The organism is Caballeronia sp. LZ065 (assembly GCF_031450975.1).
Classification (GTDB): domain Bacteria; phylum Pseudomonadota; class Gammaproteobacteria; order Burkholderiales; family Burkholderiaceae; genus Caballeronia.
The window spans coordinates 2,705,485-2,761,195 of sequence record NZ_JARUXV010000001.1 but is presented as its reverse complement, the minus strand read 5'-3'; the positions used below and the strand labels follow the sequence as shown (position 1 = coordinate 2,761,195).

Sequence of the window (55,711 nt, the reverse complement as noted above, 5' to 3'; positions counted from 1 at the left end):
CGTTGCGGCGGGCCGATCGCGAACGCGTCTTCCTGCCGCTCGCCGAGGCCGCCTGGCACGCGTCCGAGGCGGACATGCCGGGCGCGCTGCTGTCGGGCGTCGAACGCAATGAACGCGTGCTGCGGGCGCTGCGCCAGGCGATGCTCAGCTCGCAGCGCCGCCTCGAATTCGGCCAGGTGCTGCTGGCGTCCGTGGGCAGCACGGCCCCGTTCGTCGGCCTGCTCGGTACCGTCTGGGGCATCTACCACGCGCTGTCCAGCATTGCATCGAGCGGGCAGGCGATGATCGAGAACGTCGCGGGCCCGGTCGGCGAGGCGCTCATCATGACGGCCTTCGGACTGGTCGTCGCGATTCCCGCCGTGCTCGCCTACAACGTGCTGGGCCGCTACGTGCGGCAGATTTCCGAGGAACTCGACGGCTTCGCCCACGACCTGCACGCGTTCGTGTGCGGCACGGCCGACACGGAGCGCACATGGCCTTCGGCGGACTAGACAAGCACGCGAACGGCCAGCCGATGGCCGAGATCAACATGACGCCGCTCATCGACGTCATGCTCGTGCTGCTCGTCATCTTCATCATCACGGCGCCGCTGTTCACGCACGCCATCCGCCTCGATCTGCCGAAGGTGTCGTCGCAGCCGGCGCGCGAGACGCCGCAGACCATCACGTTGTCCATCGACGACACCGGCAAGCTCTACTGGAACGACACGCTCATCGGCGTGGAGCAGATGCGTGCGCGCTTCGTCGAGGCGGGCCGCGCGGCGCAGAAGCCGGAACTGCATCTGCGGGCGTCGAGCGCGACGCGCTACGACGTCATCGCGCAGGTGATGGGCGCCGCGCAGCAGGCGGGGATCGAGCGGATCGGCTTCGTCACGCAGCCGGCGCAGCCGGAGGCGCCTTCGCCCGCGCGTTGAGTCCGCGCCGTGCGCGCATGCGTCTGAAGCCTGACGCGCCCGAGAAGCTTGACGCGCCTGACGCGCCGCATCGAACGGTATAATCGCGATTTGCCCGTTTTTGCGCGGATCGCCTCCGCCGGCGGGCCGACATTCGACGCCGCGCCGGTCCGGCACACGAGACCACACGGCGCCAGAATCAGTCGTTCTCCATCACGGGAACGGCGGGTTCCGGGGTCCGTTCCCAGCCTTAGCGTAAAGCCATCACACCATGCACGATAAATACGTACCCGCCGACGTCGAATCCGCCGCGCAGACCACCTGGCGCGCGAACGACGTCTACCGGACGACCGAGACGTCGGCCAAGCCCAAGTTCTATTGCGTCTCGATGCTGCCCTATCCGTCCGGAAAGCTGCACATGGGTCACGTGCGCAATTACACGATCAACGACGTGATGTACCGTTATCTGCGCATGAACGGTTACAACACGCTGATGCCGATGGGCTGGGACGCGTTCGGCATGCCCGCCGAGAACGCCGCGATGGCGAACAACGTGCCGCCGGCGAAGTGGACCTACGAAAACATCGCGTACATGAAGAAGCAGATGCAGTCGATGGGCCTCGCCATCGACTGGTCGCGCGAAGTCGCCACGTGCTCGCCCGAGTATTACAAGTGGAACCAGTGGCTGTTCCTCAAGATGCTGGACAAGGGCATCGCGTACAAGAAGACCGGTACCGTGAACTGGGACCCGGTCGACCAGACGGTGCTCGCCAACGAACAGGTTATCGACGGACGCGGCTGGCGTTCGGGCGCGCTGGTGGAAAAGCGCGAAATCCCGATGTACTACCTGCGCATCACCGATTACGCGGATCAACTGCTCGACGACCTCGAAGGCCTCGGCTGGCCCGAACGCGTCAAGGTCATGCAGCAGAACTGGATCGGCAAGAGCTTCGGCGTGAACTTCGGCTTTCCGTATGAGATCGATGGCGAAGCGAAGCTGCTGCGTGTCTTCACCACGCGCGCCGACACCATCATGGGCGTCACCTTCGCGGCGGTCGCGGCGGAGCATCCGCTCGCGACGCGTCTCGCGCGCGACAACGCGGAGCTGCAGGCGTTCATCGACGAATGCAAGCGCGGCGGCGTGGCGGAAGCCGACGTTGCGACCATGGAAAAGAAGGGCGTGCCCACGGGCTTCTTCGTCACGCATCCGCTGACGGGTGCGCAAGTCGAGGTGTGGATCGGCAACTACGTGCTGATGTCCTACGGCGAAGGCGCCGTGATGGGCGTGCCGTCGCACGACGAACGCGACTTCGCCTTCGCGAAGAAATACAGCCTGCCGATCAACCAGGTGATCGACATCGAAGGCAAGACCTATTCGACCGACGCCTGGGAAGAATGGTACGGCGACAAGACCGCGGGCAAGCTCATCAACAGCGGCAAGTACGACGGCCTCACCACGGCGGAGGCCATCGACGCGATCGCCGCCGACCTGAAGGCGAAGGACCTCGGCGACAAGCAGATCACCTGGCGCTTGCGCGACTGGGGCATCTCGCGTCAGCGCTACTGGGGCACGCCGATTCCGATCATCCATTGCCCCAAGTGCGGCGACGTGCCGGTGCCCGAGAAGGATCTGCCGGTCGTGCTGCCGGAAGACCTCGTGCCGGACGGCTCGGGCAATCCGCTGGCGAAGTCGGAAGCGTTCCTGAACTGCACCTGCCCGACCTGCGGCGCCGATGCGAAGCGCGAAACCGACACGATGGACACTTTCGTCGACTCGTCGTGGTACTTCTCGCGCTACGCGGCGCCGGACGCCACGACCATGGTCGACGAGCGCACCGATTACTGGATGCCGATGGACCAGTACATCGGCGGCATCGAACACGCGATCCTGCACCTGCTGTATTCGCGCTTCTGGGCCAAGGTGATGCGCGACATGGGGCTGGTGAAGTTCGGCGAGCCCGCGAAGAACCTGCTCACGCAGGGCATGGTGCTGAACGAGACGTTCTATCGCGAGGACGCGGCCGGCAAGAAGACCTGGTACAACCCGCTGGACGTCACGGTCGCGCACGACGACAAGGGCCGTCCCACCGGCGCGACGCTCAACGCCGACGGCCAGCCGGTCGTGCTGGGCGGCGTCGAGAAGATGTCGAAGTCGAAGAACAATGGCGTCGATCCGCAGACGCTGATCGACCGGTATGGCGCGGACACCGCCCGCCTGTTCGTGATGTTCGCGGCGCCGCCGGAGCAGTCGCTCGAATGGTCGGGCGCGGGCGTGGAAGGCGCGAGCCGCTTTCTGCGCCGCGTGTGGCACTTCGGGCACGACAACGCCGCCGCGCTGCGCCAGCACGGCAAGCTCGACGCGGCGAAGCTCGGCGACGCCGACCGCGCGTTGCGCCGCGAGATCTACACCGTGCTCAAGCAGGCCGATTTCGACTATGGCCGCCTGCAGTACAACACGGTCGTGTCCGCCGCGATGAAGATGCTCAACGCGCTCGAAGGCGCGAAGCAGGCGGGCGAGGGCGTGCTGAACGAAACCTTCGGCGTGCTGCTGCGCGTGCTGTATCCGGTGGTGCCGCACGCGACCTTCCAGTTGTGGTCGGAACTCGGTTACGCCGACACCTTCGGCCCGCTGCTCGACGCGCCCTGGCCGAAGGTCGATGAAGCCGCGCTCGAACAGTCGGAAATCGAACTCGTGCTGCAGATCAACGGCAAGGTGCGCGGCGCGCTGACCGTGGCGAAAGACGCGTCGCGCGAAGCCATTGAGCAGGCGGCGGTCGCGCATGACATGTTCGGGAAGTTCTCAGAAGGCCGCACGCCGAAGAAGGTGATCGTGGTGCCGGGGCGTCTCGTCAACGTCGTCGTGTAATGCGTCCGACGCGCAAAACCAAGGAGTCGATGTGACCGGTAAAGCCTTCGAAAAAGGCATCAGCAGGCGTTCGTTCGTCGCGCTTCTTGGCGGCGCGGCTGTGCTGTCCGCGTGCGGCTTCCAGCTGCGCGGACAGCAGGACTATGCGTTCAAGCGGCTCGCCATCAGCGGCGGACCGCCGCAGATGGTCGCGCGCCTCGAACGCATGATCCAGGGCGGCAGCGATACGGTGGTCGTCAAGGCGGTCGAGAAGCCGGACGCCACGCTGCGCCTCGCGGAAGGCCAGGGCATGCGCACGCTCAGCCTGAATGCGCAGGGCGTGGTGCAGGAATACGAGCTGGTCTACAACGTGAGTTACTCGCTGATCGGCGCGGACGGGACCTTGCTGATTCCGCCGAGCGTGATCGCGCTGAACCGTTCGATGACCTACAGCGACCAGTACACGCTCGCCAAGTCGCAGGAAGCGACCCTGCTCTACAACGACATGCGCAACGACGCCGTGGATCAACTGACACGCCGGCTCGCCACGGTGCGCTCGCTGCATCCGGCGCCAGGCGAGCAGACGCCGGGCGTCGCGCCGCGCGCGCCGCTGCCGGTGCCGCCGCTTTGATCACCGCGTTGAACGCCGGCGGCCCGCGCGCATGCAACTGAAGCTCGACGCGCTCGACGCGCATCTCGCGAAAGGCCTGAAGGGGCTGTACGTCGTCCATGGCGACGAGCATCTGCTCGCGCAGGAAGCGTGCGACCGCATCCGCGCCGCCGCGCGCGCGAACGGGTTCACTGACCGCTCGGTGTTCACGGTCGAGCGCGGTTTCGACTGGAGCGCGCTGCTCGGCGCTACCCAGTCGATGTCGCTGTTCGGCGACCGCCAGCTGATCGAACTGCGCATTCCCACGGGCAAGCCGGGCAAGGAAGGCGCGGAGTCGCTGAAGGCGCTCGCCGCCGCCGACAATCCCGACGTCGTCACGCTCGTCACGCTGCCGCGGCTCGACAGCGCGACGCAGAAATCGGCGTGGTTCAGCGCGCTGCTCGGCGCAGGCGTCACGTTGAAAATCGATGCGATCGAGCGCGCGCACTTGCCGATGTGGGTCGGCCAGCGGCTCGCGCAGCAGGGTCAGCGCGTTCCGCCCGGCGAAGACGGACGGCGCGCGCTGGCGTTCATCGCGGAACGGGTGGAAGGCAATCTGCTGGCCGCGCATCAGGAGATCCAGAAGCTCGGCCTGCTGTATCCGGAAGGCGTGCTCAGTTTCGAGCAGATTCACGATGCCGTGCTGAACGTCGCGCGCTACGACGTGTTCAAGCTCAATGAAGCGATGCTGACGGGCGACGTCGGCCGGCTCGCGCGCATGCTCGACGGCCTGAAGGGCGAAGGCGAAGCGGCGGTGCTCGTGCTGTGGGCGCTGGTCGAGGAAGTGCGCACGCTGTTGCGCATCAAGCGTGGCGTCGCCGCCGGCAAGCCGCTCGCCACGTTGATGCGCGAGAACCGCGTGTGGGGACCGCGCGAGCGGTTGATCCCGCCGGCGCTGGCGCGCGTGACGGACGAAGCGCTTGAAAAGGCGCTCTCGCTGGCGGCGCGGCTGGACCGTCAGGTGAAGGGCCTGTCCGGCGGAACGGGCAGGCGCGGCAGCGAGACGCCGCCCGATCCGTGGGCCGGCATGTTCGAACTCGCGATGGCCGTGGCGCACGGCGGCACGCCGGGGCGGGCGGCGGCGGCCTCGGCGGCGCCGCGACCGCGTCGATAGGTTGCGTCGATAGAGCGCGGCCGTCGCGGCCTGTTTCAGGCGGCGACCCGGCTTAAAATGAATTATTGCGGCGCCCGGCTCGCGGACGCCCGTCCGGCACCGGCAAGCGCGCAGACAACACTGCGGATCAGCGGCATCAGAAAGAGACTCACGATGAACATCGACCAGTACATGACCGACCTCGGCCGCCGCGCCCGCGCGGCGTCGCGCGCGATGGCGCGGGCCTCGACGGCGGCAAAGAACGCCGCGCTGCTCGCGGTGGCGGATGCCATCGCACGCGAGCGCGAGGCGCTCAAGCAAGCGAACGCACGCGACCTGGCACGCGCGCGCGAAAAAGGCCACGACGCCGCATTCATCGACCGGCTGACACTGTCCGACAAGGCCCTCGACACGATGATCGAAGGGCTGCGCCAGGTGGCCGCGCTGGCCGATCCGATCGGCGAGATCAGCGGCCTCAAGTTCCGTCCGAGCGGCATCCAGGTCGGACAGATGCGTGTGCCGCTCGGCGTGATCGGCATCATCTACGAATCGCGCCCGAACGTGACCATCGACGCCGCCGCGCTCTGCCTCAAGTCCGGCAACGCGACCATCCTGCGCGGCGGTTCCGAGGCGCTCGAATGCAATACGGCGCTCGCAAAACTGATCGGCGTCGGGCTGGAAACGGCGGGCCTGCCGCAGGACGCGGTGCAAGTGGTGGAGACAGCGGATCGCGCGGCGGTCGGCAAGCTGATCACGATGACCGAATTCGTCGACGTGATCGTGCCGCGCGGCGGCAAGAGCCTGATCGCGCGGCTGATGGAAGAAGCGCGCGTGCCGATGATCAAGCATCTCGACGGCATCTGCCACGTCTACGTGGACGACCGCGCGGATCTGGCGAAGGCCGCCGCCGTCTGCGACAACGCGAAGACGCATCGCTACGGCACCTGCAACACGATGGAAACGCTGCTGGTCGCGCGCGGCATCGCGCATGAAGCGCTGCCGCTGCTCGCGCGCGCGTATCAGGCGAAGGAAGTCGAGTTGCGCGTGGATGCGGCCGCGCGCGCGGTGCTGGAGGCGGCGCAGATCGGCGGGCTCGTCGACGCGACCGAAGCCGACTGGAGCACCGAATATCTCGCGCCGGTGCTGGCGGTGAAGATCGTCGAAGGGCTGGACGAGGCCATCGACCATATCAATACCTACGGCTCGCATCACACCGACGCCATCCTCACCGAAGACCACGACCGCGCCATGCGTTTCCTGCGCGAAGTGGATTCGGCGAGCGTGATGGTCAACGCTTCGACGCGTTTCGCCGACGGTTTCGAATTCGGGCTGGGCGCGGAGATCGGCATCTCTAACGACAAGCTGCACGCACGCGGCCCAGTGGGTCTGGACGGCCTGACATCGTTGAAATACGTCGTGCTGGGGCGCGGCGAAGTGCGTCAATAACCTCGCGAAAACCCACAAGACCGATGCTCTGGATCAAATCGCTGCACATCGTGCTGGTCGCCTCGTGGTTCGCGGGGCTGTTCTATCTGCCGCGCATCTTCGTCAACCTGGCGATGGAAACCGACCCCAAGGCCACCGCCCGGCTCCTGCTGATGGCGCGCAAGCTGTTCCGCTTCATGACCTTCATCGCGGTGCCGGCGCTGGCGTGCGGGCTGTGGCTGTGGCTCGTCGTCGGCATCGGCGCGGGGCAGGGCTGGCTGCACGCGAAACTCAGCATCGTCGCGCTGATCATCGTGTATCACGCGTATTGCGGACGCCTGCTGCATACCTTCCAGCGCGGCGAAAACAAACGGTCGGACAAGTGGTATCGCATGTTCAACGAACTGCCGGTGCTCGGCCTGCTCGGCGCGACGCTGCTCGTAGTCGTCAAGCCTTTCTGATGTCTTCCGCGTGAGCCGCGTCCCGGCTCACGTGCCCACCCTGCGGCTCTCCAGCACGTCCTTCGCTTCCGCGAGCTTTTCCGCCAGCTTCGGACCGCGTGCGAGCGCCAGTCCCACCGCCAGAATGTCGCCGATCGCGAGATGCGACACGCGCGAGGTCATCGGCGAAAAAATATCCGTGTCCTCGTCGACGTTGGCAAAGAGTCCCACCGTCGCCAGTCGCGCCAGCGGCGAGTTGCCGTGCGTGATCGCGATCACCTTCGCGCCGCCGTGCAGCGCGGACTTGCATGCATCCAGGATGTCGCGCGTGCGGCCCGTGTTCGAGATCGCGACGATGGCATCGCCCGGGCCGAGCAGCGCGGCCGAGGTCGTGTACGTGTGCGGATCGGAATACGCGACGGACGGCACGCCGAGCCGGAAGAACTTGTGCTGCATGTCGAGCGCGGCAATGCCGGAACCGCCCGCGCCGTAGAACTCGATGCGCCGCGCGTCCGCGAGAATCGCGATGGCCGCCGCGACGCTGTCCGAAGACAGACTGTTACGTACCTCGATCAACGCGCCGATGGTCCGGTCCAGCACCTTCGCCGCGACGCCCGCAGGCGGTTCGTCGCTCTTCACATCGCGATAGACGGTGGGAACGCCCGCTGCTACGCCTTGTGCAAGCCGGATCTTGAATTCCCGAAAGCCGGAAAAGCCGAGCGCCTGACAGAAGCGCGCGATGGTCGGCTGGCTCACGCCCGCGCGCGCGGCGAAATCGGTCATCGAGAGATCGAGCACTTCGCGCGGCGCTTCGAGTACGTAGTCGGCCAGCTTGCGCTCCGAGGGCCGCAACTGTTCGCGCATTGCTTCGACTTGGGACAGCAACATCGGAAATCTCGCCTATGCTGAAAATTGTTTGCGACTATAGCCGATCATTCAGCTTGTACAAATACTACATAATTTCGGCGGCATATCTCAGGGATTTCCCTGAGAAGCTCACCCGAAAAGCGCAAGCGCACGACGCGTTGGCATGCAGTCTCGGTATTCACCCCATTGAATCCATGTAGTTTTTCTACTAATATTCGGTCCATCGGCGAACGACACGACAACAACACCTGCGCCGTTCCTCGCAATTCCAAACCCCATCTCGACGGCAGGCGCGCCGGGAGTGAGACGAAGGAGCATCGATGGTTTCCCCGCATTCGCAACTGAAGCACGTTACCGACCGCATCATCGAGCGCAGCAAGCCGACGCGCGCCGCCTATCTGGCGCGCATCGACGCCGCGCAGGGCATGTTCCCGGCGCGCGGCGCGCTGTCCTGCGCGAATCTCGCGCACGGCTTCTCGGGCCTCGAAGGCCAGGAAAAATTTGCGATCAAGGCGGTGCGCGAGCCGAACATCGGCATCGTGTCCTCGTATAACGAAATGCTGTCCGCGCACGCGCCCTACAAGAGTTTTCCGGACCTCATCAAGCAGGCGGCGCGCGAACACGGCGGGATCGCGCAGTTTGCGGGCGGCGTGCCCGCCATGTGCGACGGCATCACGCAGGGCAATGCGGGCATGGAACTGTCGCTGTTTTCGCGGGAAGTCATCGCGATGAGCACCGCCGTCGCGCTGACGCACAACATGTTCGACGCCGCGCTGTGCCTCGGCGTGTGCGACAAGATCGTCCCGGGCCTGGCCATCGGCGCGCTGCAGTTCGGTCATCTGCCGACCATCTTCGTGCCGGCCGGCCCGATGACCAGCGGCCTCACCAACGACGACAAAGCGAAGGTGCGCCAGGAGTTCGCCACCGGCAAGTGCGACCGCAGCGCGCTGCTCGAAGCCGAGGCGGCCGCGTATCATGGTCACGGCACCTGCACGTTCTACGGCACCGCCAACAGCAACCAGATGCTGATGGAAGTGATGGGCCTGCATCTGCCGAGTTCGGCGTTCGTGCATCCGCACACCGAACTGCGCGATGCGCTCACCGCCGAAGCCGCGCGCCGCGTGCTGGACCTGACGCACGAGCGCGGCAACTACACCCCGATCGGCCATGTGGTCGACGAGAAGGCCATCGTGAATGGCATCGTCGCGCTGCTCGCGACGGGCGGCTCGACCAATCACACGCTGCACCTCGTGGCGATTGCGCGGGCGGCGGGCGTCATCATCGACTGGAACGATTTCGACGAGCTCTCGCAAGTCGTGCCGCTGCTCGCGAAGATCTACCCGAACGGCAAGGCCGACGTGAATCACTTTCATGCTGCGGGCGGCGTCGCGTTCCTCGTGCGCAACCTGCTCGAAGGCGGTTTGCTGCATGAGGATGTGCAGACGGTTGCGGGCCGTGGGCTGTCGCATTACACGAAGGAGCCGAAACTCATCGACGGCAAGCTGCAATGGATCGACGGCGCCGCCGAAAGCCACGACAGCAAGGTGCTGCGCGGTATCGGCGAGCCGTTCCAGCCGGACGGCGGCCTGCGTCTGATGCAGGGCAAGCTCGGCCGCGGCGTCATCAAGATTTCGGCGGTCGCGCCGGAGCATCGCGTGGTGAAGGCGCCGGCCATCGTCTTCAATTCGCAGGAAGAAGTGCAGGAAGCCTTCGACAAGGGCGAACTCAAGCGCGACTTCGTCGCCGTGGTGCGCTTCCAGGGCGCGCGTGCGAACGGCATGCCGGAACTACATCGATTGACGCCGCTGCTGGGCGTGTTGCAGGATCAGGGCTTCCATGTCGCGCTGGTCACCGACGGACGCATGTCCGGGGCATCGGGCAAGGTGCCGGCGGTGATCCACGTCTCGCCGGAAGCGCTGCTGCAAGGCCCGCTCGGCAAGGTGCGCACCGGCGACATGCTGGTCATCGACGCACCGTCCGGCGTGCTCGACATCGAGATCGACGCAAAGGAATGGGCGGCGCGCGAAGTCCAGGCGCCGCTGTATCAGGCCGAGAACGAAGTCGGCTTCGGGCGCGAACTGTTCGGCGTGTTCCGCAGTGCGGCGCTGCCGGCCGAAGAAGGCGCATCGGTGTTCGGCGCGCTGATCGGCGCGGACGCCGCGGAGGCGGACGGCGCGGCCAAGCAAGAGCGCAATCCGTTGCGCGACAACGCGCGTGCCGCGGCATCGGCGCTCAACAAGGCGCACGCCACGCATCACTGACGCTGAACGGCCCGGGCCCGGCCTGAGAGAACCCCGCGGTTCGCCTGCAAGGCGCCGCATCAAACCAGGAGTCGCATCACATGAAAACGGTAAGCGAAATCGTGCGTCTGGGACCGGTGATTCCGGTGCTGGCCTTCGACTCGGTCGAGCAGGGCGAACACGTGTCGCGCGCGCTGCACGCAGGCGGCGTGAAGGTGCTGGAGATCACGCTGCGCACGTCGGCCGGCATTGCCGCGATCGAACGCGCGGGCCAGCTCGCGGACGACATCGTGGTCGGCGTCGGCACGATCACGAAGCCCGAGCATTGCGCGCAGGCGAAGAGGGCGGGCGCGCAGTTCGGCGTATCGCCGGGTCTGACGAAGGACATGCACAAGGCCGCGCAGGATGCCGGCCTGCCGCTGCTGCCGGGCGTCATGACGCCGTCCGACATCATCGCCGCGATGGAACTGGGCTACGAGATCGTCAAGTTCTTCCCGGCGCAACAGGCGGGCGGCATTCCGATGCTGCAGGCGTTCTACGGACCGTTCCCGAACCTGCGCTTCTGCCCGACCGGCGGCATCACGGCCGAGACCGCGACCAGTTTCCTCGCGCAGCCCAACGTGGTGTGCGTCGGCGGTTCGTGGCTGACGCCCAAGGCAGCGCTGGCCGCGCATAACTGGGACGAAGTCACCCGCCTCGCGCGCGCCGCAAGCGAACTGGCGCCGCACTGATGTTCCATACGATGGACGCGCATGCCCAGCGCGTCCATCGTCAATTAAAAAAACAGGGAGACGACCGGTGATCCGGATGCGCCGTCGAGCCATCCGTGGCATCGCCGATGAAAAGACGCTGCGAAGCCCGCACGTCTTCGGCTGAAACGCCTTTCAGCAAGTAAAATTCTGTTGCCCAACGCCCGATGTGTGCGTGCCCGTGGTTGCTGCGCTGAGTTCGCCACCGAGCCTGCCAGTAAGGATTGCGATAGAGGCCGCACGCAGGGCGAAAAAATAACCTGAACAAAGAGATAAAGGAGGCGTCATGCCAGCCGTCCACGGGAGCATGCTGTTGCTCTACGCGGTGATCGCGATTGCGGTTCTGATCCTGATGATCGCGCGCTACAAGGTCTATCCATTCCTCGTCCTGATGATCGTCTCCGTGCTGCTCGCGCTCGCGGTGGGCATGCCAATGGACAAGATCGTCAAGTCGTTCGAAACCGGCAACGGCAATACGCTCGGCCACATTGCCATCGTGGTCGGCCTCGGCACGATGCTCGGCAAGATGATGGCCGAATCGGGCGGCGCCGAGCGCATCGCCAACACGCTGATCGATCTCTTCGGCGAAAAGAACATTCACTGGGCGATGATGGTCGTCGCGATCATCGTCGGCTTGCCGGTGTTCTTCGAAGTCGGCTTCGTGCTGCTGATTCCGATTGCGTTCAACGTCGCCAAGCGCACCGGCAAGTCGCTGTTGCTCATCGGATTGCCGATGGTCGCCGGTTTGTCCGTCGTGCACGGGCTGATTCCGCCTCACCCGGCCGCGCTGCTCGCGGTGCAGGCGTATCACGCGGATATCGGCAAGACCATCGCGTATGGTCTGATCGTCGGCATTCCGACGGCCATCGTCGCCGGTCCCCTGTTCGCCTTGCTGATCAGCCGTCACATCAAGCTGCCCGACGCCAACGCGCTCGCCGATCAATTCGTGCAGAAGCACGGCGAAGCCGACACGAAGCGCGTCTTGCCGAGCTTCGGCATCACGCTGTTCACCATTCTTCTGCCGGTGATCCTGATGCTGGTCGGCAGCTGGGCGGATCTGGTCTTCACGCCGAAGACGCTGCCCAATGATTTGCTGCGCTTCATCGGCCAATCGGACATGGCGCTGTTGATCGCGGTGCTGGTCAGCTTCTGGACCTTCGGCGCGAAGCAGGGCTTCAACCGCGAGCAGATCCAGAAGTTCTGCGGCGAATGTCTTGCGCCCATCGCGGGCATCACGCTGATCGTCGGCGCGGGCGGCGGTTTCGGGCAAGTGTTGCGCGACAGCGGCATTTCCCAGCAGATCGTCGCGACGGCTTCGTCCGCGAATCTGTCGCCGTTGTTGCTCGGCTGGTTCGTCGCGGCGCTGATCCGTCTGGCTACCGGCTCGGCGACGGTCGCGATGACCACGGCCTGCGGCATCGTCGCGCCGATCGCGGCGGCGGCGGGCGGTCACACGAGCCCGGAACTGCTGGTGCTGGCCACCGGCTCCGGCTCGCTGATTTTCTCGCACGTGAACGACGGCGGTTTCTGGCTGATCAAGGAGTATTTCGGCATGACGGTGGGTCAGACGTTCAAGACCTGGTCGCTGCTCGAAACCATCATTTCACTGTTAGGACTGGGTTTGACCTTCGCGCTTGCGGCGGTCGTGTAAGGAGATTTCGATGATTCTGATCGCGATGGGTGTGTCGGGCGCCGGCAAGACCCGCATCGGCGAGTTGCTGGCCGAACGTCTGCAGTGCGCCTTCACCGACGGCGACGCGTTTCACAGCGAAGCCAACAAGGAAAAGATGCACCAGGGCATTCCGCTCACCGACGACGACCGCTGGCCGTGGCTCAAGACCATTCGCGCCGCGATCGAGGAGAAGCAGCGCGCGGGCGAGACGGCGGTGTTCACGTGCTCGTCGCTGAAACGCTCGTACCGCGACGTGCTGCGCGACGGCGACAAGGACGTCTGCTTCGTCTATCTGGAAGGCTCGTTCGACGTGTTGAAGGAGCGCATCGGCACGCGCACGGGGCACTTCTTCGACCCGACGCTGCTGCAAAGCCAGCTCGACACGCTCGAGCCGCCGGGCGAGGATGAGGCGATCGTCGTGAATATCGAGCACACGCCGGAGGAGATCGTCGATATCGTCATGGAGCAGTTGAAGACGCGGTGAGCTGAACGCGGCTCCGGAAAGCAAAACGCCCCACGCTGCGCAGGCAGCGTGGGGCGTTGTCTTTCGTGCGGACGATTTAGCCGATGCGCTTGGCCAGCTCCACCGCGCGGCCGATATACGAGCCCGGCGTCATCTCCAGCAACAGCTTCTTCGCGTCGTCAGGAATGGCGAGGCCCGTGATGAAGGTCTGCAATGCCTCGCGCGTGATGCCCTTGCCGCGCGTCAGTTCCTTCAACTGCTCGTACGGGTTCTCGATGCCATAACGGCGCATCACCGTCTGCACCGGCTCGGCGAGGACTTCCCAGGTGTTGTCGAGATCTTCGTTGAGACGTGCCGCGTTGACTTCGAGCTTGTCGAGACCGCGGATCAGCGAGTCGTATGCGAGCAGCGAGTAGCCGAACGCCACGCCGATATTGCGCAGCACGGTGGAGTCCGTCAGGTCGCGCTGCCAGCGCGAGACAGGCAGCTTGTCGGCGAGATGGCGCAGCGTGGCGTTGGCCAGGCCGAGGTTGCCTTCGGAATTCTCGAAGTCGATTGGATTGACCTTGTGCGGCATCGTCGACGAACCGATTTCGCCGGCTTTCGTCTTCTGCTTGAAGTAGCCGAGCGAGATGTAGCCCCACACGTCGCGGTCGAGGTCGAGCAGGATGGTGTTCGCGCGCGCGACGGCGTCGTACAGTTCGGCCATGTAGTCGTGCGGCTCGATCTGCGTGGTGTACGGATTGAAGGTGAGCTTCAGGCGGTTCTCGACGACATCCTTCGAGAACGCCTCCCAGTCGAACTCCGGATACGCCGACAGATGCGCGTTGAAGTTGCCGACCGCGCCGTTCATCTTGCCGAGCAGTTCCACCTTCCCGATGCGCTGGATCGCGCGCGCCAGACGCGCCGCGACGTTGGCGATCTCCTTGCCGAGCGTCGTCGGGCTGGCGGGCTGGCCGTGCGTGCGCGAGAGCATAGGCTGTTCGGCCTGCGCGTGCGCCAGCTTGACGAGGCGTTCATGCACCGAGCGCAGCGCGGGCAGGATCACATGCTCGCGGGCGCCGGCGAGCATCAGGCCGTGCGAGGTGTTGTTGATGTCTTCGGAGGTGCAGGCGAAGTGGATGAACTCGCTCGCGCGTTCCAGTTCGGCCTGGCCCTTCACCGCTTCCTTGAGCCAGTATTCGACCGCTTTCACGTCGTGATTCGTGACGCGTTCGATGTCCTTGATGCGCGCCGCGTCATGAGCGGTGAAACGCTCGGCGAGGCCCAGCAGGAATTGCTCGGACGCCTCGGAGAAGCGCGGCACTTCGGCGAAGCCCGCACGCGACAGCGCGATCAGCCAGTGAATCTCCACCGTCACGCGATGGCGCATGAACGCGGCTTCGGACAGCCATTCACGCAGGGCCTCGGTCTTGCCGGCATAACGGCCGTCGAGCGGCGAGAGCGCGGTGAGCGCAAAGAGAGTATCGGGACGGGTATCGAACATGATTGCTTGTCGCAACGGAAGGAAAAGACGGAAGAACCGCGCATTTTACCATCGGATGCGACGCAATCCGGGTGCTCACCGGGAAAGCAGTGCCTCGTCCAGCGCCTGCAGCTGCGCGGGCGTGCCGACATTCTCCCAGCGGCCCGCGTACAACTCGCCGCTGGCGCGCCCGGCGGCGATGGCTTCGCGATAGTACGGCGTCAGCGCGCGACGCGAGCCGGGCGCGAGATCCCGGAACATGCGCGGGTCGTATAAGCCGATGTTGCCGAAGGTGAAGCGCGGCTCGCCGTCGAGCGCAAGCTGGCCGTCGTGCAGCGCGAAATCGCCGGCGGGATGGAAGGGCGGGTTCGGCACCATCACCAGATGCATGCCGGGCTCGCTGCGCGCGTGCAAGGTTTCGGCGCGGGCGCGCAAGGCGGCGTAATCGAACTCGCAGAACACGTCGCCGCTCACCGCGACGAACACCTGCTCGCCGAGCAGAGGCAGCGCCTGCGCGATGCCGCCCGCCGTTTCCAGCGCCTCGGTTTCCGGCGAGTAGCGCAGCTCGACGTCCCAGCGCGCGCCGTCGCCGAGCGCGGCTTCGATCCGCGCGCCCAGCCAGGCGTGATTGATGACGATAGTGCGGATGCCCGCCGCCGCCAGCCGCTCGATCTGCCAGACGATCAGCGGCTTGCCACCCGCTTCGAGCAGCGGTTTCGGGCAGGTGTCGGTGAGCGGGCGCATGCGTTCGCCGCGGCCGGCGGCGAAGATCATCGCCGTTGTCAGAGCGTGCGTCATCGTGGATTTGGAGTTCAGAAGGTGTAGCCGACTTCCTGCGCGCGGCCTTCGAGCGAATCGAGCAGGCGCGCGAACGGCCACAGCGGCGCATAGCGTTCGGCCACCTTGCGCGCATAGCCGATGAAACGCGGCAGGTCCGAGAGATAGCGCGGCTTGCCGTCGCGATAGTGGATGCGCGCGAACAGCCCGAGCACCTTGATGTGCCGTTGCAGGCCCATCCATTCGAGCTGCCGGTAGAACTCGCCGAAATCGGCGTCCACGGGCAGGCCGGCCTTCTTCGCGCGTTCCGAGTAATACGCGATGCAGTCGAGCTCGAACGCCTCTTCCCAGCTGATGAAGGCGTCGCGCAGCAACGAGGCCATGTCGTAGGTGATCGGACCGAACACCGCATCCTGGAAGTCCAGCACGCCGGGGTTCGGCTCGCAGACCATCAGGTTGCGCGGCATGAAATCGCGCAGCATGAAGGTCTGCGGCTGCGCGAGCGCGCTCTGTTCGAGCAGCGTGAAGGTGGCGTCGAGCACCTTGCGCTCGTCCGCCGTGACCTCGCGGCCCAGGTGACGCCCGATGAACCACTCGGGCAGCAGCTCCATCTCGCGGCGCAGGAACGCCTGGTCGAAGGGCGGCAGCACGCCTTCGCGCGCCGTCTGCTGGAAGCGGATCAGCGTGTCGATGGCCGAGCGCATCAGGGGCCGCGCGTTGGTCTCGTCGAGTACGGAGATATACGTGGTGGTGCCGAGGTCGGTCACGAGCATGAAGCCGGCGTCGAAATCGGCTTCGAGAATCTTCGGCACATGTACCTGCGCCGCGTCCAGCAGACCTGCGACCTGCACGAATTCACGGCACTTTTCGGGCGGCGGGGCGTCCACCGCGATCAGCGTCGCGCCGAACTCCGCGTCGCTTTCCAGGCGGAAATAGCGGCGAAAGCTGGCGTCGGCGGAAGCGGGAGCAAGACTTGTGAGGTTCAGCCGGTAGCGTCCGGCAAGACGTTGAAGCCATGCGCCGAGTTGTTCAAGGCGCGCGTCGGAAGGAATGTTCGTCATAAATTCGAGGGGCCAAACATCTTGCCATATAATACCCCACGACTTTTCAAGCGATCCGTTTCACGCCTGGCGCCAGGCCCCCGACGACTGTGAGCGTCATCGTTCAATCGAGTGTCGTCCCTGCTAGCAACGGACCGTCAAGTTCGTGACTGCGGTGAGGGCGCGGCCGCCTGTCCGGCGGCATCGGGCGCATGGGACGCGAACGGGATCGAACCGCCACCCATCCATGCCGCCACGACAGTTTCCCGTATCGAAAATCAAAGCTGACGCTCAGCCACGCAGGCGGCGGCTCGTCGTCGCGCTGCTGTCCGTGCCGGGGCTGATGCCCGCGTTCGCGCATGCGCAGCTCAGCGGGGCCGCAACGTATGCCGCGCCGCTCGACGGCGCCGACAGCCTGCGCCTCGCGCCGCAGCTCGAAGAGCGCCCGTTGCAGAGCGGCCAGCAGCCGACCACCTTCCTGCTGGGCGACAAGACCACCGGCACATCCGACGAGGACATGGCCGCGAAGGGCTCGGCGGAGGTGCGGCGCACGGTGACGGTCATCAAGGCCGACGCGCTGCACTACGACCAGGACACCGACATGGCCGATGCTTTCGGCAATGTCAGGTTGATCAACAACGGCGTGTCGTTCATCGGTCCGGAAGCGCATCTGAAGGTGGAGGCCAACGAAGGGTTCATGACGAACCCGAAGTACCACTTCAACCTGACGGGCGGCTCCGGCAGCGCCGAGCGCGTCGACATGGTCGACAACGAACGTGCGCGCGTCGATCACGGCACCTATACCGCCTGCGCGTGCTCGACCGATCCGGCGTGGTACATCAAGGGCACGTCGTTCGATTTCGACACCGGCGCGGAAGAGGGCATCGCGCACAACGGCGTGCTGTTCTTCCAGGGCGTGCCGGTGTTCGCGAGCCCGTGGATGTCGTTCCCGCTGACGGGCGACCGGCGCAGCGGCCTGCTGCCGCCCACGTTCTCGCTCAGTTCGACGACCGGTTTCGAAGTCACGGTCCCGTACTACTTCAACATCGCGCCGAACCGCGACCTCACCATCACGCCGCGCATCATGACGCGCCGCGGCGTGCTCGGCGAGGCGAACTACCGTTATCTGTCGCCCACTTATTCGGGTTCGCTGGATGTCAACTATCTGCCGAACGACCGCGAGACGCATACCAACCGTTATGCGATCTTCTGGCAGCACCAGCAGAATTTCGGCAACGGCTTCGGCGGCTATGTCAATTACAACAAGGTTTCGGATTCGCAGTATCCCGAAGACCTGGGCAACGCGTCGAACCAGTTCCTGAACGGCACGCAGCTGCTGTATCAGCAGGAAGCGGGTCTCACGTACAACAACGGCCCGTGGACGGTGCTCGCCCGCGAGCAGCGCTGGCAGACGCTTCAGCCGTCCATTCCGCCGTATGCGCGCGAGCCGCAGGTCAACGTCCAGTACAACAAGTACAACGTCGGCGGCTTCGACTACGGCGCGGAACTGGACGCCACGCGCTTCACGATCTCGCAGGAAGGTGCGACCGACGGCAACCGGCTGTACTTCAATCCGTACCTCAGCTACGGCATCAACGCGCCGGGCTACTTCATCACGCCGAAGGTGCAGTGGCACTTCGCGTCGTATGACCTGAGCCACATTGCCACGACACAGGTAGCGGGTTCGTCGCCGCCGGTCGCGGGCCAGCCCAAGAACTTCACCGAGTCGATCCCGACACTGAGCTTCGACACCGGGCTCGTGTTCGAGCGCTCGGTGCGGCTGTTTGGCCAGGACTATATCCAGACGCTGGAGCCGCGCCTCTACTACGTCTACACGCCGTATCACAACCAGGATTTCGCGCCGATCTTCGACACCTCCGAAGCCGACTTCGGACTGGCCGAGATCTACACGCCGAACACCTTCGTCGGCAACGACCGCATCGCCGACGCCAACCGCATCACCGCCGGCCTGACCACGCGCTTCATCAATCCGGCGACCGGCGACGAACGCGCGCGCTTCGTGATCGCGCAGCAGTATTACTTCGAGAGCCAGCGCGTCACGATCACGCCGGGCCAGTTGCCCGACCAGGCCAAGCACTCGGACCTGATCGCGGGCGCGGCCATCAAGCTCGGGGCTGGTTTCGCTTCGGAAACCGCGTTCCAATATAATGTCGACAACAACCAGCTCGTGCGTTCGAGCATTGGTTTCGCGTTCAGTCCCGGCGCGCGCAAGGTGATCAACGTCGGCTACCGCTATACGCGTTCGAACCAGACCACCTTGTCGAACGAGCCGATCAACCAGATCCTGGTGTCCGGCGAATGGCCGCTCACGAACCGTCTCTATGCGGTCGGCCGCGTCAACTACGACATGGCGAGCCATCGTCTCGTCGACGGGCTGGTGGGCTTCCAGTACGATGCCGACTGCTGGGCGTTCGGCTTCGGCGTGCAGCGCTACGCCAACGGCGTCAACAGCACGGGCCAGCTTTCGGCGGGCACGCGGGTGCTGGCGCAGCTGACGTTCAAGGGCTTGTCGAACGTCGACAACGGTCTCGTCAGCGCATTCCGCTCGAGTGTCCAGGGGTATCAGTCGCCGCCGCCGGCCGCGCCGCCGCTCGCCCGCTACAGCGACTACGAGTGACGCCTGAACGGTGAGCAACAGACAGGCAACACACAAGCGGCGCCAGGCAACGGCGCCGCGCACCACACACGCAGCACACGAACGGGTGAAGCTGGAATTTGATGGAGTCTCTGTGTCAAACGTGAAATTGTTTAGATCGACGGCCATCGTGGCGGGCGCGCTCGCCGCTGCGTTGATCCTGAGTACGCCGGCCGGCGCGCAGGCGTTGTCGAACCGCAGTGCGCAGGTGGCGGATTCCGTGGTCGCGGTCGTGAACGACGGCGTCATCACGCAGCGCGAACTGGAAGAGCGCACCGCGCTGATCGCCAAGCGTCTCCAGCAGCAGAACGCGCCGGTGCCCCCCGCCGACCAGATGCAGCGCCAGGTGCTCGACCAGATGGTGCTCGAGCGCATCCAGCTCCAGAAGGCGAAGGACGACGGCATCAACGTCGACGACGCCACCGTGAACCGCACGCTCGCCCGCCTGGCCCAGCAGAACCAGATGACGCTCGACGTCTACCGCTCGCGCATCGAGGCGCAGGGCGTGCCCTGGGCCACCTTCGTGCGCGACGCCCGCACCGAACTCACGCTGTCGAAGCTGCGCGAGAAGGAAGTCGACGGCAAGATCACCGTGTCGGACGGCGAAGTGGCGAATTACATCGCCAGCCAGCGCGGCCCGGGCGCCCGCAACACGAGCGACCTGCGCTTGCAGCACATCATGCTCAAGGTCGCGCAGGACGCGCCCGAGTCGGACGTCGCGGCGGCGCAGGGCAAGGCCGACGCCGTGCTGAAGCAGGCGCTCAACGGCGACGACTTCACCAAGCTCGCCAAGACCAACTCCCAGGATACCGACGCCTCCAAGGGCGGCGATCTCGGTTTCCGTGCGCCGGCTTCGCTGCCGGCGGGCATCGTGACGGCGGTGGCGACGCTGCGTCCGGGTCAGGTCGCGCCTACCTTGCTGCGTACGAGCGGCGGCTTCGAGGTCATCAAGCTGGTGGATCGGCGCGCAAGCCAGGGCACTGCCGCCGACGCGCCGAAGCTCACGCAGACGCACGTGCGCCACATCCTGCTGCGCGTGACGGACGGCATGTCGGAACAGGCGGCGCGTCAGCGTTTGCTCGACATCAAGCAGCAAGTGTTGGCGGGCGGCGACTTCGCGAACTTCGCGCGCACTTATTCGCAGGACGGCTCGGCCTCGCAGGGCGGCGACCTCGGCTGGATCAGCCCGGGCGAAACCGTGCCCGAATTCGAGCGCGCGATGAACAACCTGCAGGACGGCGCGGTCAGCGATCCGGTGCGCAGCGAGTACGGCTACCACCTGATCCAGGTGCTTGGCCGTCGCGAGGCGGAAGGCTCGGCCACGCAGCAGCTCGACATCGCGCGTCAGGCGATCGGCCAGCGCAAGGCGGAGCAGGCTTATTCCGACTGGCTGCGCGAACTGCGCGATACCGCCTACGTGCAGTACAAGGGCGTCGCTGCCCAAGCGCAGCAGTAAGCACCATGAGCACCGCCGATACCCGCCCGCTCGCCATCGCCATCACGACGGGCGAGCCGGGGGGCGTCGGCCCGGAACTGACGGCGGCGGCGCTCGCGCAGGCCCGCACGCGCTGGCCGCAGGCGCGCTTCACGGTGCTCGGCGACCGCGCGCTGCTCGCCGCACGCGCCGGCGCGGACTGGCCGGCGGCGGGTGAAGCCATCGACGTGGAACATCACGCGCTTGCCGTGCCGGCCGAGGCGGGCAAGCTGAACGCGGCCAACGGGCGCTATGTGCTCGGCCTGCTCGATGCCGCCATCGACGGCGCCGTATCGGGACGCTTCGACGCCATCGTCACTGCGCCGCTGCAAAAGAGCACCATCAACGACGCGGGCGTGCCCTTCACCGGCCACACCGAATATCTCGCGGAACGCACGCACACGCCGCGCGTGGTCATGATGCTGGCGGGTTCGGGCGAGCGTCCGCTGCGGGTCGCGCTGGCGACCACGCATCTGCCGCTGAAGGACGTGTCGGCAGCGCTGAGCGTGGAAGGCCTCGTCGAGACCTTGCGCATCATCCATCACGACCTGCGCACGCATTTTGGCCTGGCCGCGCCGCGCATCCTCGTCACTGGCCTCAACCCGCACGCGGGCGAGAACGGCTATCTGGGGCGCGAGGAAATCGACGTGATCGCGCCCGCGCTCGAACAGGCCCGTGCGCTCGGCATCGACGCGCCGGGGCCGTATCCCGCCGACACCCTGTTCCAGCCGCGCTATCTGCAAGACGCGGACTGCGTGCTGGCGATGTTCCACGATCAGGGCCTGCCGGTGCTGAAATACGCGACCTTCGGCGAAGGCATCAACGTGACGCTGGGCCTGCCGATCATCCGCACCTCGGTGGATCACGGCACCGCGCTCGATCTCGCCGGCACGGGCCGCGCGGACGCGGGCAGCATGATCGCCGCAATCGACGCCGCCGTCACGATGGCGCGCCACAAACGCGTGGCCTGAAAGCCGCCGCGCGAGCTTCATTCAAACGAACATGCCGACCAAACATCAAGGCCATTTCGCGCGCAAGCGCTTCGGGCAGAACTTCCTCGTCGATCAGGGCATCATCGACTCGATCGTCGACACCATCGCGCCCCGCCGCGGCGAGCGCATGGTCGAGATCGGGCCGGGACTGGCCGCGCTGACCGAACCGCTGATCGAACGCGTGGCGACGCCTGAGTCGCCGCTGCATGCGGTGGAACTGGATCGCGATTTGATCGGGCGGCTGGAGAAGCGCTTTGGCGAGCGTCTGGTCGTGCATTCCGCCGATGCCCTCGAATTCGACTTCGGCGCGCTTGCTGGTGTCGAAGGTGAGGAGAGCGGCAAGCCCACGCTGCGCATCGTCGGCAATCTGCCGTACAACATTTCGAGCCCGCTGCTGTTTCATCTCACGCGTTTCGCGCCGCAGGTGATCGACCAGCACTTCATGTTGCAGGACGAAGTCGTGGACCGGATGATCGCCGAACCCGCCAGCAAGGACTACGGGCGGCTCTCGGTGATGCTGCAATACCGTTACGTGATGGACAAGCTGCTCGACGTGCCGCCCGAATCGTTCAATCCGCCGCCGAAAGTGAATTCCGCGATCGTGCGCATGATTCCGTTCGCGCCACACGAGTTGCCCGACGTGGATGAAAACGCGTTGTCGGACGTCGTGAAGGCCGCCTTTGCACAGCGCCGCAAGGTCTTGCGCAACAACCTGTCGGCTTACCGCGAGTCGATCGATTTCGATGCGCTCGGTTTCGACCTGACCCGCCGCGCCGAGGAAGTGCCGGTCGCGGAATTCGTCGCGTTGGCGCAGGCGCTGCAACGCTCGCGCGGGGCTCAGTCCGGAACGCAATCCTGAATTCAGGACTGAAGCGCGCCGGCATCGGCGAGCCGGTTCATCAGGCGTTCCAGCCTGGCACGTTGATCACGCTGCAGTCCCCGCGTCGCGCTCACCTGGCGCACGCGGCAGCGCCAGTAAGTCTGGCCAAACAGCGAATTGGCGCCTTCCGCCGAGAGCACGCGTTCCAGATGCCGGATCGCGGCATCCACATTGCCCGGCGTGTACGGGCTCGTGATCGTGACGTGTCGTTCGAGTGTTTCGTTCATCGTTCTGGCCTCGTGTCGCGTTGATTCCGAGCGGCTGATTCTGCGGACAGCGCGGGACATCCGGCGTCCCGAACGTTCACGGCAAACCGGGACACCATGTGTCCGGCGCGGCTGCCAGGATCGACCGCCCGGTCGCCGCAGGCCAGCGGCAACCCTTTCATCACGGAGACAGCGCATGCGCTTCATACACGCGGCGGACATCCATCTGGACAGCCCTCTGCACGGGCTGTCCGCCTACGCAGACGCACCCGCCGACATGCTGCGCAACGCCACGCGCGAAGCCTTTTCGAGGCTCGTTTCGGTGGCGGTGGACGAGCAGGTCGACTTCATGATCATTGCCGGCGATCTCTACGACGGCACCTGGCGCGACCATAACACCGGCATCTTCTTCTGCCGCGAGATGGGCCGTCTGCGTCGCGCGGGCATTCCGGTGTATGTGCTGTTCGGCAATCACGACGCCGAAAGCGAAATGACGAGCCAGTTGCAGCTGCCGGACAACGTCCACACGTTCTCGGCGAGAAAGCCGCAGACCTTCCGCATCGACGCGCTCAAGGTCGCGCTGCACGGCCACAGCTTCAAGGAAAAGGCTGTCACGACGAACCTCGTCACCGCTTATCCGGCGCCCGTCGCGGGCTACTTCAACATCGGCGTGCTGCATACCGCGCTCGAAGGCGCGGCGCTGCACGCGAGCTACGCGCCGTGCTCGGTCGCGGAATTGCACGCGAAGCAGTATCACTACTGGGCGCTCGGGCATGTGCACGAATACGCGATCTGGCAGGACGCATCGACCATCGTGTTTCCGGGCAATCTGCAAGGGCGCAACATCCGCGAGACCGGGCGGCGCGGCGCCGTGCTGGTGACGGTGTCGGAGGCGGAAGAGGTGAGCGTCGAGCGGCTGTTCATCGACGTGCTGCGCTGGGAAGCGGTGAGCGTCGATGCCTCACAGGCCGCGACGCTCGATGAAGTCGCGCGCGCAGTCGGCCGTGCGCTCGAAACGCTGGTCGATGGCGCGGCGTCGCCGGTGCCGCACGCCGTGCGCGTGACGATCACCGGCGCGACTCAGGCGCACGGCGAGCTGTTCGGACTCGCGACGCAATTGCGCGCCGAAGTGCTGGCGCAGATCGCGGCGATCAGCCATGACCGCCTGTGGCTGGAAAAGGTGAAAGTCGCGACCCGGCCGCTGTCGCAGGACGCGCCCGCGGCCGGACGCAGCGACGCGCTCGCCGACCTGCACGGCCTCCTGATCGAAGCGGAATCCGACCCGGAGTTTCTGGCGATGTTGAAGGAACGACTGATCGTGCTGGCGACGCAGGCGCCGAGCGAATTGCAGAAGTCCGTGCCCGAGCTCGAACAGGTGCGCAACGGCGAGCTGGCCGCGCTCGTGAGCGAGGTGCGCTCCGGGCTCATCGCGCAACTTGCGGACGCGGAGTAAGGCGATGCGCATCGGCAGACTCGAACTCATCCGCTACGGCAAATTCACCGACCACGACGTGGATTTTCCGGTGGCGGAGCATGACTTTCACTTCGTCGTCGGTCCGAACGAGGCCGGCAAGTCGACGATCAAGAACGCCATCTCCGAGCTGCTGTTCGGCATGCCGCACAGCTCGCCGCTTGCCTTCGTGCATCCGCAGAGCGATCTGCGACTCGGCGCTTCGCTCGAACTGGACGGCGCGGCGTTCGCGTTCCATCGCACGAAGAGCCGCAAATCGTCGCTCACTGCGCCGAACGGCGACCCGCTCGCCGCCGACGCACTTACGCCGTTCCTCGGCGCCGCGGACAAGCACTTCTTCGAGCAGATGTACTGCCTGAATCACGACGCACTGCGGCGCGGCGGCGACGCGATTCTCGATGCGTCGAGCGATGTCGGGCAGGTGCTGTTCCAGTCGGCGGCGGGCATCGCGAGTCTCGGCGACGTGCGTCAGCGCCTCGCGGACGAAGCCGACCGGCTGTGGGCCAGGCGCAAGTCGGGCGATCGTGCGTACTACGCCGGTCTCAAGCAATTCGACGAAGCCAGCGCCGAGCTGAAGACGGCGAGCGTGCGCACGACGCAATGGCGACGCGCGCAGGGCGCCGTCGAGGAGGCCGAGGAGAAGCGCCGCGAACAGGACACGCAGCGCGCGGCGCTCGAAGCGCAGCGCGGCCGGCTCGAACGCGTGAGGCGCGTGGCGCCGCATCTGAACGTGTGGCGCGAGAAGAGCGTCGAGTTGCGCGAACTGGGCGAGGTGCGGGAACTGCCGGCCGACGCCGGGGCGACGTTGCAAAATGCGCTGACGCGGCTGGCGTCCGCCGAGCGGGCTGTCGAACTGCATGTGGCTGAAGCGGCGCGCTTGCAGACCCTGGCGGACGCCATAGAGGTCGACCGGACGATGCTCGCGGCGCAGGCGCGCATTCTTGCGCTCGACGCCGCGCGTGAGCGCACGGTGAATCACGCCGGCGATATTGCGCGGCTTGAAAACGAAGTGGGGTTGCGGCTGCGGCAGGTCGCGCAGCACAGCGCGCAACTCGGCTGGCCGCAGGACGAAGCGGGCGCGCGTTACGCGCTGCCCGGCGCGCTGGTGCTCCAGACCTTGTCCAGCCTGATGCTGGAGCGCGGCGAACTGCAGCATGCGGCGCGCAACGCCGGGCAGGCCGCCGATGAAGCCGCGAAGCAGATCGACATGCTGAAGACGCGGCTGGCCGGAATCGACGATGGCGAGGTGCCCCCGGCTTTGCGTGCGGCCTTGCGCGCCGCGCAGAAGTATCGCGATTCGGGCACGGAGCAGCGGCGTCTGGAAGACGCGAAGCGTGAGGCCGAGCAGTCGTTCGACGCAGGCCTCGCCGCGCTCGGACGCTGGACGCGGCCGCTCGACGCGTTGCAGTCGATGACACTGCCTGCGCCGGAGCGCATCGCCACGCTGCGGCGCGAGCGGCAGGAGCGGACGTCGCGTGTGACGCTCGCCGGGGATCGGCTGGACGAGGCGCGCGACGATCTGCGCGCGGCGCGGCACGCGCTGGACGAACTGGTCGAAACACACGATGTCGTAACCGCCGCCGAAGTACGCGATGCCCGTGCCACGCGCGATGCCGCGTGGCACGCGATCCGCTCGGGCGACGTCGCGCTCGACGCGGGCGCGCCGGGATTCGAGCAGGCAGTGCATGCATCGGATGGACTGGCGGACCGTCAGCTGGGCTCGGTCGGCCAGGCGACGCAACTGACGGCGCTGAAGCGGCGCATCGTCAGCGCGGAAGCGACGCTCGCGCGCCGCGAGGAAAGCGTGGCGGAAGCCGCGACGGCATTGACGCAGTTCGACGATGACTGGCGCGCGCTCGCCGCGCAGGCGGGCGTCGCGGAGATGCCGCTGGATGATGCGCCGGCGTGGATGGCGTCGCGCGATGCGGTGCTGACGGCAGCGCAGGCGCTGCACACGCGTAGCGCGGAGCTAGCGCGTGAAGCCGCCGATGCCGCCGCGCGCCGCGATGAACTCGCGCGTCAGTTGAGTGCATCCGGCGCAGCGGAGGATCTGCACGCCAGTATCGATGCGCTGTGCGACAGCGCCGAGTCCCGCATCGCTGACATCGACAAAGCGGGCGAGACGCGGCGCAATCTCCAGGCGCAACTCGACGAAGCGCAGGCCGAACGCGGCTCACGTGAGGGCAAGGCGAAGGCGGCGCGTGAAGCGTTCGAGCGCTGGCAGCGGGACTGGACGGCGGCGCTCGACAAGGCAGGCCTCGCAGGCGCCGTCGATTCGCAGGCGGCGGCGGAAACGGCGCTCGACATCGTGAAGCAGATCAGCGAGCAGCTGACGCAAGTGGACGGTATTCGTAGCGGTCAGATCGAAGCCATGCGCCGCGCGCTGGCGGCGCTCGATGCTGACGCGGCGCAACTGGCGCAGGAACTCGACGTATCGCTGGCCGGAGCGGGCGCGTCGCGGATCGCGGCGGAACTGTCGGCGCGCCTCGATCACGCCGTGGCTGCGCAAGCCGACAGCGATCGGCTGAAGAAGGAACACGCGGCAGCGGATGCGCAGGTGAGCCACGCGAGACTCGAAGTGGAGGAAGCGAAGGCCACGCTGCGGCCGCTCTACGAACTGGCGGCCGTGGACACGCCTGATGCGCTCGCGCCGCTGATCGCGCAATCGCACAGGAAGGGCGTGCTCAAGGCCGCCGCCGACGACGCGCGCGCCGCGCTCATCCAGGGCGGCGATGGCCTCACGCTCGACGAGCTCGTCGCGGAAGTGGAGGGCGCGGACATGCCGAACGTGGAGGCGGAGCTGTCGCGGATCGGCGCGGCGCTGTCGGAGTCGGTGAATGCGGCGCGCGACATCGCGGCGGCGCTCGAGGCCGCGCGGCGCGAACTGGAGGCCATCTCCGGCGACGCCAATGCCGCGCGCGCCGAGGCGAAGCGGCAGGAAGCGCTGGCATTCATGGCCGATGCCGCCGAACGCTTCATCAAGGTCGAAACCGCTTCGACGTTGCTGAAATGGGCGATCGACCGTTATCGCGAACGCCGTCAAGGCCCGATGCTGTCGCGCGCCAGTGCGATTTTCGCTGAACTGACGCTCGGCAACTTCTCGCGGTTGGTCGTGGACTACGATCGCCAGCCGATGGCGCTCTCAGCGGTCCGAGTGAGCGGCGAGCATGTCGAGATTGGCGGAATGAGCGAGGGCACGCGCGACCAGCTGTATCTCGCGCTGCGGCTCGCGGCGCTGGAGGAACATGGGGAGCGGGCGGCGTCGCTGCCATTCGTCGCCGACGATCTCTTCATCAACTTCGACGATGGCCGCGCCCGTGCCGGTTTGCGTGTCCTCGCGCAACTCGCGAAGCGTACCCAGGTGATCTTTCTGAGCCATCACGACCATCTGGTGGAGATCGTGCGCGAGGTGTTCGGACCGCAGGTCAACGTGCGTTATATGGGCTGACGCGTCTCACGCGTGCTTTCAAGCGTCGCGCAGCAGGGCGTCGAGGCGCAGCAGCGCGGCGCGTGCGCCATCCGCGATGCCGATACCCCGGTCTGGCCCAATGGCGTGCTCACGCGGATTGATGCGGATCACGCGCGGTCCGTTGAGTTCGCTGAAGCGCCTGACCGTGGGCAGCGCACGTCCCGCGCCGAGTTCTATGACCACCAGCCGCTCGACGCCATGCAGCCACGCAGCCAGCCGGCGTTCCTGCTGAGCCGAGCGCCGGTCGACCCAGTTCCAGTCGCCGAACATCAGGATGTTCGGGCGCGCCAGCGCATGACAACGCGGGCAGCGCGGCGGCGCATTGACGAGCTCACAGCGCGCTTCATCGACGACGGGATCGAAGCCGTCCGCCGACCAGAGGTCGTGCGTGCAGGCGTCGAGGCATTGCAGCGTGCCGATCGCGCCGTGGCATTCGGCGACGCGCTCCGGCGCGAAACCCGCGCGCTGGAACTGGCCGTCGACATTGCTCGTGAACACGAACGCGCCGTGCGGCATGCGTGCCGCCCAGCGTTTCAGCACGTGGAAGCCCTCATGCGGTTCGGTTGCACGGTACAGCGCCAGCCGATGCCCGTAGAAGCCCCAAGTCAGTTTCGGATGGCGCGCGAAGCCAGCGGGATTGGCCATGTCCTCGAACGAGAAGCCATGGTGCCGCAGCGCCGGATACGCACGCCAGAAGCCTTCCGGTCCGCGAAAGTCCGGCAAGCCGGAGTCGACGCCCATGCCGGCGCCGGCGGTAACGAGCAGGCCATCGGCGGCGCGGATCCAGGCGGCGGCTTGTTCGAGCAGCGCGGTGTCGTTCATGGCGCAGTGGCCTCCGAATAGCGGTTGGCGAGCTTGCGATAGTCTTCCGCGAATTCATCGCGCAAGGTCTGGGGCGCAAGAATCTCGACGCCCGCACCGAGGGCGCGCAGCCACCAGCGCAGCTTCAGACTCGGCGTGACGGTGCCGGAGATTCTCGTGCGGCCGTCGGGCAAGGTGTCGATCTGCTGATCCTTCGACATCGGCGATTCGCGCAGTTGATTGCCGGCGTGACCTTCGAAGGCGAGTTCGAGACGCACGGCAGGCTCGGGCAGGAAATCGAACACCTGCTGCGTCTCGATGTACTTGCGCAGCTTGAAGTCCTCGGGGTACGTGAAGGCCTCGCCGGACTCCGTCACCGAGCGAATCCGGTCGAGCCGATACAGTGTTCGCATCCATTCGGTTTCGCCTTTCTCGGGACGCGGCGCGCGCTTAGGATCCTGCGCGACCATGTACATCACGCCCGCCGATTCCACCAGCGCGAGCGGCCATAGCGTGCGGGTCTTCGGTTCATCGGTCTGGCTGGCGCTCTCATTTTTATATGCGGGCCGGTATTGCACGAGCAGTTCGCGCTCGAAGAAGGTAGCGGTCGCGACGGCCTGGAAGATCTCCGGACGCAGCTTCGGACGAATCAGCGTGAAGGCGCCATCGACGGAATCGATCTTGTCCGCCCACGCGCGATAGATGCGGCTGTCCTCTTTCTCCTGCGACAGCCGCGCCTCGGCGGCCTTGAAGAGCGGATCGATGTCGCGCGTCACGGCGTTCGGCAGCTTGTTGCCGGCGAAGCGCTGAAGGATGTGAAACGCCACGGCTTCCGATGCGCTCATCAGTCCGACACCTTCCTGCAGACCGTGCAGCCAGGGCTTGCGTTGCCACAGTAGTTCGCGGCCGTTGAGCATCGAGACGACGCGGCCGTCCGCTTCGAGCGCCGTCAGGTGGCGTTGCACTTTCTTCGTATAGCCGACGCGATGTCCGCGCTCCTCCAGGCGGCGACGGATTTCCGGCGTGGGAAGCCAGGCGGTGGCGTCACGTTCGGTTGGCAACACGCGGAGGATGGCTTCGTCGAGGCTGTTGGTCATGGCTTGGGCGAGTGCTGGGGCGAGTTGGGAACCGCGCTCGATTATAAGAAGCACCGGGACAGATTGTGCCCGGGTGTTCCGGCTCTGATCGACGTGCATCGATTTCAGATTGTTCTGGTGACGGCGCTCGATAGAAGCGGAAAGAATAGCTGCGCCCGGTCGGTTCATGCGTGAGGAACCGGTTTGCTATCGAGGAGCGACATCATGAGCAAGCGCGATCAAGCCAACGAGGAATTCGTGGAGCGGCTCAAAGGCCGGACAGCGCGTGCCGTCCAGCAGTATTTTTTCTCGCACGGCCTCTGCGTGAGCCGTTTCGAGATTCGCAAGGCGATGCGCCTGCCCGAGCATGAAGCGATGTTTGCTGCTCCGACGCCGTGCTTCACGCAGGTCAACGAGGCGATCGGCCGGCTGTCGGATATCGGTTCGCTGTCGCTGGCGTCGAAGGAAAAGTTGATGCGCGCCGTGTATGAAATCGAAGCCCGGCTTGCGGAGCGCGTGGGCAAGGTGGAAGGGCTGGAGTCGGCGGTGGCGCGCATTGGCGTAGCGTTGCGCGTCGTGCCGCACGAGCCGAAGCCGTGGCCGTTCGTGTTGTGGGGAAGGCGCTGGTGCTGATGGCGTTCGTCGCGTGGCAATGGGCGCTGCTGGGTGCGATGATGTACGCGGCAGGGGTGAGACAGCTTCTGACCTATTGGAAACGCAAGGCAGCAGCGGATCGTTCGTTAGCCGAAGCCAATGCGATGTTCGACGCGGTCACCGAGCTCGAAATGACGCCGCGGTTCAGCATGCTGCGGGAGTGATGAGTCGGCAAAGCGCTCACGCAAAAGAAAAGGGCTCAGCATGCGCTGAGCCCTTTGAATCTTTTGGTAGGCCGTACGGGATTCGAACCTGTGACCAACGGATTAAAAGTCCGCTGCTCTACCAGCTGAGCTAACGACCCAAAAGAGGCGAAATTATAATCTGCGAATTGGCCTTTTGTCAACCAAACCGCATTGCAAACCGGCCAATGGCCTCAGAAAAAACGCCTGCGAGCGTGACCGGCCGTAGGCATTCTCTCTCATCCATTGCAACAGGCTTGGTTCACTTTTAGCTCACTTCACCTGCGACATCTTGCTCTGCGCCGTCGTCGCGACTTCGGTACCGGAGTACTGCGAGATGATCTGCTGAAGCGTCTGCTTGGCAGCCGCTTTCTGGCCTTGCTCGATCTGGTTGTTCGCGATCGCAAGCAGCGCTTCGGGTGCTCGCGGATGCGTCGGATAACTCTTCACCAGGTTCTGCCAGACCGCAGTCGATCCCTTGTAGTCGCGCTGGGCATAGAGCGCGTTGCCGAGCCAGTACTGTGCCGTAGGCTGATACGGGCTCTGCGGATACTTCGCCACGAACGTCTTGAACGACGCCGCGGCGTTCTTGTAATCGCCGCTACGGAATTGAGTCGACGCCGCGTTGAACGCTTCCGTCTCGCCAGGCTGCACCGCACCGGATACCCCGTCGATCGTCTCCTGCTGCGGCTCGAATTTCTTGAGACGCGAGTCGAGATCGGCGTAATAGTCCTTCTGCTGCTTTTGCAGCGTCACGACCTGGTTGGTCAGATCTTCGTTCTGTCCGCGAACCGTGGCGACCTGTTGATTCAACTGGTCGAGACGGTTCTGCTGATCGAGGATCGTACGTTGCGCGGCCTGCAGCTGATTCGACAGACTGTCGGCTTTCGTGCGCAGGTCGAGCACGGCCTTGCGCGCTTCGTTGTCGTCGAAGACGCCGGCGTGCGCAGGCACGCCGAACATCGTCGAACCCACCACGCAAGCGGCTGCGGCAGCGCGCAGCAAGGGAAAGCGATACAACATAGAGCGACTCACCCGTGACAGGTTACGTTACGTGATTACTGCTGGTATGCGAGGTCCGCACGGCGGTTCTGCGCGTACGAGGCGTCGTCGTGGCCCGTTGCCATCGGCTTTTCCTTGCCGAGGCTCACGGCTTCCATCTGCGAGTCGGCCACGCCCATCAGCGACATCGCGCGACGCACGGCTTCCGCACGCTTCTGGCCGAGCGCCAGGTTGTACTCGCTCGTGCCGCGTTCGTCGGTGTTGCCCTGGATCAGGACGTGACGTTCCGGATGGCTCTTCAGATACGACGAGTGTTGTTGCAGCAGCGGCTGATAGTCGTCCTTCACGGCGTAGCTGTCGAAGTCGAAGAAAATGCTGCGCTTGGCGAGCGGGCTGTTCGGGTCGTTCAGCGGGTCGATATTGACCTGCTTCACGTCCGTCGGGTTCGGCTGCGTGCCGACTGCACCCTTGTTCTGGCCTTCATCGAGCTTCACGCCCGAGTGACAAGCCGCCAATGCGCCGACCATCGCAACTGCCAGGCCGATACGAAGTTTCGACATCATGGTACCTCTCCTTGTGTTGTAGCTGAACGTTGTATGTGAACGTTATTGCTGGACTTATTGCATGAACGGACCCCAGGACGGCTCGCGCACCGCACCGCCCTGTACTGACAAGACTTGCCGCGTGCGACCATCGGTCGATACGGCTGCCAACACGCCACGTCCGTTCACTTGGGTGGCGTAGAGGATGTACTGACCATTCGCCGCGAAGCTCGGCGATTCGTCATGCGTCGTGTCGGTCAGCCCCGTTGCCGTGCCGGACGCGAGGTCCAGCAAGTACAGCTTGAAGCCGCCGCCAGTGCGCGAAATGTACGCGAGTTGCTTGCCGTCCGGGCTCACGCGCGGGCTCGTGTTGTACGCGCCGGTGAACGTGACCCGCTGGGCCGCGCCGGCGCTTTCACCTGCCGCCGGCATCTTGTAGATCTGCGGCTGGCCGCCGCGATCGCTCGTGAAATAAATCGAGTTGCCATCAGGAGAGTAGAACGGCTCGGTGTCGATCGAGCTGCCCTGGGTCAGACGGCGCAGGCCGGAGCCGTCTGCATTGACTTCGAAAATCTGCGTGTTGCCGGTGCGCGAGAGCGCGACCGCGAGCTTGCGGCCGTCAGGCGACCACGCCGGGGCGCTGTTGTTGCCCTTCTGGTTCGACACGACCACGCGACGTCCCGTCGGCAGATCGTGGATGTACACCACCGGCTTCTTGCGCTCGAACGACACGTACGCGACCTTCGTGCCGTCCGGCGACCATGCCGGAGAGATGATCGGCTCGGGGCTGGAGAGGGCGATTTTCGCGTCCTGACCGTCCGAATCGGAAATCTGCAACTGGTAGCGGCCGCCCGTCTGGATGACATAGGACAGACGCGTGGCGAATACACCGCGGCCGCCGAGCAGCTTGGCGTAGATGTAGTCGGCGATCTTGTGTGCGCTCATGCGCAGGCCGCTTTCAGCGCTGACGAGCGACAGGCCGCCGAGGTTCTGCTGCTTGACCGTGTCGTACAAACGGAAGCGCACTTCGTACTGGCCGTTCGGCAGCTTGTTCACGCTGCCCGACACGAATGCATCCGCGCCTTTGGCCTTCCATGCGCCGAGATCGACGGAGTCGCCTTCCGCAACCGGCGTGCTGCCCGCGTCGATGTTCGTGAACTTGCCGCTGCGCTGCAGATCCTGGCGGATGATCGCGCTGACCTGCTGCGGCGAACTCGCTTCGTTGGCGAAGTTGGCCGTGGCGATCGGGAATTGCGTGGAGCCGACGCCGGTCACGAGTACGTTCAACTGGGCGTGTGCGGCAGTGCCGGCTGCGATCAGGCAGGACGCGACCAGCGTTCTCAGGCCAAGCTTCGTCATCAAACTCATGCTGTATAGGTTCCAGAAAAAAGCGTTTTCAAGTGTCCGCGGACTGCAGAACAGACCCGCGGACGCACGATTCGTTCCCGCTGCTTAATGCAGGCTTTCAGGCGGTTTTTCTTGCTGGTTTCGCGCACTTAGCCTCCCGCCGGCCGCAGCGTGATCGTGAAGTGATCGGGCGTGGGCCGGTCACCGACGTCACGCGGCATCGGATCGGAACGCTGCACCGCGCGCAGCGCCGCCTGATCCCACTGCTCGTTGCCGCTCGAGCGCGTGATGGTCGCCGACAGCAACGTGCCCGACGGCGCGCAGCGCACCGACACCACCGTCTCCAGTCCCGCCGTTTCGCCGGACCACACGATGTTCGGCCGCACACGGCGCTGGACCAGTTCCGCGTAACCCGAGGACGCCGCATTGCCGCCCGCGCCCTTGCCGGTACCGCTCTTGGCGAGGCCTTCGCCGCTCGACGCGGTGCCGCCGCCCAGCTGACCCTGCAACGCGGCCATGCGCGCCTTGTGTTCCGCGTCGGCCTTGGCCTTCGCTTCGGCAGCGGCCTTGGCTTTTGCGTCCGCCGCAGCCTTCGCCTTGGCGTCGGCGGCGGCTTTGGCCTTTGCTGCGTCGGCGTCCGCCTTGGCCTTGGCTTCCTGCTGTTCCTTCAACTGTTCCTGCTTCTGTTCCTGCTTCTGCGCTTCGGCTTGCTGCTGACGCTGCTTGTCCTGCTGCGCCTTCTGTTGCTGCTGCTTCTGCAGTTCGGCCTGACGCTGCTGCTCGATCTGCTTCTGCTTGTCCTGCATTGCTTTCTGCTGCGCGGCCGCGGCGGCGGCTTGCGCGGCCTGTTGCGCGCGCTTCGCTTCCGCTTCCTGCTGAGCCTGTTCCTGCTGGCGGCGCTGCTCGGCGAGCTGCGCTTCACGCGCGGCGGCTTCCTGTTGCTTGCGCTTCTTTTCCTGCAACGCGATGTCGGCGTCTTCGTCCTTCGCGGGCGGCGGCGCCGGCGGCGCCTTCACTTGCGGGACGGGCGGCGTGGGGGTAGGGCGGGGCGTCGGCGCGGGCGTGTCGGGGAGCTCGGTCCAGATTTCGGCCTCGGCGCCGGCGGGCGTGTTGTTCTGCCAGTTGATGCCGTGATACAGCAGCCAGATGAGCAACAGATGCATCACCGCGGCCAGCGCGAACGCGCGGCCCGTGCCGCGCTCGCGCGGCGGGCGGAGAGGCCGCGCGGACGCGCCGCGCGCTGGCTGATGCTTGTTCTGCGAAGCGGTCATTGCGATTTGACGAGCAAGCCGACGCGCTTCACGCCGCGCGACTTCATATCGGACATCACGTTCATGACGACCTCGTACTTCACCGTCTTGTCGGCGGCGATCACGACGGGCTGGTCAGGATGCGACTCCTGGCGGTTCAGCACGAACGTGTTGAGGTCGTCCTTGGTCATCTTCTGCTCTTGCGTGGCGCCGTCGTCGTTCTTGTAGCGGACGTTCAGGCTGCCGTCGGCCTTGATGTTGATGACGACGGGCGGCTGCTGTTCCTGCGGCTGCGCGTTACCGACGGTCGGCAGATTAATGATTGAAGGCGAAACGAGCGGCGCCGTCACCATGAAGATGACGAGCAGCACGAGCATCACGTCGATGTACGGCACGACATTGATGTCGGCCATGGCGCGGCGCGAACTGCCGCGCATGCTGGAACGAATCGGGCCTGCCATCGCGGACTCCTTTTTCAGTGCGCCTGACGCTGCAGGATGTTCGAGAACTCTTCGATGAAGGTTTCGAAGCGGATTGCCAGGCGGTCGATGTCATGCGCGTAGCGGTTGTAGGCGACCACGGCCGGAATGGCGGCGAACAGGCCGATGGCGGTTGCGACGAGCGCTTCGGCAATACCGGGCGCCACGTTCGCGAGCGTGGCCTGCTGCACGTTGGCCAAGCCGCGGAACGAGTTCATGATCCCCCAGACCGTGCCGAACAGACCGATATACGGACTCACCGAACCGACCGACGCGAGGAACGCGAGATTCGCTTCGAGCACGTCCATTTCGCGCTGGAAGGCGGCGCGCATGGCGCGGCGGGAACCGTCGAGGATCGCGCCCGGATCGGTGATGCGGCGCTCCTTGCCCTTCAGGAATTCGCGCATGCCGGATTCAAAGATACGCTCCAGCGCGCCGATGGTGTGGCGATTGTTGGCCGCGCTCTGATAGAGCGCCTGCAGGTCGCCGCCCGACCAGAAATCGCGCTCGAAACGCTCGGTCTGCGCACGCGCGCGGCGAATGGCAAACCATTTGCGGAAGATGAAAGTCCAGGACAGGAGCGACAGCAGCAGGAGCAGCGCCATCACGGCCTGTGCGAGCAGGCTCGCGTGAATGACGAGAGAAACGATCGACAGGTCTTGAGTATTGTTCATAAAGGTCCGCTGTAACGTCCCGAACGGGGCGTCCGGTCAAAGCGTCATGCTTTCGTGAAACGATTGTGAATAAAACGAAAGCCGCGTCGTGGCCGGCTCGTGTTCAGTAGTGCTTCCTCTGTTGCCCGGTGGATCGACCGTCTGGAGGTGCGACAAGTTCATGGATCAGGTCAGATTCGGTCAGGAAGGGCGCCGCGCCCGGCTGCGTGCGGGCCGCGCCGCAGTCCGTCGAGCACCGCATCGGGAATCGCGACTGGACGGATCGATGCGCGCGCCACCGACGCGACGCGAATATCACCGGTTGCGAGCAGCACGCCGTCGCGCCACGCTTCCTGATGAAAATCCACCGATGCGCGTCCGAGTCGTTCGATGCGGCTCTCGACCCGGAGGACATCGTCCAGCCGGGCCGGCGACGCGTATTCGACAGCCGTGCGCCTCACGACGAACACGATGCCTTCGGACTCGGCGAGAACCTGCTGGTCGATGCCGCAAGCGCGCAGCCATTCGGTGCGCGCCCGCTCGAAGAACTTCAGGTAGTTCGCGTAGAAGACGATGCCGCCGGCGTCGGTGTCCTCGTAATACACCCGAATCGGCCACTCGAAGGTCAACGGATCACTCACCTGTGTGCTGCCTTGCACGCGCCGCGGCGCGTCAGACCGCCCCGGCTCGCTTTTTGACAAATATTCATCGGCGGCATTTTACCGGAAGCGGACGCGACACCGCCAAATCCTTAGGCGGATCCGCGATTCAGGCGCGGTGAATTTGCAACGGTGCAAAGCTTTGCGCGATCGGCATGATCTCGATTGCGTTGACGTTCACATGCGCGGGACGCGTGGCGATCCAGTAAATGGAGTCGGCGATGTCCTCGGGCGTGAGCGCCTGCGTGTTCTTGTATACGGTGTCCGCCTTCGCGTCATCGCCCTTGAAGCGCACGTTCGAGAACTCGGTGCCGCCCACGAGTCCAGGCTCGATGTCGGTCACGCGCAGCGCGGTGCCTGCGACATCGGCGCGCAGGTTCAGGCTGAAATGCCGCACGAATGCCTTGGTCGCGCCGTAGACGTTGCCGCCGGCATAGGGATAGGTGCCCGCGACCGATCCCATGTTGAACACGTGCCCGCGATTGCGCTCGACCATGCCAGGCAGGATCGCATGCGTGATCGTCACGAGGCCCGTGCAGTTCGTGTCGATCATGTTTTTCCAGTCGTCGAGACTGGCGCGCTGGGCGGGCTCCAGGCCGAGCGCGAGGCCGGCGTTGTTGACCAGCACGTCGATCTGGGCGAAGGCCTCCGGCAGCGAGGAGATGGCATTCCTGACGGCGGTTTCGTCGCGGACGTCGAGTTCGAGCGGCAGGAGGGCGTCGCCAAGTTCCTTCGACAGCGCGACGAGCCTGTCCTTGCGGCGCGCCGCAGCGATCACACGATGCCCGCCCTTGACGAAAGTGCGGGCAATGGCAGCGCCGAAGCCGGCGGATGCACCGGTGACGAAGACGATCATGGGTGGACTCCGGATAAGGTTGAATGTGCAGAGCCGGAGCAGGTAAGGACGCGCGTCCGGCAACGGCGCAAAGGGTACTTCCATTGATGCGTCGCGGCAAGCAAACGCGGGTGCGAACGATCGTGCTTTATAGCCCTTCTTACGCCACCTGGCGGCCCTGGTGAGTCGGTTGCCTAAAGCGGGGCTGCCCATTAAACTACAACGCTCAAACCCCGCGTGACTGGCGATAGAATCTTCGGATTCAAGGTGGAGCGACCCACCAGGAAGCGCGGAGCGTCGTTTTGCCGTTCGCCTGGGCAGCTGAGATCCGCACGCCGTTGCTGCGTTGCCGGTGGCTGTCCGCCTTGCGAAATCGGATTCTTCCCTCATCCGTCGCGCCTGGACTCCATCGGTGTCCAGCGCCTGTTGCGTCTGCTTCGAGCACGTCTGTTTCGAAAATGACGTAAGCGCGATCCGGTCAACCTGAATTGAACTCACGGAAAACGTATGTTTGACAGAGCCGAAAGTACCCTCGCCAAAGTCGATCCCGAACTGCTCAAGGCGATCGAGCAGGAAAACCGCCGCCAGGAAGATCACATCGAGCTGATCGCGTCGGAAAACTACACCTCGCCGGCGGTCATGGCCGCGCAAGGTTCGCAACTGACCAACAAATACGCTGAAGGCTATCCGGGCAAGCGTTATTACGGCGGCTGCGAGTATGTGGACGTGGTGGAGCAGCTCGCCATCGACCGCGTGAAGCAGCTGTTCGGCGCGGAAGCGGCGAACGTGCAGCCGAACTCCGGCTCGCAGGCCAACCAGGGCGTGTTCTTCGCGGTGCTCAAGCCGGGCGACACGATCATGGGCATGAGCCTCGCCGAAGGCGGTCACCTGACGCACGGCTCGCCCGTGAACATGTCGGGCAAGTGGTTCAACGTCGTGAGCTACGGCCTGAACGAAGCCGAAGACATCGACTACGACAAGACCGAAGCGCTTGCCAAGGAACACAAGCCGAAGCTGATCGTCGCGGGCGCTTCGGCGTTTGCACTGAAGATCGACTTCGAACGTCTCTCGAAGATCGCCAAGAGCGTCGGCGCCTACTTCATGGTCGACATGGCGCACTATGCCGGCCTGATCGCCGCCGGCGTGTATCCGAACCCGGTGCCGCACGCGGACTTCGTCACCACGACCACGCACAAGAGCCTGCGCGGCCCGCGCGGCGGCGTGATCCTGATGAAGGCCGAGTTCGAAAAACAGATCAACTCGGCGATTTTCCCGGGCATTCAGGGCGGTCCCCTGATGCACGTGATTGCGGCGAAGGCCGTTGCGTTCAAGGAAGCGCTCTCGCCGGAGTTCAAGACCTATCAGCAGGCCGTGGTCGAGAACGCGCGCGTGCTGGCGGAAACGCTGGTGAAGCGTGGCCTGCGCATCGTGTCGGGCCGCACGGAAAGCCACGTGATGCTGGTCGACCTGCGCGCGAAGAAAATCACGGGCAAGGCTGCTGAAGCCGCGCTGGGCGCCGCGCACATCACGGTCAACAAGAACGCAATCCCGAACGATCCGGAAAAGCCGTTCGTCACGAGCGGCGTGCGTCTCGGCTCGCCGGCCATGACCACGCGCGGCTTCGGCATGAAGGAAGCCGAGATCGTCGGCAATCTGATCGCCGACGTGCTCGACAACCCGGAAGACCAGGCGAACCTCGAGCGCGTGCGCGCGCAAGTGTCCGACCTGACCAAGCGTTTCCCGGTCTACCGTTAATCTGCGAGTCCGACGCTCATGCGCTGCCCGTTCTGCCGACACGAAGACACCCAGGTCGTGGATTCTCGCGTGTCGGAGGACGGCGCGGCGATCCGGCGCCGGCGCCGCTGTCCCGCGTGCGACAAGCGCTTCACCACGTATGAACGGGTGGAGTTGGCGCTGCCTTCGGTCGTCAAGAAAGATGGCAGCCGCGTCGAGTTCGACCGGCGCAAGATTGTTTCCAGCATGCAGCTCGCGCTCAGGAAGCGGCCCGTTGCGGCGGATGCAGTGGACGCTTCTGTCGCGCGCATCGAGTATCAGCTGCTCGGCAGCGGCGAGCGTGAAGTGCAGAGCGAGCGGCTCGGCGAACTCGTCATGAACGAGTTGCGTCAGCTCGACACGATTGCCTACGTCCGTTTCGCTTCCGTCTACAAGCGTTTCGAAGACGTCTCCGAATTCGAAGACGTGCTCGAGGAATTCCGGCGCGCCGCGCCGAAGAAATCCACTTCGCGCAAGCGCTGATTTTTCAAGCATCTCTTTCTCCCAGACAGGTTTTCAGCCGTTCGTCCGCGCAGTGTGCCGGGCTTCGAGTGGCGTGAACACTCGTCCATTCGGCTAATGGCGGCCAGCATGCTTTGTCGTTAGATTGGGCTCTCCGGCTCAATCCACTCGATAAGGCATGCAGATGGTCCAGAAGCTTCTCCGGGTACCTCCAGGTTTCACCCTCGTCGAGCTGTGCGTCGTGCTCGCCGTGATGGCGATCCTCGCGATGTTCGCCGCACCTTCATTTGTGTCCTGGCAAATGCGCGATCAGGTCGATGCGCGCGCGCATGCGCTCTTTTCCACGCTGTCACTCGCTCGCGCCGAAACCATTCGGCGCGGCGTGCGCGTCACGCTGTGCCGGATCGATGCCGCGCGTCGTTGCCTCGCAGCCGGGCGCAGTTGCGAGGGCGGCGCTGTGGATTGGTCGTGCGGCTGGGGGCTGTTCGTCGAACGAGAGGGCGCGCCGGTGTTGTTGCGGCTGCAGGCGGCGATGTCGTCGGTGTCCATTGCGGGAACGTCGAGCGACATGTCGTTCACGCCGCCCTCGGGGCAGGTGATCGGCGGGTTTCGCAGTTTCGAGTTCGCGTCCCGCGGCGGCGAATCTTCCGCGAGCGCGGCGCTGCGACGCTGCATCCGCATCGCGGCGGGCGGGCGCGCCCGCATGACGCAGGGCGCGTGCGGAGCATCGGCATGAAGCGTATTCAACGGGGCGACTCGCTCGTCGAGGTGATGATTGCGCTCTCGCTCACCGCGGTGACCGCATTGGGGCTGACCGGCCTGCAGAGCGCGCTGGCGCGAGGCGAGCGCATGGCGCTGCTGCGCGAGCGCGCCGCATGGATTGCAGATTCCGTCGTAGAAGGCATGCGCGGCGATGCGGATAGCGCGGCGATCCTGTCGCAATGGCGCACGAGAGCGGCATTCCTCCTTCCTGCAGGAGACGTCGCCGTGGTCGATCGCGCAGCCGGCGTGCATGTCGCAACCGTGAGCTGGCATGCAGAAGAGCGCGGGCAGGCGTGTCCTGAGCCGCAGGCGCCACCGCGCTCGTCGTGCGTTGCCGTGGCGTTCGCCCGATGAACCCGCGCCACCGCCTCTCTGGCTCACGCTCACGCGGACACACGCTGCTCGAACTGAGCATCGCACTCGCGTTGGGCCTGTCGATCGTGAGCGCGTGTCTATCGCTTTATCGCGCCCAACGCGCGGCCTTCGAACGTGCCACAGACGCGGTGCGCATGCATGAAGCTGCTTCAATCGCGCTGGATATGCTCGGTCAGCAGTTGCAGATGGCAGGGTTCGCCGCCGACCTCGACCCGCGCGCCAGCCTGGACGCACCGCTCTTCGGTTGTGCGCAGGGGCGCGTGATCGGCGAGGAGGGGGCCGCTTCCTGTGAGACGCTCGCGAGTCGTTCAGACGGCGTGCAGGTTCGCTACGCGGCCGACGCCATCGCCACATGGCCCACTTCCGGCGGGGCGCCCACCGACTGCCTCGGCCAGGCAGTCCCTGATGCCTACGCCACCAATCGCTTCCATGCGAAGCCCAGCGCCTCCACCGGCGAGCCCGAGCTCTATTGCGAAGGCAACGGCAAGCAGGCGCAGCCAATCGTCGAGGGCATCGAGCGCATTCGCGCCCTGTACTGGTTGCCAGGCGCGCCCGCCGCGCTGGCCGCTTCGGGTATCGCCCGCGCGCGCTGGAAGGAGGTGCATGCCGTGGATGTCTGCGTCCTCGTGCGCGGCTTCACGGCACAGGTGAAACGCCGCGTGAATCATGTCGATTGCGACGGCGCGCCCGCCTCCAGCGACGACGGTCGCGCGCGACAAGCCTTCTGGCGGCGCGTCGCGCTGCGCAATGCGCCGCTTCTGTCGACGCGCGATGCCGGTTGAGCTATGAAACCAAGTTCCCGGTCCCGTTCCCGTTCGCGCGGCGCCACGTTGCCCATCGTCCTGATGCTTGCTGCGATGATGCTGGTCACCGCGAGCGCCTGGCTGCAAACCTCGCTTGTCACGGCGCGCTCGACGGTTGCAACGCGCGACCGGGCCCAGGCATTTCACGCGGCGGACGGCGCGCTGCGCCGCTGCAGCGACATGCTCGCGGCCGCGCTGCCGGCGACGAACAGCGAGCCATCGCGCTGGCGCTCGAAGGCTTCGTTCGAAGGCGCGGCGCCCCTCGCCGTCCGGCCATTCGACTCCTGGCCGTATGCCTACCGCGCGCCGCAATGTCTGATCGAAGCGTGGGCGCATCCGTCTGGCGCGGCCGAGGTTTCCTACCTGATCACCGCGCGCGGTTTCGGCGCCACGCCGGACTCGGAAACGTGGCTGCAGTTGCGCATCGACGTCGGCGAGGACGTCAGCGCGCAGCATTGGCGACGTGTCGTCGCCCGACCGTTCTGAGAGGCGCGCATGAAACCAGTCGAATCAAGAAGAACAGCAGCGTTCAGTCTGCTCGAATTGATGATCGCGCTCGCCGTGGCCGCGGTGATGGCGGCATTTGCCGTACCGGCTTACCGGACTCATGTGACCAAGGCGCATCGTGTCGATGCCGCCACTGCGGCGCTCAAGGCGGTCCAGTTCGTCGAAACAGCGCGGCTCGGGCAAGTTGCGGCCAGCGGCGATGCCATCGTCCTGAGCGCGGGCTTCGATCAGGCGCCATCGAGCGGCAGAGCCGTCTATCGCCTCGCCGTACTGCCCGAGAACGCCACCAATGGCGGATATGGAATCGAAGCCACGCCAGTCTCGCCCGGTGCGATGCAGGATGACGCGTGTGGTGTGTTTGTCGTCGATGCCACCGGACTGCGCTGGAATCGCGCGCCCGGCGCGACCGCGCCGCTGGATACGGCGCAGTCGCTTGCCTGCTGGGCGGGAAAAATGTAGTGCGGCGGAAGGGTTTCAGAACACCGTCGGATCGACGGCATCGTTCGAAGTCTCGGGCGTATTCGACTTCATCTGCTGATAGATGCGCCAGGCTTCCCAGCCGGCCAGTCCGAGGCCGCCCCACTTGAGCAGCGGCTTGGCGCCGCTCAGGAGCTTGGTCCGCACCGTCTTGGTGAGCACGAGCGAGGCGACGGAGCCGATGATCGGATACTGCTTGAACAGCATGCCGACGTTCTTCGAACCGAGCAGCGATCCCAGCATCCCGCCGACGCCGCCCGCCGACGCGCCACGGCCGCGTTTGCTCCAGCGGCTGGTGCCGCCGCCCGGGATCAGGAAGCGCAGGAAGCTGAAATGCGTAATGGATGAACGCAGGTCGTGCGTCGCCTGGCGCATTTCCATGCGTTCGACGTCCGCGCGCGCAATCAGCAGTTCCTTGCGCAGCGCGCGCATGTGCGGCGTGCGCAGCTTCTGCATCTTGTCGCGCTTCGGCGTCTTGAAGGTGTCGTCTTGTTGGCTCATGGCGGATTCAGGTGCGCGGATCGGGGATCAACGAAACATGTCGCGGTCCTTGCGGAACTCGGCGAGTGTGTCGTCGAACAGGTTCGGCGCGTCGCGCAGGTTGCTGCGCGCCCGCAGGCCGCATGCGATTGCGATCAGCGCATACAGCAGCGTGATGCCGCCCAGCGCCTGCCAGCGGTACGTGTCCCAGAAGAAAATCGCGATCAGGACGGTCAGCGAGATGAGCGCCATCATCGCGAGCATCATGGCGGTGAGTCCGAGAAACAGGACGCCGATCAGACGTTCCTTCTCCTCCTGGAGCTCGATGCCGATCAGTTCAAGGCGCGTCTCGAAGATGGCGAAGGCGGAGGTCATGATGCGTCGCAATGGTCCGGGGGACGATTGCTGCGGTGGCCGTTCTGTCGTCATGGCTTGAATGCGAGAAGCGCGTTGGTGCCGCTTGGTGTGCTTCCGGCCGGCGCGCGTGGCGGCCTGCCGGTACGAATGTCGAGCCGCGCGCCCGGGCAAGGCGCGTGCGGTTCAGTCCAGTTGCGACCCCGACAGATTCAGCTTCAGCAAACAACGGGCCATTGGCCTCAGAAGCGAGACCGGCCCGCGCTTCCTCTACTTTCGATTGATGAGCAGGCCGATCACCATGCCGAGGCCGGCCGCAATGCCAATGGACGCCCACGGATGTTCATGCACATAGTCATCGGTGGCGCGCGCTGCTTTCTTGCCTCGTTCGATGACGACGACTTGCGCGTCGGCGGCCTTTTCCTTCGCCTGCTTGAGGCGGGCCAGAGCGGTCTCGCGCAGCTCGGCGGCGCGTTCACCGGTGGCGGTCGCCGCTTGCTTCAAAAGGTCTTCGGCGTCAGCGAGTACGGTTTTGATATCCGACATGAATCGCTCCTTGTTGATTTCTGACATTAAAGGCTCCAATCGATGAGGCTACGCGAATCGTAACCAAAGATGGGGTCGCTGACGAGGAGGCTGACTCTCGCGGGCCAGATGACGCAGATTTCATTCCAGTTCCGCAACCTGTACGCCGACGCGGCCCGCGGCGCTACAGCTGGTCAAAGCTTCGACATCGTATCGAATGGATACGATCTGTCCCGTAAAAGTTTCAGCAACGGATCGAAAGTTACAAAGCCTTGCGGTCCTGAAATGCGAAGAGCCGGCAAGTGCCGGCTCTCTCATGCCATCGACGCTAAACCAAGCTGTCAGAAGAACGCCTGAATGCCCGTCTGCGCGCGTCCCAGTATCAGTGCGTGAATGTCGTGCGTGCCTTCATAGGTGTTCACGACTTCGAGATTCACCAGATGCCGCGCGACGCCAAATTCATCGGAGATGCCGTTGCCGCCAAGCATGTCGCGCGCGAGGCGGGCGATATCCAGCGCCTTGCCGCACGAATTGCGCTTCATGATGGACGTGATCTCCACCGCCGCCGTGCCTTCGTCTTTCATGCGTCCGAGACGCAGCACGCCTTGCAGACCCAGCGTGATTTCTGTCTGCATGTCGGCGAGCTTCTTCTGGATCAACTGGTTCGCCGCGAGCGGCCGGCCAAACTGCTGGCGATCCAGCGTGTATTGCCGGGCCGTGTGCCAGCACGCTTCGGCGGCGCCGAGCGCGCCCCACGAAATGCCATAGCGCGCCGAGTTCAGGCACGTGAACGGACCCTTCAGGCCGCGCACGTTTGGCAGCAGGTTTTCCTCCGGCACGAACACTTCGTCCATCACGATCTCACCCGTGATCGACGCGCGCAGTCCCACCTTGCCGTGGATCGCCGGGGCGGACAGTCCCTTCCAGCCCTTTTCGAGGATGAAGCCGCGGATGTCGTCACGGCCGTCCTCCTCCAGTTTGGCCCAGACCACGAAAACGTCCGCGATGGGCGAGTTCGAGATCCACATCTTCGTGCCGGAGAGGGAGTAGCCGTCCTGTACCTTTTTCGCGCGGGTCGTCATGCCGGCCGGGTCGGAGCCGGCGTTCGGCTCGGTCAGGCCGAAGCAGCCTATCCACTCGCCGCGCGCCAGCTTCGGCAGGTACTTGTCCTTCTGCGCGTCGCTGCCGAAGGTGTTGATCGGCACCATGACGAGCGACGACTGCACGGACATCATCGAGCGATAGCCCGAATCCACGCGCTCCACTTCCCGCGCGATCAGGCCGTAGCACACATAGTTGAGGCCCGCGCCGCCGTACTGTTCCGGAATGGTCGGTCCGAGCAGACCGAGTTCGCCCATCTCGCGGAAGATCGACGGATCTGTCTTTTCCTCGCGGAACGCCTGCATCACGCGCGGCTGAAGCTTGTCCTGCGCGTAGGCGCGGGCCGCGTCGCGCACCATGCGTTCGTCTTCGCTCAGTTGCTGATCCAGCAGCAGCGGATCTTCCCAGTTGAAACGGGCGGCTTCGGCCATGTGCGATCTCCTGATTTCAGTGAAAAGCGTCGCCGCCCCAAGCTCGATGTCGTACAGGAACCCAAGCACGCGCGCTTGACATGCGTTCCGCTAAGCGAAACAATGTTTTGCAAATCAGCCCTGAGTTTAGCATCCGATGTCAGCCGACTCCAATCGAAATTCCACGCCCGCTTCATTGCGCCATGTCACGCCGGACGACCTCGATGAGCGCAAATTCGTCGTTGCGCTGGCGCGCGGGCTCGACCTGTTGCGCGCGTTCCGTCCCGGCGAGACGCTGCTCGGCAATCGCGATTTCGTCGAGCGCACCGGCTTGCCGAAGGCGACGGTCAACCGCCTCGCCTACACGCTGACGATACTCGGCTATCTGCGCTTCGACGAATCCGCCGGCAAATATGCGCTCGACACCGGCGTGCTGTCGCTGGGTTTCACGTTGCTGGCGGAGTCGGACACGCTCGAACTGGCGCGTCCGCACATGCGCGCGCTGGCGAGGGAGATTGGCGCAGCGGTGTCGCTGGGCTGCCGCGACGGGCTCGACATGATCTATCTCGACACCATCCGCAGCGAAACGGCGCTGACGCTGGGCCTCGCGCCCGGCTCGCGTCTGTCGATGCTGACGAGCTCGATGGGCCGCGCCTGGCTCGCCGTGCAGGAGCCCGCGGCGCGCGAGGCCTTGCTGGAGGAGCTCGGCCGCAACGAGGGCGCGGACAAGGTCGATGCGGCGCGCATCGCGCTCGGTGAATTCGCGCGCGAAGGCTGCTGCTACTCGTTCCGTGAATGGCACGACGACGTCAACGCTGTCGCCGCGCCGTTCCGCGATTTGCGCAACGGACGCTGGCTGGTGCTGTCGAGCAGCGGGCCGGCGTCGTCGATGGGCGAGGCGTATTTCCGCGAGACCATCGGCCCGCGTCTGAAGGCGCTGGCGGCACGACTGGCCTGAACGCTTACAAGACCGTCCGGACGTGCCACAGCTCCGGAAACAGCACCACGTCGAGCATCTTGCGCAGATAGGACGCGCCCGCCGTGCCGCCGGTGCCGCCCTTGAAACCGATGATGCGCTCGACCGTCGTCACATGCCGGAAGCGCCATTGCCGGAACGCGTCTTCCAGGTCGACCAGCTCTTCGGCCATCTCGTACAGATCCCAGTGCCGCGACGGATCGCGATACACCGCGAGCCAGGCCGCTTCGACCGACGCGTCGTGGGTCGTGGGCTGCGACCAGTCGCGGCTCAGGCGCGCGGGATCGATGTCGAAGCCGCGCCGGGCCAGCAGCCGAATCACCTCGTCGTAGAAGGAGGGCGTTTCGAGCGCTTCCCGCACTTGTTCGTGAATGTCCGGACGATGCGCGTGCGGCTTCAGCATCTGCTCGTTCTTGTTGCCGAGCATGAATTCGATCTGCCGGTACTGATGCGACTGGAATCCCGACGATTGTCCGAGGTACGGGCGCATCGCGGTGTATTCGGAGGGCGTCATCGTCGCGAGGACGTTCCACGCCTGCACCAGTTGCTCGAAGATGCGCGACACGCGCGCGAGCATCTTGAATGCGGGCGGCAGTTCGTCGCGATGCACCGCCGCCAGCGCCGCGCGCAGTTCGTAGAGCGCGAGCTTCATCCAGAGCTCGCTCGTCTGATGCTGCACGATGAACAGCATCTCGTTGTGATCCGGCGAGAGCGGATGCTGCGCGCTCAGGATGGCATCGAGGCCGAGGTAATCGCCGTAGCTCATCGAGTCGGTGAAGTCGAGCTTGGCTTCGTGCCAGCCTTCTTTTTGACCGGCGCCGGCGGTTTCGCCCGTGCTGGTTGCGCCATGCCCGAACGGGCAGCCTTGTGTCTGGTTCATGATCGTCGCTCGCTCAGGTTACCGACGCCCGCTCGGCGAACTCGGGCGCCCGCCAGCTTTCGGTTGCGAGGACGTCGCGCAGCACCTCGACGGCATCCCACACATCCACGAAACGCGTGTAGAGCGGCGTGAAGCCGAAACGCAGAATGCGCGGCTCGCGATAATCGCCGATCACGCCCCGCGCGATCAGCGCCTGCATCACCTCGTAACCGTGCGGATGCTCGAAGCTCGCCTGCGAACCGCGTTGTGCGTGGTCGCGCGGCGTGGCGAGCGACAGCGGAAATTCACCACAGCGCGTCTCGACCAGCTGGATGAACAGATCGCTCAGCGCGAGCGACTTGCGGCGCAGCGCCTGCATGTCGGTTTGCAGGAAGACATCGAGACCGCATTCGACCAGCGCCATCGAGACAATCGGCTGCGTGCCGCAGAGGAAGCGCCCGATGCCGTCGTCCGGACGATAGACCGGGTTCATTTCGAATGGCTTCTTGTGGCCCCACCAGCCGGACAGCGGCTGCGAAAAGGCGTTCTGATGCCGTTTCGGCACCCAGACGAAGGCCGGCGAGCCGGGGCCGCCATTCAGGTACTTGTAGGTGCAACCGACCGCGTAATCCGCGCCGACGCCATTCAGGTCGACCGGCACCGCCCCCGCCGAATGCGCCAGGTCCCACACCGCCAGCGCGCCCGCGCGCTGGATCATCTGCGTGAGCGCGGCCATGTCATGCATGGCGCCCGTTCGGTAGTTGACGTGCGTGATCATCGCGAGCGCGGTGTGCTCGTCGATGGCGGCGGGCAGGTCGGACGGATCGTCGACGAGGCGCAGCTCGTAGCCGCGGTCCAGTTGTTCGATCAGGCCTTGCGCGATGTACAGATCGGTCGGGAAGTTCGAACGTTCGGAGACGATCACGCGGCGCTTCGGATCGCGCTCGTGCGCCCGCTTCAGCGCAGCGGACAGGACCTTGAAGAGATTCGTGGAGATCGTGTCGGTCACGACGACTTCGTCCTCGGCCGCGCCGATCAACGGCGCAAGCTTGTTGCCGAGGCGCTTCGGCAGCGCGAACCAGCCGGCCGTGTTCCAGCTGCGGATCAGGCCTTCGCCCCATTCGGCGCCGATCACGCTCGCCGCGCGCGCGGCGGCGGCCTTCGGCGGCACGCCGAGCGAATTACCGTCGAGATAGATCACGCCGTCGGCGAGGGCGAACTGCTCGCGCAGGCCGTGCAGCGGGTCGTCGCGGTCGAGCGCCGCGGCTTCGTCACGATGTTGCATCGAAAATTCCATTTCTGTAATAAAGATCGGCTATGACTATGAATCAGGCCAGCGGACGCAGGACGGCGCGCACCGGGCTGGCGTCGAGCGTGGACAATTTGAGCGGCAGGGCGATCAGTTCGTAATCGCCCGGCGCGACGGCATCGAGCACGAGACCTTCGAGGATCGCCATGCCGTGCGCGCGGATGCGCCGGTGCGCGTCCATCGTTTTCGACTCCTGCGGGTCGAGCGACGGCGTATCGATGCCAATCAGCTTCACGCCGTGCCGGGCCAGCAGGTCGATGGTGTCGGGCGCGACCGCGGTGAAGGCGCTGTCCCAGGCGTCGAGCGGCGCGTTCCGGTAGGTGCGCAGCAGGACGCGCGGCGGCATGTCGTCGAGCTGCCCGGCGACGTGCTCCGGCAGCACGAGCGGCGTGACGCCCACGCAATGCACGACCCGGCACGCGCCGAGATAGGTGTCGAGCGCGACGGCGCCGATCGGCGCGCCGTGTTCGTCGTAGTGGAGCGGGGCGTCGGCGTGCGCGCCGGTGTGCGGCGACAGCGTGAGCCGCGCGACGTTGACCGGCGAGCCCGCTTCCATGCGCCACACACGCTCGATGCCGACGGGCGTATCGCCCGGCCAGACGGGCGTGGCGGGTTCGATGGGCGGGGAAATGTCCAGCAGCGTCATGACGCGCTTTAGCAGAAAGCGTGGAGATGCGTCAAATCATAGTCGTGTTGTCTCGCAAGGTGCTTGCGAAATAAATACCCAAAAGTGTCGCGCTTAGAACATAATTCGATGAAACGGGCCTAGGGGACTCAAAAATGACCGGCTTCACGCTCGATGCAACGGATTGCCGAATTCTGGCGGTACTGCAGGAAGATGGACGGATCAGTAACCTGGACTTGGCGGAGCGCATTTCGCTCTCGCCGTCGGCGTGCCTGCGCCGAATGCGTCTGCTCGAAGAGGAAGGGGTGATCGCGAGCTATCGCGCGTGCCTCGACCGCGAACGCCTCGGTATCGAACTGGAAGCGTTCGTCCACGTCTCGATGCGCAACGACGAGGAAAACTGGCACGAGAAGTTCGCCGCCGCCGTGCGCGACTGGCCGGAAGTGGTCGGCGCGTTCGTCGTGACCGGCGACACGCACTACGTGCTGCGGGTGCTCGCGCACAACCTCAAGCACTATTCCGACTTCATTCTCTCGAAGCTGTACAAGGCGCCGGGCGTGATCGACATCCGCTCGAACATCGTGCTGCAAACCATGAAAGACGACGCGGGCGTGCCGGTCGCGCTGATCGATCAGCCGGCATTGCGGGCGTCCTCAGCGGTGTCGTCCGGGACGTCATCAGCGGCGTCCTCGGCGGCGTCCTGAGCCGGGAAGTCCCAGGTCAGTCCAGCGGTCCGAGGGTATGGAAGCTGCCCGCCTGAAAGACGAGCGGGGCGGCGGGGTCGTTGTCTTCGCGCATGCCGCAACGTTCCACTTCGCCGACGAAGATCACGTGGTCGCCTTCGTCATAGCGGCTCCGGTTGTGACACTCGAACCAGGCGATGGCCCCGTCCAGCACCGGCATGCCGCTGTCGCCGGCCGCGTGCGACACGCCCGCGAAACGGTCGCCCTTGACCGTCGCGAAGCGCCGGCACAAGTCGAGCTGCGACGCCGCCAGCACGTTGACCACGTAGTGACTGTTCGAGCGGAAAACCGCCATCGACGCCGACCGGGTCGCGAGGCTCCACAGCACGAGCGGTGGATCGAGGGAAACGGAGTTGAACGAACTGGCCGTGATGCCGATGGGCTGGCCGGACGGCGTGAGCGTCGTGATGACGGTGACACCGGTCGCGAACTGGCCGAGTGCGGTGCGAAACGCTGACGGGTCGAAATTCGGGGCTTTGGCGCGTGTCATGGTGCGGATGGGCGGTCGAGTCTGCCGTGTGCTACCGAGCCGGCCGCGCGTCGCGCTTCAGTCGGTGAGACTTTTCGGAAGTCATGTAAAAACAGGTGATGTGTTGCGATTCTAGCGGAATCGGCTGTCGCCGTAGGTTCAAGGCCGTACCGGGCAAGCAGGTTTTCTGCCCGCGAGGCCAATCAGCGTCGCCTGTCCAAACCCAATAAACTCGATGAATGCATCCCGGCCGCGCATGCATTGAAGAAACGGCCGGGCGCATCCATATGCATGGTCCGCGGCACGCGCCGCATGCACTTGATGAGGAGTTGCGCCTTATGACTCAGCAGACCCAGCAGAACGAGCAGGCCGGATACGAAACCGCGACGCTCGGCGGCGGTTGTTTCTGGTGTACCGAAGCGGTGTTTCTGGCCGTGCAAGGTGTGGTATCGGTCGAATCGGGCTACGCGGGCGACAAGGTGCTGAATCCGTCGTACGAACAGGTCTGCGGTGGCGACACCGGCCACGCAGAAGTCGTGAAGGTCGTGTTCGATCCGTCTGTCATCGGCTTTCGGGAAGTGCTTGAGATTTTTTTCGCGACCCACGATCCGACCCAGCTCAACCGTCAGGGCGCCGACACCGGCACGCAGTACCGCTCGGTCGTGTTCACGCATTCGGACGAGCAGCGCAAGATTGCGCTCGACGTGATCGAGGAACTCCAGCGCGAGGATATCTACGGCGGCAGGATCGTCACGGAAGTCAGCGCGCTCGACGGCAACTACTATCCGGCCGAGGCCTATCACCAGAACTTCTTCGCGCAGCATCCGGAGCAGGGCTATTGCGCGGCGGTCGTCGGGCCGAAGGTCGCCAAGTTCCGCAAGAAGTTCGCGCATCGCCTCAAGGCGTGATGGCGTAAAGGCGTGAGCGCGGTTACGATGCGCGCGCCCGTTCGCACGCCGCGGCAATGCCCCGCGCCAGCTCGAAGCACGTGAGCGGCGCGGAGCCTTCCGCCTTGTTGTTCGCAGCGATCACCACCGGCTGGCCCGCGATCGCATATTGCGCGGCCAGGTCGGCCAGCGCTTCGCGCGTGTCGAGATCTTCGTCGACGATCCGGTCGAACGGCTCGTACTTCGCCTTCGCCTGTTCGTAACGGAAGCCGCTGTGCAGGCTCCAGCGCACGACGAGCGGCCCCATCCCGGTTTCATCCAGCAGCGCGAGCGCTTTCGCCTGGCGGCGCACGTCGGGCATGCGCGCGTGCACGCCGATGCAATAGCGCACCTTCGCCTCCCGCAACGCGCGGATGAAACGCGGCGTGAGCATGACCGCGTCGCGTATTTCCACGGCATAGCAGGCGTCGCCTTCGAGCGGCGGCAGCGCGTTCAAGAATGCCGAGAGACGATCGATGAACACCGCCGGCTCGACCACCAGCGCATCCGGCAGCGGCGAGAACTGGAACACCAGCGCGCCGGCCTTCGCGCCGAGTCCGCCGATGCACGGCGTCACGAACTCGTCGATGGCAATCTGCGCGTTCAGGAACGCGGGATTGTCCGCGTCGGGCACGCCGCGCTCGCCGCGCACGAAGGCATCGGTGACGGAGGCAGGCGCCTTGACGATGAAACGGAAGTGATCGGGCACCTGCGACGCATAGCGTGCGTATTCGGCGAGCGACAGCGGCGCATAGAACGAGCGGTCGATTGATACGCTTCGTAGCAGCGGATGCGCGCCGTACGCGGCGAGACCGTCGCGCGAGAGCTTGGTGTTTGGGTAGTCGTCGCCGTAGACGATGCCGCGCCAGCCCGGAAACGACCATGTCGAGGTGCCGAGATGGATCGAATCGGGAAGGCGTTGTGCAAGAAGTTCGAGTTCGGGCTGCAACGGCGCGGGCAGCACGCCGCGCGCTTTGGTGGACTTCGGCGTCGACTTCGGCGTCGGAAGGGGCTTCGAAGGCTCACCCACCACAGACGCAGGCTCGCCGAACAGATCGAGGGTGTCCTCGTCCGGCCCGCCCGCCTCGTGCTGCGTGAGATCGCGGTTCAGAGCGCCTTCTCGTAGATATAACGCCGCGACCACGGCAGCGTCTTCGCGCTGCGTCCCGCCTTGCGGCAGATCACCTGGTAGATCGACACGTCGTCATTTTCGAACGCATACGCACAGCCCGCCAGATACACGCGCCAGATGCGGAAATGCTCGTCGTCCACGAGTTTTCTCGCTTCCTCGGCGTTCGCCTCGAAGCGCTCGGCCCAGACGTCGAGCGTGTGCGCGTAGTGACGGCGCAGACTCTCGACGTCGAGCGCCTCCAGCCCGCCTTCCTGCATCGTCTGCAAGGCGAGGCTGATGTGCGGCAGCTCGCCGTCCGGGAACACGTATTTGTCGATGAAATCGCCGCCGCCGAGCGAGGTCTCGCCGCTGTCGGCGTCCGACGAGGTGATGCCGTGATTCATCGCGATGCCGTCGTCGACCAGCAATTCGCGGATCCGAGCGAAGTAGCCCGGCAGGTTCTTGCGCCCGACGTGCTCGAACATGCCGACGCTCGTGATGCGGTCGAATTGTCCCGGGACGTCGCGGTAATCCTGCAGGCGGATCTCGATCCTGTCTTCCAGCCCGGCGGCCTTGACGCGTTCGGTTGCCAGCTTGAACTGGTTTTCCGAGAGCGTGACGCCCACGCATTTCGCGCCGAACTTCTGCGCTGCGCGAATCACGAGCGCGCCCCAGCCGCAGCCGATGTCGAGCAGCGTGTGCCCTGGCTGCACCTGGATCTTGGTCAGGATGTGGTCGATCTTCTTCAACTGCGCGGTGTCGATGTCTTCGTCGCCGTTCTCGAAGTACGCGCAGGAGTAGACCATGTTCTTGTCGAGCCACAGCTGGTAGAACTCGTTCGACACGTCGTAGTGGTACTGAATGGCCTTCTTGTCCGACGCCTTCGAATGAGTGAAGTAGCGTCGCACGCGGGCCAGCTTGCTGGCGCTGGTCACCGTGTTCTTCGCGAGCGAATAGCTGATGTTGATGATGTCGCTCAGCTTCCCTTCGATGTCGATCTTGCCTTTGACATAGGCTTCACCGAGATTGTCGAGGGTCGGTTCGAGCAGGTATTGCAGCGCGGTGGCGCTCTTCACATGCAGGGTGACCTGCGGCGCGGCGAACTGGCCGAAGTCATGCTGCTGGCCGTCCCACAGCACGAGACGCGCGGGCAGGTTGGCCCGGTCCCGCACTTCCTCAACCCATTGCGTCAGCTTCTTCTCCCAGAACATGCCTGTTTCTCCGCGCTAAGAAAATCAAGGGGAAGGCGTGCGCCTTCATTCTCGTTGCCGTTGTCGTCTCGCTTGCCACAGTGCTCGCGTCAGGGCGCGAGTCTCGTGATTCGCCACGCGTCGTCCGCACGATCCCGCGTATAGACGATGCGGTCGTGCAGGCGCGAGGGGCGCCCCTGCCAGAATTCGATGGTGTCGGGCACGACGCGATAACCGCCCCAGTGCGGCGGACGCGGCGGGGCGTCGCCATAGCGGGCGATCATCTCGCGCTCGCGCGCTTCGAGCGTCGCGCGGCTGTCGAGCGGCTCGCTCTGCGGCGAGGCCCACGCGCCGATCCGCGAACCGAGCGGACGCGAGGCGTAGTACGCGTCGCTTTCCGCGTCGCTGGTCTTTTCGACGCGCCCCTCGATGCGCACCTGGCGCTCGAGTTCGATCCAGTGGAACAGCAGGCTGGCTGCGGGATGGGCGGCGAGTTCGCGGCCCTTGCGGCTGTCGTAATTGGTGAAGAAGACGAAGCCGCGTTCGTCGACGCCCTTGATGAGCACGATGCGGGCGGAAGGCCGGCCCGTTGCGTCGACGGTGGCCACGGTCATGGCATTGGGTTCGGGCAACTTCGCATCGAGTGCTTGTGCGAACCAGGTTTCGAATTGGCGTACCGGGTTCGGGTCGACGTCGGCCGCGTCCAGCGCACCGCGCGAATAGTTTTGGCGAAGATCTGCAAGAGTCGTCATTTTTATGCAAACGCTACAGTCGCGACAGTATAGCCAACGTGAAACGATCTTGCCCTGATTACCCGGGCGCGACTCCGGGAGCATGGGAAGGATCGTGAGCGGCTATCACGTCACGGGTTTCGATAAGGCAGAATACGCAATCCGGCCGTATTTTGCATGGATCCGTACCCCTGAACGAAACGCCGACAGGCACTTGAAAGCAAATGTTGAGGCAGCACAAGCATTGGCCGTATTTCGGCTTGTTGCGGGCTTCAGAATTGCTTTCAATGCAGCGTGCTTTTTACCTCGTCCGATATGAACGCTTCCTCCGTTTCCTCCGCTTCTCTCTCCGCTGACGCCGCCGACCGCGAGCGCCGTTTCGGCGGTATTGCGCGTCTGTACGGCGCGCCCGCGCTGGCCGTGTTCGAACGCGCGCACGTCGCGGTGATCGGCATTGGCGGCGTCGGTTCGTGGGTGGCGGAGGCGCTGGCCCGCAGCGCGGTGGGCCGCTTGACGCTGATCGATCTGGACAATGTCGCCGAGAGCAACACGAACCGCCAGATCCACGCGCTCGACGGCAACTACGGCAAGGCCAAGGTCACGGCCATGGCCGAACGTATCCGGCTGATCGATCCGGCGTGCGAAGTGCGTGAGATCGAGGACTTCATCGAGCCCGGCAACTTCGATGCAGTGCTCGGCAACGGCTTCGATTACGTGGTCGACGCCATCGACAGCGTGCGCACGAAGACCGCGCTGATCGCGTGGTGCGTGAAGAGCGGGCAGCCGCTGATCACGGTGGGCGGCGCGGGCGGGCAGCTCGATCCGACGCGCATCCGCATCGACGATCTCGCGCTGACCATTCAGGATCCGCTGCTGTCGAAGGTGCGTGGCCAGTTGCGCAAGCTGCACGGCTTTCCGCGCGGACCGAAGGCGCGGTTCAAGGTGAATGCCGTGTATTCGGACGAGCCGCTGATCTATCCCGATGCGCCCGTCTGCGATCTGAGCGAGGGCGCCGAGCATCTGGAAACCGGCGGCGGACATCAGGGCCCGGTCGGGCTCAACTGCGCGGGCTTCGGTTCGAGCGTGTGCGTGACGGCGAGTTTCGGTTTCGCGGCCGCCGCGCGCGTGCTGAGGGATCTGGCGAAACGCGCGGCCTGAGCGTCGCGCGTTTCCAATGCAAAACGGCCAGCTGCATCGAGCTGGCCGTTCAGTGTTGCGCGACGTTCAGTTCATCGCCGCGCTGAGCCGGCGCCGCCAGCGCGAGACGACATCCGGCTGATTCGCGGCGAGTTCGAAGACCGAGAGCATGGTCTTGCGGCCGACGTCGTCCATGAAGGCACGGTCGCGCACGACGATTTCCAGCAGATGCTCCAGCGCGCCGTCGAATTCGCGGCCCGCGATCAAGCGGTTGGCCAGCGCGAAACGCGCGTCGAGATCGTCGGGATTGGCTTCGACCGCGGCGTACAGCGCGTTGGCGGGCGGGAGATCGGCGGCAGCG

General features: G+C 65.2%; 57 protein-coding genes, 1 tRNA gene and 1 riboswitch (1 of these 59 cut by a window edge). Of the genes, 30 read left to right on the top strand and 28 right to left on the bottom strand.

Annotated elements, in window-relative coordinates:
• The 7 genes from QCE63_RS12750 to QCE63_RS12720 form a co-directional block, all read left to right on the top strand.
• Positions 1-491, top strand: partial view of a MotA/TolQ/ExbB proton channel family protein gene (locus QCE63_RS12750; RefSeq protein WP_309833312.1) — the 3' portion only. It extends 202 nt beyond the left edge of the window; 491 of the gene's 693 nt are visible here — the last part of the coding sequence; the start codon falls outside the window, past its left edge; its stop codon occupies positions 489-491.
• Positions 473-913, top strand: a complete 441-nt coding sequence (locus QCE63_RS12745) for a biopolymer transporter ExbD (protein ID WP_309833310.1) — start codon at positions 473-475, stop codon at positions 911-913. The genes QCE63_RS12750 and QCE63_RS12745 overlap by 19 nt, the downstream gene beginning before the upstream one ends.
• A 250-nt stretch (positions 914-1,163) precedes the next feature.
• Positions 1,164-3,758 carry a leucine--tRNA ligase gene (leuS, locus tag QCE63_RS12740; RefSeq protein WP_309833309.1) on the top strand — a complete coding sequence of 865 codons (2,595 nt, stop codon included), beginning with the start codon at positions 1,164-1,166 and terminating at the stop codon, positions 3,756-3,758.
• 58 nt (positions 3,759-3,816) lie between these two features.
• Complete coding sequence (gene lptE / locus QCE63_RS12735; RefSeq protein ID WP_309833807.1) at positions 3,817-4,368, top strand: LPS assembly lipoprotein LptE; 552 nt, start codon at positions 3,817-3,819, stop codon at positions 4,366-4,368.
• 31 nt (positions 4,369-4,399) lie between these two features.
• Positions 4,400-5,500: a DNA polymerase III subunit delta gene (gene holA / locus QCE63_RS12730; protein WP_309833308.1), complete on the top strand. Its 1,101-nt coding sequence runs from the start codon at positions 4,400-4,402 to the stop codon at positions 5,498-5,500.
• Positions 5,501-5,653: 153 nt separating this feature from the next.
• Positions 5,654-6,925: a glutamate-5-semialdehyde dehydrogenase gene (locus tag QCE63_RS12725; protein ID WP_309833307.1), complete on the top strand. Its 1,272-nt coding sequence runs from the start codon at positions 5,654-5,656 to the stop codon at positions 6,923-6,925.
• A gap of 23 nt (positions 6,926-6,948) precedes the next feature.
• Positions 6,949-7,365 carry a CopD family protein gene (locus tag QCE63_RS12720; protein WP_309833306.1) on the top strand — a complete coding sequence of 139 codons (417 nt, stop codon included), beginning with the start codon at positions 6,949-6,951 and terminating at the stop codon, positions 7,363-7,365.
• Positions 7,366-7,392: 27 nt separating this feature from the next.
• Here the strand turns inward: QCE63_RS12720 and QCE63_RS12715 are convergent, their stop codons facing one another.
• On the bottom strand, positions 7,393-8,232 hold the full coding sequence (locus tag QCE63_RS12715) for a MurR/RpiR family transcriptional regulator (RefSeq protein WP_309809737.1): 840 nt from the start codon (positions 8,230-8,232) through the stop codon (positions 7,393-7,395).
• 299 nt (positions 8,233-8,531) lie between these two features.
• Here QCE63_RS12715 and edd point away from each other — a divergent pair, with 299 nt between their 5' ends.
• The 4 genes from edd to QCE63_RS12695 all read left to right on the top strand — a co-directional run bounded on the left by edd (position 8,532) and on the right by QCE63_RS12695 (position 13,356).
• Entirely contained in the window at positions 8,532-10,472 is a 1,941-nt protein-coding gene (edd, locus tag QCE63_RS12710) for a phosphogluconate dehydratase (RefSeq protein ID WP_309833305.1), read from the top strand.
• An 80-nt stretch (positions 10,473-10,552) separates the two neighbouring features.
• Complete coding sequence (gene eda, locus QCE63_RS12705; protein WP_309833303.1) at positions 10,553-11,182, top strand: bifunctional 4-hydroxy-2-oxoglutarate aldolase/2-dehydro-3-deoxy-phosphogluconate aldolase; 630 nt, start codon at positions 10,553-10,555, stop codon at positions 11,180-11,182.
• A gap of 304 nt (positions 11,183-11,486) precedes the next feature.
• Complete coding sequence (locus QCE63_RS12700; protein ID WP_309833302.1) at positions 11,487-12,851, top strand: GntP family permease; 1,365 nt, start codon at positions 11,487-11,489, stop codon at positions 12,849-12,851.
• A gap of 10 nt (positions 12,852-12,861) precedes the next feature.
• Entirely contained in the window at positions 12,862-13,356 is a 495-nt protein-coding gene (locus QCE63_RS12695) for a gluconokinase (RefSeq protein ID WP_309833300.1), read from the top strand.
• 76 nt (positions 13,357-13,432) lie between these two features.
• Here QCE63_RS12695 and purB read toward each other — a convergent pair whose 3' ends face one another.
• The 3 genes from purB to QCE63_RS12680 form a co-directional block, all read right to left on the bottom strand.
• Entirely contained in the window at positions 13,433-14,821 is a 1,389-nt protein-coding gene (gene purB / locus QCE63_RS12690) for an adenylosuccinate lyase (RefSeq protein ID WP_309833299.1), read from the bottom strand.
• A 75-nt stretch (positions 14,822-14,896) separates the two neighbouring features.
• Positions 14,897-15,598, bottom strand: coding sequence for an N-acetylmuramate alpha-1-phosphate uridylyltransferase MurU (gene murU, locus QCE63_RS12685; protein WP_309833296.1), 702 nt, complete (start codon positions 15,596-15,598; stop codon positions 14,897-14,899).
• A gap of 14 nt (positions 15,599-15,612) precedes the next feature.
• A complete protein-coding gene (locus QCE63_RS12680; protein ID WP_309833295.1) occupies positions 15,613-16,638 on the bottom strand; it encodes a phosphotransferase in 1,026 nt (341 codons plus the stop codon).
• 226 nt (positions 16,639-16,864) lie between these two features.
• Here QCE63_RS12680 and QCE63_RS12675 point away from each other — a divergent pair, with 226 nt between their 5' ends.
• From QCE63_RS12675 to rsmA, 4 genes are all read left to right on the top strand, one after another.
• A complete protein-coding gene (locus QCE63_RS12675; protein ID WP_309833294.1) occupies positions 16,865-19,255 on the top strand; it encodes an LPS-assembly protein LptD in 2,391 nt (796 codons plus the stop codon).
• 112 nt (positions 19,256-19,367) lie between these two features.
• Positions 19,368-20,729 (top strand): peptidylprolyl isomerase, encoded by a 1,362-nt coding sequence (locus QCE63_RS12670; RefSeq protein WP_309833293.1) that lies wholly within the window; start codon positions 19,368-19,370, stop codon positions 20,727-20,729.
• Positions 20,730-20,734: 5 nt separating this feature from the next.
• Entirely contained in the window at positions 20,735-21,718 is a 984-nt protein-coding gene (gene pdxA, locus QCE63_RS12665) for a 4-hydroxythreonine-4-phosphate dehydrogenase PdxA (RefSeq protein ID WP_309833292.1), read from the top strand.
• Between the two features lie 31 nt (positions 21,719-21,749).
• Entirely contained in the window at positions 21,750-22,598 is an 849-nt protein-coding gene (gene rsmA / locus QCE63_RS12660) for a 16S rRNA (adenine(1518)-N(6)/adenine(1519)-N(6))-dimethyltransferase RsmA (protein WP_309833290.1), read from the top strand.
• A gap of 2 nt (positions 22,599-22,600) precedes the next feature.
• On the opposite strand, the gene QCE63_RS12655 is transcribed toward rsmA, so the two are convergent.
• A complete protein-coding gene (locus QCE63_RS12655) occupies positions 22,601-22,846 on the bottom strand; it encodes a hypothetical protein (protein WP_309833289.1) in 246 nt (81 codons plus the stop codon).
• Between the two features lie 175 nt (positions 22,847-23,021).
• Between QCE63_RS12655 and QCE63_RS12650 the strand changes: the two genes are divergently transcribed.
• Positions 23,022-24,278, top strand: a complete 1,257-nt coding sequence (locus tag QCE63_RS12650) for a DNA repair exonuclease (protein WP_309833286.1) — start codon at positions 23,022-23,024, stop codon at positions 24,276-24,278.
• A gap of 4 nt (positions 24,279-24,282) precedes the next feature.
• On the top strand, positions 24,283-27,744 hold the full coding sequence (locus QCE63_RS12645; RefSeq protein ID WP_309833284.1) for an AAA family ATPase: 3,462 nt from the start codon (positions 24,283-24,285) through the stop codon (positions 27,742-27,744).
• An 18-nt stretch (positions 27,745-27,762) separates the two neighbouring features.
• Here the strand turns inward: QCE63_RS12645 and QCE63_RS12640 are convergent, their stop codons facing one another.
• Both QCE63_RS12640 and QCE63_RS12635 read right to left on the bottom strand, forming a co-directional pair.
• Positions 27,763-28,587 carry a Sir2 family NAD-dependent protein deacetylase gene (locus QCE63_RS12640; protein ID WP_309833282.1) on the bottom strand — a complete coding sequence of 275 codons (825 nt, stop codon included), beginning with the start codon at positions 28,585-28,587 and terminating at the stop codon, positions 27,763-27,765.
• On the bottom strand, positions 28,584-29,663 hold the full coding sequence (locus QCE63_RS12635) for a WYL domain-containing protein (RefSeq protein WP_309833805.1): 1,080 nt from the start codon (positions 29,661-29,663) through the stop codon (positions 28,584-28,586). The genes QCE63_RS12640 and QCE63_RS12635 overlap by 4 nt, the downstream gene beginning before the upstream one ends.
• Before the next feature lie 204 nt (positions 29,664-29,867).
• Between QCE63_RS12635 and QCE63_RS12630 the strand changes: the two genes are divergently transcribed.
• Positions 29,868-30,275, top strand: a complete 408-nt coding sequence (locus QCE63_RS12630) for a hypothetical protein (protein ID WP_309833281.1) — start codon at positions 29,868-29,870, stop codon at positions 30,273-30,275.
• Positions 30,275-30,460: a hypothetical protein gene (locus QCE63_RS12625; protein ID WP_309833279.1), complete on the top strand. Its 186-nt coding sequence runs from the start codon at positions 30,275-30,277 to the stop codon at positions 30,458-30,460. Before QCE63_RS12630 ends, QCE63_RS12625 begins: the two co-directional genes overlap by 1 nt.
• A gap of 64 nt (positions 30,461-30,524) precedes the next feature.
• Here QCE63_RS12625 and QCE63_RS12620 read toward each other — a convergent pair.
• From QCE63_RS12620 to ydfG, 9 genes are all read right to left on the bottom strand, one after another.
• Positions 30,525-30,600, bottom strand: a tRNA-Lys gene (locus tag QCE63_RS12620).
• 151 nt (positions 30,601-30,751) lie between these two features.
• Entirely contained in the window at positions 30,752-31,501 is a 750-nt protein-coding gene (ybgF, locus tag QCE63_RS12615) for a tol-pal system protein YbgF (protein ID WP_309833276.1), read from the bottom strand.
• 35 nt (positions 31,502-31,536) lie between these two features.
• Positions 31,537-32,043, bottom strand: coding sequence for a peptidoglycan-associated lipoprotein Pal (pal, locus tag QCE63_RS12610; RefSeq protein ID WP_309833274.1), 507 nt, complete (start codon positions 32,041-32,043; stop codon positions 31,537-31,539).
• Positions 32,044-32,097: 54 nt separating this feature from the next.
• On the bottom strand, positions 32,098-33,390 hold the full coding sequence (gene tolB / locus QCE63_RS12605) for a Tol-Pal system beta propeller repeat protein TolB (RefSeq protein WP_309833272.1): 1,293 nt from the start codon (positions 33,388-33,390) through the stop codon (positions 32,098-32,100).
• A gap of 128 nt (positions 33,391-33,518) precedes the next feature.
• Positions 33,519-34,640 carry a cell envelope integrity protein TolA gene (gene tolA / locus QCE63_RS12600; protein ID WP_309833270.1) on the bottom strand — a complete coding sequence of 374 codons (1,122 nt, stop codon included), beginning with the start codon at positions 34,638-34,640 and terminating at the stop codon, positions 33,519-33,521.
• A complete protein-coding gene (gene tolR / locus QCE63_RS12595; RefSeq protein ID WP_309833268.1) occupies positions 34,637-35,080 on the bottom strand; it encodes a protein TolR in 444 nt (147 codons plus the stop codon). The genes tolA and tolR overlap by 4 nt, the downstream gene beginning before the upstream one ends.
• 14 nt (positions 35,081-35,094) lie before the next feature.
• Positions 35,095-35,772, bottom strand: coding sequence for a protein TolQ (tolQ, locus tag QCE63_RS12590; RefSeq protein WP_016346195.1), 678 nt, complete (start codon positions 35,770-35,772; stop codon positions 35,095-35,097).
• A gap of 170 nt (positions 35,773-35,942) precedes the next feature.
• A complete protein-coding gene (ybgC, locus tag QCE63_RS12585) occupies positions 35,943-36,392 on the bottom strand; it encodes a tol-pal system-associated acyl-CoA thioesterase (RefSeq protein WP_309833266.1) in 450 nt (149 codons plus the stop codon).
• 127 nt (positions 36,393-36,519) lie between these two features.
• The gene (gene ydfG, locus QCE63_RS12580) at positions 36,520-37,266 is read right to left on the bottom strand and encodes a bifunctional NADP-dependent 3-hydroxy acid dehydrogenase/3-hydroxypropionate dehydrogenase YdfG (protein WP_309833264.1); all 747 of its coding nucleotides are present in this window, start codon (positions 37,264-37,266) and stop codon (positions 36,520-36,522) included.
• 206 nt (positions 37,267-37,472) lie between these two features.
• Positions 37,473-37,571, top strand: a riboswitch (ZMP/ZTP riboswitch).
• A 181-nt stretch (positions 37,572-37,752) separates the two neighbouring features.
• On the opposite strand from ydfG, the gene glyA reads away from it, so the two are divergent.
• The 7 genes from glyA (at position 37,753) to QCE63_RS12545 (ending at position 42,386) form a co-directional block, all read left to right on the top strand.
• Positions 37,753-39,000: a serine hydroxymethyltransferase gene (glyA, locus tag QCE63_RS12575; RefSeq protein ID WP_309833262.1), complete on the top strand. Its 1,248-nt coding sequence runs from the start codon at positions 37,753-37,755 to the stop codon at positions 38,998-39,000.
• 18 nt (positions 39,001-39,018) lie between these two features.
• Complete coding sequence (gene nrdR, locus QCE63_RS12570; RefSeq protein ID WP_309833259.1) at positions 39,019-39,501, top strand: transcriptional regulator NrdR; 483 nt, start codon at positions 39,019-39,021, stop codon at positions 39,499-39,501.
• 157 nt (positions 39,502-39,658) lie between these two features.
• Positions 39,659-40,216: a GspH/FimT family pseudopilin gene (locus tag QCE63_RS12565; RefSeq protein ID WP_309833258.1), complete on the top strand. Its 558-nt coding sequence runs from the start codon at positions 39,659-39,661 to the stop codon at positions 40,214-40,216.
• Positions 40,213-40,596, top strand: coding sequence for a prepilin-type cleavage/methylation domain-containing protein (locus QCE63_RS12560; protein WP_309833252.1), 384 nt, complete (start codon positions 40,213-40,215; stop codon positions 40,594-40,596). Before QCE63_RS12565 ends, QCE63_RS12560 begins: the two co-directional genes overlap by 4 nt.
• Complete coding sequence (locus tag QCE63_RS12555) at positions 40,593-41,399, top strand: PilW family protein (RefSeq protein ID WP_309833250.1); 807 nt, start codon at positions 40,593-40,595, stop codon at positions 41,397-41,399. The genes QCE63_RS12560 and QCE63_RS12555 overlap by 4 nt, the downstream gene beginning before the upstream one ends.
• A 78-nt stretch (positions 41,400-41,477) precedes the next feature.
• Positions 41,478-41,906, top strand: coding sequence for a hypothetical protein (locus QCE63_RS12550; RefSeq protein WP_309833247.1), 429 nt, complete (start codon positions 41,478-41,480; stop codon positions 41,904-41,906).
• A 9-nt stretch (positions 41,907-41,915) separates the two neighbouring features.
• Positions 41,916-42,386 carry a type IV pilin protein gene (locus tag QCE63_RS12545; RefSeq protein ID WP_309833245.1) on the top strand — a complete coding sequence of 157 codons (471 nt, stop codon included), beginning with the start codon at positions 41,916-41,918 and terminating at the stop codon, positions 42,384-42,386.
• A gap of 15 nt (positions 42,387-42,401) precedes the next feature.
• Here QCE63_RS12545 and QCE63_RS12540 read toward each other — a convergent pair whose 3' ends face one another.
• The 4 genes from QCE63_RS12540 to QCE63_RS12525 all read right to left on the bottom strand — a co-directional run bounded on the left by QCE63_RS12540 (position 42,402) and on the right by QCE63_RS12525 (position 45,295).
• Positions 42,402-42,905: a DUF3318 domain-containing protein gene (locus tag QCE63_RS12540; RefSeq protein ID WP_309833241.1), complete on the bottom strand. Its 504-nt coding sequence runs from the start codon at positions 42,903-42,905 to the stop codon at positions 42,402-42,404.
• A 27-nt stretch (positions 42,906-42,932) separates the two neighbouring features.
• Positions 42,933-43,313 (bottom strand): phage holin family protein, encoded by a 381-nt coding sequence (locus tag QCE63_RS12535; protein WP_309833239.1) that lies wholly within the window; start codon positions 43,311-43,313, stop codon positions 42,933-42,935.
• 195 nt (positions 43,314-43,508) lie between these two features.
• Complete coding sequence (locus QCE63_RS12530; protein ID WP_309833236.1) at positions 43,509-43,811, bottom strand: DUF883 family protein; 303 nt, start codon at positions 43,809-43,811, stop codon at positions 43,509-43,511.
• Positions 43,812-44,104: 293 nt separating this feature from the next.
• Positions 44,105-45,295: an acyl-CoA dehydrogenase gene (locus QCE63_RS12525; RefSeq protein WP_309833235.1), complete on the bottom strand. Its 1,191-nt coding sequence runs from the start codon at positions 45,293-45,295 to the stop codon at positions 44,105-44,107.
• 136 nt (positions 45,296-45,431) lie between these two features.
• On the opposite strand from QCE63_RS12525, the gene QCE63_RS12520 reads away from it, so the two are divergent.
• Entirely contained in the window at positions 45,432-46,232 is an 801-nt protein-coding gene (locus QCE63_RS12520; protein ID WP_309833232.1) for an IclR family transcriptional regulator, read from the top strand.
• 4 nt (positions 46,233-46,236) lie between these two features.
• Here the strand turns inward: QCE63_RS12520 and kynA are convergent, their stop codons facing one another.
• The 3 genes from kynA to kynB are packed head-to-tail and all read right to left on the bottom strand — an operon-like array spanning position 46,237 to position 49,064.
• Complete coding sequence (gene kynA, locus QCE63_RS12515; protein ID WP_309833229.1) at positions 46,237-47,130, bottom strand: tryptophan 2,3-dioxygenase; 894 nt, start codon at positions 47,128-47,130, stop codon at positions 46,237-46,239.
• 13 nt (positions 47,131-47,143) lie between these two features.
• Positions 47,144-48,394: a kynureninase gene (gene kynU, locus QCE63_RS12510; protein WP_309833228.1), complete on the bottom strand. Its 1,251-nt coding sequence runs from the start codon at positions 48,392-48,394 to the stop codon at positions 47,144-47,146.
• A 43-nt stretch (positions 48,395-48,437) separates the two neighbouring features.
• Positions 48,438-49,064, bottom strand: a complete 627-nt coding sequence (gene kynB, locus QCE63_RS12505) for an arylformamidase (RefSeq protein ID WP_309833224.1) — start codon at positions 49,062-49,064, stop codon at positions 48,438-48,440.
• A gap of 134 nt (positions 49,065-49,198) precedes the next feature.
• Here kynB and QCE63_RS12500 point away from each other — a divergent pair, with 134 nt between their 5' ends.
• On the top strand, positions 49,199-49,747 hold the full coding sequence (locus QCE63_RS12500) for an Lrp/AsnC family transcriptional regulator (protein ID WP_309833222.1): 549 nt from the start codon (positions 49,199-49,201) through the stop codon (positions 49,745-49,747).
• 16 nt (positions 49,748-49,763) lie between these two features.
• Here the strand turns inward: QCE63_RS12500 and QCE63_RS12495 are convergent, their stop codons facing one another.
• A complete protein-coding gene (locus tag QCE63_RS12495; protein WP_309833220.1) occupies positions 49,764-50,276 on the bottom strand; it encodes a flavin reductase family protein in 513 nt (170 codons plus the stop codon).
• A 317-nt stretch (positions 50,277-50,593) separates the two neighbouring features.
• On the opposite strand from QCE63_RS12495, the gene msrA reads away from it, so the two are divergent.
• Positions 50,594-51,163 (top strand): peptide-methionine (S)-S-oxide reductase MsrA, encoded by a 570-nt coding sequence (gene msrA / locus QCE63_RS12490; RefSeq protein ID WP_309833218.1) that lies wholly within the window; start codon positions 50,594-50,596, stop codon positions 51,161-51,163.
• Positions 51,164-51,185: 22 nt separating this feature from the next.
• On the opposite strand, the gene QCE63_RS12485 is transcribed toward msrA, so the two are convergent.
• From QCE63_RS12485 to pdxH, 3 genes are all read right to left on the bottom strand, one after another.
• Entirely contained in the window at positions 51,186-52,235 is a 1,050-nt protein-coding gene (locus QCE63_RS12485) for a DUF72 domain-containing protein (protein WP_404990123.1), read from the bottom strand.
• Between the two features lie 53 nt (positions 52,236-52,288).
• Positions 52,289-53,503 carry a cyclopropane-fatty-acyl-phospholipid synthase family protein gene (locus QCE63_RS12480; RefSeq protein WP_309833215.1) on the bottom strand — a complete coding sequence of 405 codons (1,215 nt, stop codon included), beginning with the start codon at positions 53,501-53,503 and terminating at the stop codon, positions 52,289-52,291.
• Between the two features lie 89 nt (positions 53,504-53,592).
• On the bottom strand, positions 53,593-54,234 hold the full coding sequence (gene pdxH / locus QCE63_RS12475; protein WP_309833212.1) for a pyridoxamine 5'-phosphate oxidase: 642 nt from the start codon (positions 54,232-54,234) through the stop codon (positions 53,593-53,595).
• Positions 54,235-54,528: 294 nt separating this feature from the next.
• Here pdxH and QCE63_RS12470 point away from each other — a divergent pair, with 294 nt between their 5' ends.
• The gene (locus tag QCE63_RS12470) at positions 54,529-55,371 is read left to right on the top strand and encodes a tRNA threonylcarbamoyladenosine dehydratase (protein ID WP_309833209.1); all 843 of its coding nucleotides are present in this window, start codon (positions 54,529-54,531) and stop codon (positions 55,369-55,371) included.
• A 66-nt stretch (positions 55,372-55,437) separates the two neighbouring features.
• On the opposite strand, the gene QCE63_RS12465 is transcribed toward QCE63_RS12470, so the two are convergent.
• On the bottom strand, positions 55,438-55,711 hold a 274-nt coding region (locus QCE63_RS12465), incomplete at its 5' end, for a tetratricopeptide repeat protein (RefSeq protein WP_309833205.1).

Coding starts and splice junctions, on each gene's coding strand:
- QCE63_RS12745 (WP_309833310.1), top strand. CDS start 473: ATGGCCTTCGGCGGACTAGACAAGCACGCGAACGGCCAGCCGATGGCC.
- leuS (WP_309833309.1), top strand. CDS start 1,164: ATGCACGATAAATACGTACCCGCCGACGTCGAATCCGCCGCGCAGACC.
- holA (WP_309833308.1), top strand. CDS start 4,400: ATGCAACTGAAGCTCGACGCGCTCGACGCGCATCTCGCGAAAGGCCTG.
- QCE63_RS12725 (WP_309833307.1), top strand. CDS start 5,654: ATGAACATCGACCAGTACATGACCGACCTCGGCCGCCGCGCCCGCGCG.
- QCE63_RS12720 (WP_309833306.1), top strand. CDS start 6,949: ATGCTCTGGATCAAATCGCTGCACATCGTGCTGGTCGCCTCGTGGTTC.
- QCE63_RS12715 (WP_309809737.1), bottom strand. CDS start 8,232: ATGTTGCTGTCCCAAGTCGAAGCAATGCGCGAACAGTTGCGGCCCTCG.
- edd (WP_309833305.1), top strand. CDS start 8,532: ATGGTTTCCCCGCATTCGCAACTGAAGCACGTTACCGACCGCATCATC.
- eda (WP_309833303.1), top strand. CDS start 10,553: ATGAAAACGGTAAGCGAAATCGTGCGTCTGGGACCGGTGATTCCGGTG.
- QCE63_RS12700 (WP_309833302.1), top strand. CDS start 11,487: ATGCCAGCCGTCCACGGGAGCATGCTGTTGCTCTACGCGGTGATCGCG.
- QCE63_RS12695 (WP_309833300.1), top strand. CDS start 12,862: ATGATTCTGATCGCGATGGGTGTGTCGGGCGCCGGCAAGACCCGCATC.
- purB (WP_309833299.1), bottom strand. CDS start 14,821: ATGTTCGATACCCGTCCCGATACTCTCTTTGCGCTCACCGCGCTCTCG.
- murU (WP_309833296.1), bottom strand. CDS start 15,598: ATGACGCACGCTCTGACAACGGCGATGATCTTCGCCGCCGGCCGCGGC.
- QCE63_RS12680 (WP_309833295.1), bottom strand. CDS start 16,638: ATGACGAACATTCCTTCCGACGCGCGCCTTGAACAACTCGGCGCATGG.
- QCE63_RS12675 (WP_309833294.1), top strand. CDS start 16,865: ATGCCGCCACGACAGTTTCCCGTATCGAAAATCAAAGCTGACGCTCAG.
- pdxA (WP_309833292.1), top strand. CDS start 20,735: ATGAGCACCGCCGATACCCGCCCGCTCGCCATCGCCATCACGACGGGC.
- rsmA (WP_309833290.1), top strand. CDS start 21,750: ATGCCGACCAAACATCAAGGCCATTTCGCGCGCAAGCGCTTCGGGCAG.
- QCE63_RS12655 (WP_309833289.1), bottom strand. CDS start 22,846: ATGAACGAAACACTCGAACGACACGTCACGATCACGAGCCCGTACACG.
- QCE63_RS12650 (WP_309833286.1), top strand. CDS start 23,022: ATGCGCTTCATACACGCGGCGGACATCCATCTGGACAGCCCTCTGCAC.
- QCE63_RS12645 (WP_309833284.1), top strand. CDS start 24,283: ATGCGCATCGGCAGACTCGAACTCATCCGCTACGGCAAATTCACCGAC.
- QCE63_RS12640 (WP_309833282.1), bottom strand. CDS start 28,587: ATGAACGACACCGCGCTGCTCGAACAAGCCGCCGCCTGGATCCGCGCC.
- QCE63_RS12635 (WP_309833805.1), bottom strand. CDS start 29,663: ATGACCAACAGCCTCGACGAAGCCATCCTCCGCGTGTTGCCAACCGAA.
- QCE63_RS12630 (WP_309833281.1), top strand. CDS start 29,868: ATGAGCAAGCGCGATCAAGCCAACGAGGAATTCGTGGAGCGGCTCAAA.
- QCE63_RS12625 (WP_309833279.1), top strand. CDS start 30,275: ATGGCGTTCGTCGCGTGGCAATGGGCGCTGCTGGGTGCGATGATGTAC.
- ybgF (WP_309833276.1), bottom strand. CDS start 31,501: ATGTTGTATCGCTTTCCCTTGCTGCGCGCTGCCGCAGCCGCTTGCGTG.
- pal (WP_309833274.1), bottom strand. CDS start 32,043: ATGATGTCGAAACTTCGTATCGGCCTGGCAGTTGCGATGGTCGGCGCA.
- tolB (WP_309833272.1), bottom strand. CDS start 33,390: ATGAGTTTGATGACGAAGCTTGGCCTGAGAACGCTGGTCGCGTCCTGC.
- tolA (WP_309833270.1), bottom strand. CDS start 34,640: ATGACCGCTTCGCAGAACAAGCATCAGCCAGCGCGCGGCGCGTCCGCG.
- tolR (WP_309833268.1), bottom strand. CDS start 35,080: ATGGCAGGCCCGATTCGTTCCAGCATGCGCGGCAGTTCGCGCCGCGCC.
- tolQ (WP_016346195.1), bottom strand. CDS start 35,772: ATGAACAATACTCAAGACCTGTCGATCGTTTCTCTCGTCATTCACGCG.
- ydfG (WP_309833264.1), bottom strand. CDS start 37,266: ATGATCGTCTTCGTCACCGGTGCATCCGCCGGCTTCGGCGCTGCCATT.
- glyA (WP_309833262.1), top strand. CDS start 37,753: ATGTTTGACAGAGCCGAAAGTACCCTCGCCAAAGTCGATCCCGAACTG.
- nrdR (WP_309833259.1), top strand. CDS start 39,019: ATGCGCTGCCCGTTCTGCCGACACGAAGACACCCAGGTCGTGGATTCT.
- QCE63_RS12565 (WP_309833258.1), top strand. CDS start 39,659: ATGCAGATGGTCCAGAAGCTTCTCCGGGTACCTCCAGGTTTCACCCTC.
- QCE63_RS12560 (WP_309833252.1), top strand. CDS start 40,213: ATGAAGCGTATTCAACGGGGCGACTCGCTCGTCGAGGTGATGATTGCG.
- QCE63_RS12555 (WP_309833250.1), top strand. CDS start 40,593: ATGAACCCGCGCCACCGCCTCTCTGGCTCACGCTCACGCGGACACACG.
- QCE63_RS12550 (WP_309833247.1), top strand. CDS start 41,478: ATGCTGGTCACCGCGAGCGCCTGGCTGCAAACCTCGCTTGTCACGGCG.
- QCE63_RS12545 (WP_309833245.1), top strand. CDS start 41,916: ATGAAACCAGTCGAATCAAGAAGAACAGCAGCGTTCAGTCTGCTCGAA.
- QCE63_RS12540 (WP_309833241.1), bottom strand. CDS start 42,905: ATGAGCCAACAAGACGACACCTTCAAGACGCCGAAGCGCGACAAGATG.
- QCE63_RS12535 (WP_309833239.1), bottom strand. CDS start 43,313: ATGACGACAGAACGGCCACCGCAGCAATCGTCCCCCGGACCATTGCGA.
- QCE63_RS12530 (WP_309833236.1), bottom strand. CDS start 43,811: ATGTCAGAAATCAACAAGGAGCGATTCATGTCGGATATCAAAACCGTA.
- QCE63_RS12525 (WP_309833235.1), bottom strand. CDS start 45,295: ATGGCCGAAGCCGCCCGTTTCAACTGGGAAGATCCGCTGCTGCTGGAT.
- QCE63_RS12520 (WP_309833232.1), top strand. CDS start 45,432: ATGTCAGCCGACTCCAATCGAAATTCCACGCCCGCTTCATTGCGCCAT.
- kynA (WP_309833229.1), bottom strand. CDS start 47,130: ATGAACCAGACACAAGGCTGCCCGTTCGGGCATGGCGCAACCAGCACG.
- kynU (WP_309833228.1), bottom strand. CDS start 48,394: ATGCAACATCGTGACGAAGCCGCGGCGCTCGACCGCGACGACCCGCTG.
- kynB (WP_309833224.1), bottom strand. CDS start 49,064: ATGACGCTGCTGGACATTTCCCCGCCCATCGAACCCGCCACGCCCGTC.
- QCE63_RS12500 (WP_309833222.1), top strand. CDS start 49,199: ATGACCGGCTTCACGCTCGATGCAACGGATTGCCGAATTCTGGCGGTA.
- QCE63_RS12495 (WP_309833220.1), bottom strand. CDS start 50,276: ATGACACGCGCCAAAGCCCCGAATTTCGACCCGTCAGCGTTTCGCACC.
- msrA (WP_309833218.1), top strand. CDS start 50,594: ATGACTCAGCAGACCCAGCAGAACGAGCAGGCCGGATACGAAACCGCG.
- QCE63_RS12480 (WP_309833215.1), bottom strand. CDS start 53,503: ATGTTCTGGGAGAAGAAGCTGACGCAATGGGTTGAGGAAGTGCGGGAC.
- pdxH (WP_309833212.1), bottom strand. CDS start 54,234: ATGACGACTCTTGCAGATCTTCGCCAAAACTATTCGCGCGGTGCGCTG.
- QCE63_RS12470 (WP_309833209.1), top strand. CDS start 54,529: ATGAACGCTTCCTCCGTTTCCTCCGCTTCTCTCTCCGCTGACGCCGCC.